The following is a 57671-nucleotide window of genomic DNA, read 5'->3' on the forward strand; positions in this document are numbered from 1 at the left end:
AATACATGGTGGAAAAAAGCATTTTCATACTCATTATTTTGTTTTCCAATTATCTCAGGGTTATTTTTCCCAATTGCGACGTTAGATTCGGATATTGTTAAAGCGAAAGGATTTCACTTTCCTGTTGCACAAGCAGAAAGTAAGGATCCATTTATGACAAGACAATTTCTAAGACCTGATACGAGCATTTATTACGGGAAAGAAGGATACCGTGGTGTAATGGAAAAAGGGAAGAAAGAGTTTGTTACGAAAGACAATATTAATTTGAAAGATGAAGACTTCCTAAAGGGTATGGAAACAATTTATAATTATCCTGGCGAGTTTACTGGGAAAAAATTATCTTTTAAAGGGTTTGTTTTTAGGGATGATTCTTCTAAAAAAGAACAATACTTCTTATTCCGTTTCGGTATTATACATTGCGTAGCAGATTCTGGTGTGTATGGTATGTTAGTGAAAAAGCCAGAAGGCGTAGAGTGGAATAATGATGACTGGATTCAAGTAGAAGGAGAGATAACTACTGAGTTTTATCAGCCGTTTCATGCGAATATTCCTGTATTAGAAGTAACAAAATGGAATAAAGTTGAACAGCCGAAAGAACAATATGTATTTAGAGGAGCCGATTGATAAAATCGGTTCTTTTTTGTGGACTAAAAGTTCTGAATGTTGTTAATATTAAACGTGTAGTTCATTCAGTATAGTGATTATTGAAATATTAGGGATAAATCATTAAAGGGGTGATAACAATGACAGAAGTAAAGGGGAAAACAGCCAATGAGTCAAGGGTGTTCAAAACGAGCCGAGTATTCCCAACAGATTTAAATGATCATAACACGCTATTTGGTGGGAAGATATTAGCGGAGATGGATATGGTTGCTTCTATTTCAGCATCCAGACATTCGAGAAAGGAATGTGTCACAGCATCTATGGACTGGGTCGATTTCTTACATCCTGTTCGTTCTTCAGATTGTGTTAGTTATGAATCTTTCGTAATTTGGACGGGAAGAACTTCGATGGAAGTGTTTGTGAAGGTAGTAGCTGAAGATTTAATTTCAGGTGAGAAGCGTATAGCGGCAACGTCATTCGTTACTTTTGTGGCACTTAGTAAGGAAAATAATCCAGTTCCAGTACCGCGTGTTATCCCTGAAACAGAAGAAGAGAAAGAATTACATCGTATTGCTGTGTTACGTGCAGAACAGCGTCATATACGTAAGGCAGAGAGTAAGAAAGTAGCCACATTGTTAACCTTTTGAGATGAATATTTAGCCATTTAAGTTACTATAGCAGTCGGAAATGGTTTTAAAATGAAAAGCGGACACCTAAAAATAGGTGTCCGCTTTTATAGTTTTTTCATCCACATATCATATGACAGTAGCTACTTAGCAGAAGCAAGCAGCACCGACGATGATTAAGAGGATAAATAATACGACTAATAGCGCAAATCCATTACCATGTGCGAAGCCCATTGTTATTTCCTCCTTTTATTTTAAGATACAACATACAATATGCAAATGAGCTATTGTTTGATATGGACATATATCATGCAATGACATATTTTCTTGAATGATAATGTAATAAAAAAGGGAAGATATAGAAATAACAGTAAGTGGAGAAAGGAATTTATCCATGAAGCGCTTTTTCGCTATAATCCTTTGTTTAATAGGTGTATTCATTTGGATGAACATCGATGTGGAAATGGGGAAGGAAATGGCTAGTGAATATGAATTAGGAAAAGTTCGATTAGGTGAATTTCAGCTATATACGAACGGTGAAGAGTTATATAGAAAATTATTTGAGGATATAAACGATGCAGAAAAGTATATATATATCCATTTTTATATTGTAGGAAAAGATGAAATAAGCGAAGAGTTTTTACAGTTATTAGAGAAAAAAGCATCTAGCGGAGTAGAAGTGAAATTGTCAGTCGATCGGATAGGTGGATATAAGCTGAAGAAAAAGGTAATTAGCCGATTAAAGGAAAACGATGTGAAGTTTACATTTAGTAAAAAACCGAAGCTGAAAAATTTGTTCTATTCTTTGCATCAACGGAATCATAGACGTATTGTTACGATAGATGGAAAGGTATCATACGTCGGTGGCTTTAATATCGGAAAGGAGTACCTTGGACAAGATCCAAAGTTTGGGCCATGGCGTGATTATCACGTGCGCATCCATGGTGAGGGTGCAGCGGATATGGAAAGAAAATTCGCCGAAGATTGGAAAGAAGATACAGGAGAAAAAATGCCTATACATGAAAGTATACCTACATTAGGGAATGTGAAATATCAATATTTATTTTCAAATGGAAAAGGCTTATGGGAAAAATATGGAGCACTATTAAAGCAGGCTAAAAAGTCTTTAATTATCGCTACACCATATTTTGTACCAAGTAAAGAAATGGTGAAAGAGTTAAAAGCTGCATTAAATCGTGGTGTTAATGTGAAAATTCTCGTGCCATTTAAAAGTGATGCCATATTGTTAAAACAAGCTGCCTATCCATATTTGAAAGATATGTTACATGCTGGAGCGGAGATTTATCAATATCAGAATGGTTTTTTTCATGGGAAAGTAACAATCATTGATGGGGAAATTGTTGATATTGGTACCGCAAACTTTGATAATAGAAGTTTTTATTTAAATACGGAGTCTAATTGTATTATCTATGATAAGGGAGTAACAGCGGACGTATGGAACCGATTAAAAGAAGACTTTCATAAATCAAAAAGATTTTCGGAAGAAGATTTTGAGAAAATAAGTAAATGGGATTGGTTTTTAGCAAGAATAGCAAATGTTATAGCATCATATTTATAGCATATAGACAAAAAGAAGGGAGGCACTTTCATGGATTGTATGAAAGAATTAATGAGGTATAGTTATATGCTTATAAATAAGGTTGGGGAGTATACAGGAGAAGTAAGAGACGGAGAATTAAAGGAGCTATTACAGCATCACTTACCATATATGTTGCAAGCTTATAATGAACAAGTGAATTTTCAAGAAGGAGAGAATGTACAGCATATAACTTGTGAACCGATTGCATTTCATTTTCATGAAATGGAAAAGGAAACCGATAGTAAATATACAGGAGATATTTATATTGCAACTTGTTATATTTCGCATTTAAAACGGTTAGCTTTAAAGTTTGCTCAAGTTGCAGTGGAAGTTGCTAATCCAGAGTTTCGCTCATTTTTGGAAAATTGTTTCTTGAAAATGAACCGTTATGCTTATAGTGTGTGGCAATATGTTATGAAGAAGGAATATAAGATTACACATCTATATGAAAATGAAAAGTTTGCATGAGAAACTAAGGCGGAATGGTATGCGCCTTAGTTTTTTTACGTCCATTGAGAGAAAAAAACTAGTTTTATTGTGTATCGATTGGAAATGAAATATATAAATTAAAATTAGGTTTTTGTTATCAGAAGATTTACAAAAATTTACCGTATATTTACTGTTTTTCAATCTCTCCTTTAAAAATAGAGAGTAATATGAGGTTGTACATATTCTATCACAAGGAGGAAACGCAAATGAACAAATGGGTTAAATCATTAACTGCTATGGCACTTGCAAGTTCTTTATTAATGGTAGGTTGTAGTAAAGGTGAGGACAAGAAGAAAGAAGACGACACAACAACACAACAAGAAGACAAAAAGGATAAAGAAACAAGCGGAACCGAGAAGTCTACTGATTCTAAAGAAAAGAAATAAAGTAATAATAAAGCTTCCTCTTATATATGAGGAAGCTTTTTTGTTGTAAATTGATTGAGATTATTGAAAAATAGAAAGAGAATGAAAGAGGGGGAAAACAAATGAAAGTATGTATATTGGGAGCAACAGGACGAGTAGGTTCAAACATAATTAATTTAGCATTAAAGGATTCAGCTGAAGTGACTGCATTAGCGCGTGATTTAAATAGAATAGAAATACAACATGAAAGGTTACGAGTGATAGAAGGTAATGTATTGAACGAAAATGATATAAATAAAGTGATAAAAGGAAGCGATATAGTAATTAGTGCACTTGGAACGGATCAAAATGGAACATTAGCGAAGAGTATGCCACAAATTATTAAGCAAATGGAAGAAGAAGGGGTTCGTAGGATCATAACAATAGGAACAGCTGGTATTTTACAAGCAAGAACAGATCTAAATTTATATCGTTTTCAATCAACGGAATCAAAAAGGAAAACGACAACGGCAGCGGAAGATCATTTAGCTGCATATGAGGCACTTAGTAATAGTAATCTATATTGGACCGTCGTTTGTCCGACACATTTAATAGACGGTGATGTGACAGAGGTATATCGAACTGAAAGAGATATACTGCCAGAAGGTGGAGTGAAAATTACAGTGGGTGATACAGCACACTTTGCATGGGATCTATGTAAGAAAAACATATATGAAAATAGTCGAGTAGGTATTGCATATTAAAAAACCATCCCGAAGTCAGGATGGTTAAAAGATGATATAACATACGAAGATGATAATCATAATGATTTGGAGAATTGCTTTCGCTACTGTACTGCTTAAAAAACCAACTACAGTAGCGACTCCAACTAGAAAGGCATCTTTTGGCGCTTTTTTATGTACTAGTTCGGTTATAAATACTGATAAGAACGGTATGATAATAAGTCCGAATGGTGGGAAGAAGAACGATCCGACAATGATAGAAATCATTCCGACACGTTCGCCCCATTTAGAACTACCGTATTTTTTTAAGAAATATCCATTTGCAATAAAATCAGCAACGAAAATGAAAAAAGTGAAAATGACTTGAATAATCCAAAAAGAAGTTGTTAATTCTCCTCCATTTATACCGAAATGGTAAATCAAATATCCAGCCCATACAGCTAGTATGCCAGGGATAATTGGATAAATAAATGCAAGAAATGAAACAATGAAACAGGCAATGATACAAATTGTTAATAAAACAGTCACTTTATAGCTCCTTTTTAATATCTAGTTTATGTACAGCAACTTTTTTGACTTGATGTCCATCAAGTTCTAATACTTTAAATTGAAAACCAGCATATTCAATGGAATAGCCAGCTTCAATATTTAAGTCAACTGCTTGAGAGAGAAGCCATCCTCCGATTGTATCTAAATCACTATCATCAATATGTAGGCCAAACATATCATTTACTTCAGAAATAAGCACTTTTCCATCTAAAACAGTAAGCTTAGGTGTACGCTTTTCAATCATAGGTGATTCATCAGCATCGAATTCATCTTGAATTTCTCCAATGATTTCTTCAAGAATATCTTCCATCGTTAAAAGTCCCGCAGTACCACCATATTCATCCATAACGATTGCCATCTGAACGCGATTTTTTTGAAGGTGGACTAACGTTTTACGAATTGGAACTGTTTCAAATACAGTTAGAACAGGATGTATATAAGATTCAAGTGGTTTATAAATACCTTTCGTTTGATCATGGAATACTTCTTTCGTATTGATCATCCCGATGATATCATCTTTATCTTTTTCAATGATTGGATAGCGTGTATATTTTTCAGTAGCGACGATATCCATATTTTCTTCTAACGTATTTTCAGTAGACAAGCAAATCATTTCGGTACGAGGAACCATAATTTCTTTCGCAACTCGATCATCAAATTCAAAAATGTTATTTACATATTTATATTCGGTTTGGTTTATTTCACCGCTTTTAAAACTTTCACCTAAAATGAGTCGCAATTCCTCTTCAGAATGAGCAAGTTCACTTTCCTTCGCAGGTTCTAATCCGAGTAGTTTTGTGAAAAATATAGCTGTACTATTGAGTAGCCAAATGAATGGATACATAATTTTATCAAATAAAATAAGCGGTCTTGCAAATTTGAGTGTGATTGCTTCTGCTTTTTGAATTGCGAAAGACTTTGGAACTAATTCACCTAATACAACGTGGAAAAATGTAATAACACTAAAAGCAATAACAAAAGATAAAGTGTTAGCCATTGTTCCAGTAATATTAATTTTTTCAAAGAGCGGTCGTAGTATATGTTCCACAGTCGGTTCACCAAGCCAACCAAGTCCTAAAGAAGTGATTGTAATTCCGAGCTGACAAGCTGATAAATAAACATCTAAATTAGATAGGACGCTTCTTGCAGCTAAAGCTTGTTTATTACCTTCATTTGCAAGTTGGTCAATTCGACTTTTTCGTACTTTTACAACAGCGAATTCTGATGCAACGAAAAAGCCAGAAATAAGAATAAGTACAAAGATGAGAAAAATATTTAATATGTCCAAGCGTGTTCTCCATTCCAAGGTTTGGAATAAAGATGTCACCTCCTGCAATTATGTTATACTTTTATAATAAATCCAAATGAAAAGAATAGTCAAAGGAAAAGGGTAAATATTGGTATGTTTCTGTAATAGTTTTTGAATTTGCTGTTATTTTGTCCGCTATACAAAAGGAATAACCCCCTACTTTTAGATTATAGAGGGTTATTTTAAATTAAGGTTTTGGAACACTTCTCGTTAAAGTGTATGACTGTTGCTTGGAGTAGTTTGTGGTCCATAGTGTTTGAAGGAAAGAAAGTATGCTATATGGGATATAGAGTAGTAATAAGCCGATTGTAACAATTATGGGTGAATTTCCGCCAAATTGAACGATAAATTGTAACAGGCCATTTGCATGAAAAACGCATTCCATAAAAACGAATGAAAGAATAATGGAACCTAAAATTGATTTATGATTTGAAGTAAGCGCTAAAAACAATGTGTCTACAAGAAAAGAATCATGTTTTATTTCATATTCATTTGTGTTTTTTAAGAAAGGAATCCATTTTTTTACTGCTTGCATAACGATAATCATGGAAGTACTACATACGATGATAAATGATGAGTAGTAAGGAAGGTTTATAAATTGTGCGATGTATAGAAGTAGTAATAAGACTGAACATTGTAATACTACAGTGCAAAAAGAGTAAGGTATCCATTTCAATACAGTAGTAAACTTTTTAAACGAGTTAGGTACTTTGAAAAATAAATGGCCGATACCCAAACTTATGAAAAATCCGATCGCAAGGGTAAAAGTAAAACGAACAATCGATATAAAATATATTTCCCATATGTAAGGGAATAATGGTGTTAAATGATTAGAAGTATGTATCATTTGGTTTGCTGAGAAAAAGATAGATTCATGCATCCAATCAACCTTTGGAATTGATATAGAAGAAAGCTGTGCGAAGTTTTGAAAAATGCTAATAAATCCATTTTGATAAGAGTAATTGTGTGTAGTAAAAAGAGCTGGAATAGGACTTATGGCAAAAATAACAATAACACCAATTATAAATTTACATATATGTGAGCGTAATAAGGACATATAACCACCTACTCTTAGAATATTCAGAAAATTCTTATTCTTATTTTAGCTTTTTTTGAAAGAAGTTACAATATATTTTTCATTTAGTAATTCAGAGAGAAGATTTGATAGCAAAAATATACAAGTGAAGGATTCATGAATAAATTATGACAAGAAAATGAATAATTTTCAGAAAAATAAAATAAATTATTTATTTTTTTCTGAAAATATAATATAGTTATGGCACAGAAAGTATTTTAACATAAGGAGGCTTTTTATGAGGATTAAAGGGAATTACGTGCCGAAAAGGGAAGTTTTACTGTGCTCAAGTTCGATTACGATTGGGGAAGCGTTAGAGCATTTAAATAAAACGGGGTATCGTTGTGTACCAGTTTTAGATGAAAAAAAAGAGAAATTTTTAGGGAATATATATAAAGTAGATATTTTAGAATATAAAGGATCACTTGATGAGAGTGTAATACAATTATTAAACGATAAAGAAGGATTTGTGAGAGAAGATTCATCTTTCTTTAAAGTATTTTTTACAATAAAAAAATTGCCTTATTTATCAGTAGTTGACGAAAAAGGGGTTTTCCTTGGAATTTTAACACATAAAAAAGTTTTTGAGTTATTAGAGGATGCATGGGGCGTTCACTCTAGTAAATACTCTGTCATGATTGGAACGCAAGACTATAATGGAGCAATCCAAAAGTTATCGACAGTTTTAAAGAAATACACTGGTATTCAAAGTTTGATGACTTTTGATAATGATGCCTTATTAGTTCGTAGAATTATGTTTACATTAGGAGAAGAGTTTAACGACGGTGAATTAGAGACATTATTGAAAGATTTAGAAGATCACGGATTTAGAGTTGTGTATGTGGAAGAGATGAAAAATCCACGTGAAGTTGAAACGATAGAGTAACATAACAAAAGCCATCTTTATGGATGGCTTTTGTTATGTTACGTGTGTAAAGTTATTTGGAAATAACGATAGGGTAATAAGTGAGATTGTAACAATATTTGTGTAAGAGAATAAAAAATGTAGATAATTTTGATTTTCAAAAAAATCAATTTGAAAATATGTTTTTATTTTGCAACTAAATATGTTACTATATGTGTGATAAAAACAAAGAGGTCTGACAACTATACTCCACGTAATAACACTCTAATGATTTAAAAATTCAAAAAAATCAAAATTCAAAATAACAATTGTATTAATGATTAGAGTAAAAATAAGGGGAATGGAGAAATTATGGAGAAAGACACTGCTTTGTAAGGGGCATATTTTATCATCTTGAGCAGAGAGGAGGATGCATAGCATATTGTAAAATATAGAGATAAACAATGAAAAAGTGCTATGCAAATGAAGAGCATGAAGGGACGTTTAAGGCCAGGTGATACGGTAGCAATTGGTTTAATGCTATTTGCATTATTTTTAGGAGCAGGAAATTTAATTTTTCCGCCAGTTTTAGGTCAACAAGCAGGAGAGAATGTTTGGATTGCTACAATAGGATTCCTTGTAACGGGAGTCGGATTACCCCTACTAGCTGTAACAGCTGTCGCGTTTGTAGAGGGGGACTTGAAAGCGCTATCTTCTAGAGTCCACCCTATATTTGCGTTTATTTTCCCATTGATTAGTTATTTAGCAATTGGACCATTTTTCGCGATTCCTCGTACTGGAGCTGTTTCGTTTGAAATGGGTATGAAGCCGTTTTTATCAGAGGTAATGGTTTCAGAGTGGTACATGCTATTTCTTTTCACGATAGTTTTCTTCGGAATAACGTGGTATTTATCATTAAATCCATCTAAATTAGTGGATTGGTTCGGAAAGTTTCTTACACCATTATTAGTATTAATTGTCGCTGTTATTGTCGGAAAGGCAATTATTGATCCAATTGGAGAGCCAGCTGCGCCGTTAGCTGCTTACAAAGAAAATGCTTTCTTTGGTGGATTTATTCAAGGATATTTAACGATGGATGCAATTAGCGCGCTCGTATTCGGAATTGTCGTTGTACAAGTTATCCGCTCTAAAGGGATAAAAGAGAGTAGTCAAATTGCAAAAATAACAGTAGTATCAGGTATTATTGCTGTACTTGGTTTAACGTTAATTTATTTATCACTTGCTTATCTTGGTTCAACAAGTACATCACTTGGTATCTCAGAAAACGGTGGCCTTATTTTAACGAATGTTGTAAATGAGCTATATGGGACGAGTGGTAAAATTTTATTAGGGCTTGTTATTATACTCGCTTGTTTAACAACTTCTGTTGGGTTAACATCTGCGTGTGCAGGTTTCTTTACAAACTTATTCCCAAAACTTTCGCATAAAACGATTGTAACAATGGTATGTGTATTTAGTTTAATTGTATCTAACCTAGGTTTAACACAATTAATCGCAGTAACATTACCTGTGTTAATGATCATTTATCCAGTTGCAATTGTATTAATCGTACTTTCGTATTTCCATAAGTGGATTGGGAAGCGTAATACAATTTATATTGGAGCTATTTTAGGTGCATTGTTAATTAGTTTCTTTAACGGTTTAGAAAGTGCGAAAATTAAAATTGACGCGATTTCTAATGTGCTACAAATGTTACCGTTATATAACGAAGGAATCGGATGGTTAATTCCATCATGTATTGGCGGGATTCTTGGTTTCTTCTTCTATAAATCAAATGAATCAAGTGAATTACAAAAGAAAGGTGCTTAGGCACCTTTCTTTTTTTGAAGGGGATTTTTGTATTTTGTCTAAGTAATAATTGGGGGGAATGATAAATGGCTAATTTTGAAGATTTTTTAAATTTGGATTTGAGAATTGGAACTGTAATACATGCAGAGGAATTTAAAGAAGTGAGAGTACCAGCGATTAAACTAGCAATAGATTTTGGAGAAATCGGGATAAAGCAGTCAAGTGCTCAAATTACGAAAAGGTATAGGCCAGAAGAGTTAATCGGTCAACAAATCGTTGCTGTTGTAAACTTTCCATCAAAGCGTGTAGCTGGATTCAAATCAGAAGTGCTTGTGCTTGGCGGCGTTCCTGAAGCTGATGATGTTGTGTTGCTTCAGCCTAATATGGAATTGCCAAATGGAACGAAAATTAGCTAGGGTGAAGGTAGGGACTAATATGGATATCGGACGAGAATATTTACAATGTGCGATTTCGAACTTTAAAGCAATAAAGAAACAAGGAGAACGGGCACTTTCTCAATTATCATATGAACAAATACAATGGTCTTCTCATGAAGAAACAAATAGTATAGCGATTATTATTAAGCATCTGCACGGTAATATGCGTTCTAGATGGACGGATTTTTTAACGTCTGATGGTGAAAAAACAGATCGTAATCGAGATGGTGAATTTGAGGGATGCTATCATTCAAAAGAAGAAGCCCTTATAGCTTGGCAAGAAGGATGGAAATATGTTTTTAATACGATAAATACTTTAACGCCGGAACACTTATTGAAGACGGTATACATTCGTGGTGAAGCACATACTGTCATGCAAGCAATTGAAAGGCAAATTTCTCATTATGCATTGCATATTGGTCAGATTATTTACATTGGGAAGATGTTAAAAGAAAATGAGTGGGAATGTTTAAGTATTCCGAGAGATCAGTCTGCGCGTTATGTAGGGAAAAAACGTTCAACATAATAATAAGAAAGAAACCGATAAAAAATGGAAAAAAAAGCCAGCCAAATAATAGATGGTTCTGTAATCATAAGAATACTGCCAAAAATAAGTCCATATATAATAAGAAAGAAATTGAAAAGTGTATTCACAGGGAGAAATCGTGAGATGAACACTTGCTGTCGTTTAAAACAATCACTGTGAAATAAATAAAAGCGGAAGTACCATGTGGCGGTAATAAGATCTTTCTTTCTTACAATTCTTTTTTTGCATGTATGACAGATAAATGGTGGTTGCATTTCATTACGCTCCATTTTTTATTTTCATAATAATGTGAGACAAAAGTAGGTACAAAGTGTATGTTCCTATATACGCTCCTGCAATAAGGAAAAATGGATTCAGTAAAATTCCATGAATGCTCGTCATGAAAACTAAATCTTGTATTAAAACATCGTATATATTAATGGAAATAATTGTACCGAGTACATATAGTGCCAAGTACGCAGAAATATGTAGCACAATAGAGATTTTTGGTTGCTTAGCGGACAAATAAAAAATGAATGATAGAGCGATTGGTAATATTCCTATTAATAGCTTCAATTCATTTCACCTCATTAACAATATAGCCGAAATTTTAACGGTCTATTCTCTAGGGCTTGTACATAACTTGAAATAGAGAGGTGATAGTATGAATCGGGGCTTTTTTTTTATGAAGTTTACAAATATGCGTAAGTTAGTTTTATTTGTTATTACTACAGTGCTAGCGACTTTTTTTCTTATTAGTCTGATGGTAACCTCTATGAAAGAGACAAAGTCAACGTATTTATATAATTGGTTAAATGAGTTATCGATGAATGGTTACATGTATGTACTTGGAAAAGAGAATCATTATTTTACACAGGAGTATCGAAATTTGAATCAAGATTTTTCAATTTCTTCTTTTCTCTTTTCTATGGCTACAAATATTCGCTTTAATGATGTACGCAGTTTTGTCGGGAAAGAGCTCCCGGGATTTGGTAAGTACGATACAGAAATTGTTATTGCGGGTGAGGGTACAAATTATTCTAACTTACCGATAGAGTCGAGTGTTCCTCTTGAAGAAGTAGTGAAGGAACGGACTAGTGGAACTGGACAAGCACCTAAACAAGATACGAATAAAGAGAAAAAACAGCCGTCCCAAACAACTGGGAAGAGACAAGTTGCGTTTATTTATCATACACATAGCTGGGAATCTTATTTACCTTTACTTAACTTAACGAATGACCCGAATCCGAATAAAGCAACGAGTTCTGTGTCGAATATTTCTATATTAGGAGACCGTTTCCGTGAACAACTAGAAGGTGAAGGGATTGGAGCTACTAACGATAAGAGTGATGTTGGTCAAAAGTTAATAAGTAAAGGTTTAAACAGTAATAGTTCGTATAAAATGTCACGAGAAATTGTGCAGCAAGCTATGGCTGGAAATAAAGATCTTCAATACTTTTTTGATTTGCATCGTGATAGTGCCCGAAAGAATGTAACGACAAAAACAATTGGAGATAAATCATATGCAAAGCTTGCATTTGTAGTAGGGAAAGGAAATAAAAACTATGAAAAAAACTTACAATTAGCGACAGCTTTACATGAGGCGATTAATAAGAAATATCCAGGAGTGAGCCGTGGGGTCATTCAAAAAGGGTTCCAGACAGGAAATGGAATCTATAATCAAGACCTATCAGGACAAGCGATATTAATAGAAGTTGGTGGTGTAGATAATACGGAGGAAGAATTGAATCGATCAATTGATGCACTTGCTAAAGCATTTGGTGAATATTTTTGGCAGGCAGAAAAAGTGAATGGATAAAGTGAAATTTAAATTGGTGAGAGACCTCACCTGATGAGGAGGAATTCACAGTATTTTTGAAAAAACGTAAGTGTAATGCTTGCGTTTTTTCTTTGTAATGATGAGAGGTCACAGAATAGACATAATTTGTCGTTGTTATAGTAATATCGAAATTTGTCAATTTATAGCAGGAGATTTACAAAGGGATTTTCAGGAAAGTAGAGAAAATCTTTTTATAAGGAAAACTTTTTATTATGAAACTGGTAGGGTGATTGAAGTGATTAGGGAGATCGAAATAGAAGATGCATCATCATTTTTGCAATTAAGTAAGCAATTAGATGAAGAAACGAAGTTTATGTTATATGAACCAGGAGAAAGAAAAACTACAGCTGAGCAACAAGAAAAAATGATCCATCGCTTTATAGAAAATGAATATGCAACAATATTTGTAGCAGTTGAAGATGAGAGGATAGTAGGTTTTATATTAGTGAACGGAAATAACATTCAAAGAAAGAGGCATGTGGCAACCATTGTAATTGGTATTTTGCAAGAGTATAACGGGCGAGGTATTGGGACGAGATTGTTTAAAGAGGTTGAGAAGTGGGCAAAATTACATGATGTATGGCGTTTAGAATTAACAGTAATGGCCCACAATACAAGAGCTCAGGCACTATATAAAAAAGCTGGATTTGAGAAAGAAGGTGTCAAAAAAGCTGCTCTTATTATCGATGGAAAGGGCATCGATGAGTATGAAATGGCCAAATTATTAAAATAAGAGGTCGTTATATGAAAAAAAGATGGGCACTACTTGGTATTGTAGCTGCAATAATTATTATTGGAGTAGCAGGAATCAATTATAAAATGTATAAGGATAAGCAGGCGCGGGAAGTAAGTGTAAATAGCATATTTCCGAAAGCGAAAGAAACGATTGCTAATATGGATGGGGATATTGCGGTAATTAATAATCCGAATTCAATGCTTGTACTTGTAAATAAAAGTAGGCGTTTACCAGATGGGTATAGACCGCCAGATTTAGTTATTCCGAAAGTGCGCTACTCTAGTGAAGGTGATCAAGAAAAGAAAAAGATGAGAAAAGAGGCAGCGAGGGCGCTTGAGGATATGTTTCAGCAGGCTGACAACGAGCGTATTTTTCTTTTTGCAGTTTCTGGATTTAGATCTTTTGATCGACAAAAAGCATTAAATACGATGTATAAAAAACAAGACGGGGAAGCAAAAACAGCAATGTCTAGCGCGGTTCCTGGCACAAGTGAGCATCAAACTGGACTAGCTATGGATATTACGTCTCAATCTGCTAAATTTCAGTTAGAGACAGTTTTTGGGGAAACGAAAGAAGGTCAGTGGCTTTCTGAAAATGCCCATAAATTTGGTTTTGTGGTTCGATACACAAAAGCGAAAGAAACGATTACGGGCTATCGGTATGAACCATGGCACGTAAGGTATGTGGGAAATCCACAAGCTACATATTTGTATGATAATCAACTGACGCTTGAAGAAGTAACAGAGTGAACAATTGAGGGGAGAGATGTACAATGACGATGTTATATAAGAAAAAAGTACATGCATATATTACAAGAGAAAAAGAGGGGGTTATGCAATTACTTGTTTTTAAACATCGTGATATACATGAAGCTGGTATTCAAGTGCCAGGGGGGACGGTTGATGAAGGTGAAACGTTAGAAGCTGCTATATTGCGTGAAGTACAGGAAGAATCCGGATTGCGTCATTTATGCATAGAGCGTTTTTTAGCAGATTACATTATACATATGAAAGAAAAGCAGGAGTATGAAAAACGCCACTTTTTCCATGTAACTTTACTAACAGATGTAAAGGATACTTGGGAACATATTGTAAGTGCTGGTGAGGAAGATAAAGGATTAGTATTTTGCTATGAATGGGTTGATATTGCAAAATGCCCTGAATTAGCTGGGAAACAAGGTGAGTTTTTACATTTATTAGATGAAGTATACGCACAGTAATGTAAGAGTCTGAAGCGAAGGTTAATCCGTTTCAGACTTTTTTTATTTTTCGGGAAATTAAAGGTGTTTAAATAAGAGTATTGAATTTCTTTAAAGGGATATTAATTTAGGATGTGTTGAGATGAAAAAGTAAGAGGTATATGTTAAAAAAGTTCATATAAGGGAGAATATAAATGGAAATTCAGTTTAATTCAATCTTAAAAAAGGAATTAACAATTCAAGATATTCAAAATGAAATGGAATCTGGAAAGCTAACTTCAAAAGAGCTAGTGATGTATTATCTCTATAGAATCGCAAAGTATGATCAAGACGGGCCGAAAATCAATTCAATTTTAGAAATCAATCCAGATGCTATTTTTATTGCAGAAGCGTTAGATTATGAAAGAAAGACAAACGGCGTAAGGGGACCATTGCATGGAATACCTGTTTTGCTTAAGGATAATATTGAAACGAATGACTTCATGCATACAAGTGCAGGTACAATAGCTCTAGAACAAAATATAAGCAGTGAAGATGCATTTCTCGTTACTAAACTGCGAGAAGCAGGGGCAGTGATAATAGGAAAAACGAATATGACAGAATTAGCAAATGCAATGTCTTTTGAAATGTGGGCTGGATATAGTGCAAGAGGTGGTCAAACAATCAATCCATATGGAACGGGCAAGGATCATATGTTTGTTGGCGGATCTAGTACAGGATCTGCAATAGCAGTTGCTGCTAACTTTACAGTAGTATCTGTTGGGACAGAAACCGATGCTTCTATTTTGAGCCCCGCTGTTCAAAATTCTGTAGTAGGTATTAAACCGACTGTCGGTTTAATTAGTCGTAGAGGAATTATTCCATTTACTTATTCGCAAGATACAGCTGGACCATTTGCTAGAACGGTAACCGATGCTACTATTTTGCTAGGGAGTTTAACTGGAGTGGATGAGAAAGATGTAGTTACTCACAAAAGTGACGGTAGGGCATATCGGGATTATACATCTTACCTTGATGCAAATGGTTTAAATGGAGCGAAGATTGGTGTGTTTAACGATGCACCAAAAGATTATTACGAAAATGGTGAGTATGATGAAATCTTGTTTAAGGAAACGATCCAAGTATTACGTAATGAAGGAGCGACAGTAGTAGAAAATATTGATATTCCTTCTTTTCATAGAGAATGGAGTTGGGGGGGTCCGCTTTATGAACTGAAGCACAGTTTAGATAACTATCTTTCTAAATTACCTTCTACTATTCCGGTACATTCTATTTCGCAGTTAATGGAGTTTAATAAAAACATAGCAGAAAGAGCTTTAAAATATGGACAAACTAAGTTAGAGGGAAGAAAAGATTTTCCTAATACGTTACGAAATCCAGAATATTTAAATGCGAGATTAGAAGATATATATTTTTCTCAAGAACAAGGCATTGATTTTGCATTGGAAAAATATAATCTTGATGCGATACTGTTTCCTTCCTATATAGGTTCTACTATATGTGCGAAAGCGGGTTATCCGTCTATAGCAATACCAGCAGGGTATATGGAAAGCGGGAGGCCTTTTGGAATTACCATTGCAAGCACTGCCTTTAGTGAAGGGATATTAATTAAATTAGCTTATGCTTTTGAACAAGCGACAAAGCATAGAAAAATCCCCAACTTATCATGAATAGAATAAACAAAGAGGACAGGAATCCCTGTCCTCTTTGTTTTAGTGATTAAAGTGAAATATCGTTCTGCTCTGTCTTATGATATTTTAATAAACTAAAAGATAAACAAGCGGAACATAAAATAAGAATAGAAGCGATGATATAAATTGTACGAACACCGAACATATCAGTAATAATGCCAATGCTAAGCATAGATAGTCCAGAGGCTGTTGAAAGAAGTGCGCCATGTGCGGTATACATTTTTGATAATAAAGCAGGGGCGACACTTGATTGTAAAACAGTCGTTTGGGAAATATCTCTAATTTGATAACATGGTCCCATTAGAACACATAGAAAAAGCGCAATAAATCCACTGCTCGTCGTACCATATAAAAATGTAAGAATGCTAAATATAAGAGAGCTAATCGACATAGATCGTATTAAATTGTTTTGAATATAGGAACTCATTTTCCATGCTAATAGACCACCGATTAACGTGCCAACATAATAACTTGTATTAATATATCCCCACCATTCTTCGCCCTTATGAAGGATAGTCGTAACGTATGCCATCGTAATAGCACCAATCCATATTGTCCCTGCGAAAGTTTCGATTAAGTCCATATATGTAACGGTACGGAGAGAAGGATTTTGAAATAGGAGTTTCCAACCTTCCAATAAAACAGTACTTTTGGAAGAGGGAGAATCTGCTATTCTTTCAGTATGTATAGAACGTAATGAAAAATGTAATGCAATGCATCCGAAAATCATTAAAATGTTATTAATCATGAGTGTAGAAGTAGCGCCAATGAGAAGAACGACAATACTCGTAAATGAATAAGCAACGGCTTGCACAATTTGTGTTGAAAAGGAAAAGATACTATTTACTTTTACTAATTTTTCTTTCGGTGTAAGGCGCGGAAGAATACCGTATAATAATGGAGCACTCCACCCGCTACATAATGAAATGACAAAAATAAAAGTTAATAGAGCTATAATGTTTGTGGACAAGACCGGGAACAAAATCATTAATAATAGTAAAAAGACTGTTTTCAACCATTGGAGCGTATATAACAGCGTATAAGATGGAAAACGATTTATTATAAGTGGTGCAGAGATGTTAGCAATTAGATTTGTGATAACTTGTAATAATGGAAAAAGAGCAGTAATAGTAGCTGATTTAGTTGCTATATAAATATGAGTTGTAATAATCATTACATATACGATGTCAGCGAGAGTAATGCATATTTTGGAAGCTAAATAGTAGATTAGTGACAGGTTTCTCAATAAGAATATCACCTCTATAAAAAATAGTATTTAGTAATTGTAATAATTGTAATTTAAAAATTAAAATTTTTAAAGAATTTAATTTTTTGTCACTTTTTGAAAGGGATTTTCATGTATAATGAAGAATATATTGATATAGTATTATATTAATGATCATTGTAACAGTGAATATGTACAATAGCTTGTAGCAAACGCCCAAGTGTAAGAAAGGGCGGATAAACCATTCTTTTCTTCATATACATATAGAAAATGAGAAAGAAAGTGAGGGTTGCATATGGCTGCTTGGGTAATTTGGTTTATAATAGCTGGTATTTTATTTATCGCGGAGATGTTGTCGATTACATTTTACATGCTTTGGCTTGGAATTGGAGCTGTTGTCGGAGGTCTTATTGCTTTGTTTGCTCCTGATGCACTACTGTTACAAGTTACTGTTGGTGCAATTGTAAGTTTAACTTTGACATTCTTTACGAAAAGAATTTCAAAAAACTTTCGAGAAGCAAAAGGTTTTACTGATACAGTAGATATGCTTGTTGGTAAAAGAGGGATTGTTATGCAAGCGATTACAAATGAAGCGAATGGTATTGTGAAGGTGGATGGAGATACTTGGACAGCTATTGCAGATTCTTCAATTGATGCTGGAGAAAAAGTCGTTGTTATAAAGAGGCATAGTACTATATTACAAGTGAAAAAGGAGAGTGAATAAATATGGTAGCATTAACGTTAACGATTATATTCGCACTAATTGTAGTTACATTTATCGCATTAACAATTAAAATTATTCCTCAGCAAAAAGTTGGGGTTGTTGAAAGATTTGGTAAGTTTCAACGTATAATGCACCCAGGGTTAAATATTTTAATACCAATTGTAGATCGTGTTCGTGTATATCATGACTTACGCATTCAACAAACGAATGTACCACCGCAAAAGGTAATTACGAAAGATAATGTTCAAGTAGAAATTGATACAATTATTTTCTATCAAATTGTTGAACCAGAACTTGCGACATATGGTATTTCAAACTATGAATATGGTGTTCGTAATATTACTTCAGCAACGATGCGTCAAATCATCGGTAAAATGGAACTGGATGAAACGTTATCTGGTCGTGAAAAAATTTCAACAGAAATCCGCTTAGCGCTTGATGAAGCAACAGAAAAATGGGGCGTACGTATTGAACGTGTCGAAGTTGTTGATATTAACCCGCCAAAAGATGTGCAAGCATCAATGGAAAAACAAATGAAGGCTGAGCGTAATAAACGTGCGATTATTTTAGAAGCTGAAGCAGCAAAACAAGATAAAGTCCTTCGCGCTGAAGGAGAAAAGCAAAGTAAAATCTTGATGGCTGAAGGGGATAAAGAAGCACGTATTCGCGAAGCTGAAGGTATAAAAGAAGCAAAAGAATTAGAAGCACAAGGGGAAGCACGAGCAATTGAAGAAATTGCAAAAGCAGAACAAACTCGTATTGAATTGCTTCGTGAAGCGAATTTGGATGAGCGTATACTTGCTTACAAATCATTTGAGTCATTAGCTGAAGTTGCAAAAGGACCAGCAAATAAAGTCTTTATTCCGTCTAATGCAATTGAAACACTTGGTACTCTTGGGGCAATTGGAGAAATATTTAAAGAAAAACAAGCGAAGAAACTACCTTCAAATGATACAGGAAAAGAACAATAAAAGTGAGGAAGAGAAATGGTATACCATTTCTCTTTTTTTGTGCGTATATTCTGAAAAGCTTGTACATATCCATGTATAAAGAAGGTGATGCAGTGAAAAATTATGCAACTCGAATACATGGGAAGAAGCTGATTTCGTTACTCCTTTTATATGCGCTAATAGTAATTATGATAGCGTCGATTTTGACGTCATTTTTACATACAATGAAATCGACTTATGCAAATCAATGGTTTGGAAAAGTATCGATGCAAGGTTTTGTTCAAATGATAGAAAGTGAGAATCGCTATTACGGATTTGATTATTTTAAGAAGAATAAAAGAGAGTCAGTTGGGAATTTAATGTTCTCTATCGCGACAGATTTGAAAATTAAAGATTTAAGAACATTCGTCGGTAAAGAAGTACCTGGTATGTCAAAGTATTATTCTAATATTATCGTAGCTGGGGAAGGGACAAACTTGACAAATATCCCAAATGAATCTAGTGTACCGATTGAAGAAGTAACGAAAGAACGGGAAATAGCAAAAGATAAAGTTACAGAAGCGGAAAAGAATAATCCGGTTCAGAAAAAGAACGGAGCGAAAAAAGGTGAAAGTGCAGTATATATTTATCATACACATAGCTGGGAATCCTTCTTTCCATTATTACCAGGGGCAACTGATCCATCTAGCCCAGATGTAAATGTGTCTTTACTAGGGAAACGTATGAAAGAGCAACTTGAAGGACAAGGAATTCCGGTAGTTCATGATAAAACGAATATGGGTGATTTATTAGCGAGTAAAAAGTGGGTATGGTATCAGTCATATAAAGCGTCTCATGAATATGTAAAAGAAGCATTAGCACAAAATAATAAAATTGCGTTTCCGATTGATATACACCGTGACGATCAGCGTAAGAAAGTAACAACAAAAGTAATTAACGGAAAATCGTATGCAAGATTATATTTTATAATTGGGATGGAAAATGAAGGCCGTGCTGAAAATGAAAAAATTGCAAGAGCGATCAATAGTTATTTAGATGAAAACTATTACGGATTAAGTAGAGGGATTTTTCCAAAGTATAAAAAAGATGGAAATGGCGTTTATAACCAAGATTTATCGAAAAATGCGATGTTAATTGAAGTTGGTGGTGTTGATAATACGTTAGATGAATTATATAACACAATTGATGTGTTAACAGAAGCGTTTAGTAAATATTATTGGAATGATGCGGAAAAAGTGAATGGATGAGGGACGGGAGACCGTTCCTTTTTTATTTTGGAATCTTAAAATGTGATATAATGGAATTTTATGGATGTTAAATAAAGGGAGAGAGAAACATGCAAATACTACTAATACGCCACGGAGAATCAGAAGCTGATATTTTACATGTGCATGAAGGTCGAGCTGATTTTGAGTTAACTGACAAAGGGAGACAACAAGTACAAAGACTTGTACAGAAAGTGAAAAAAGATTTTGTACCAGATTTCATTTGGGCAAGCACATTAAAACGCGCTCGTGAAACGGGTGAAACATTAGCAGAAGCAATTGGTTGTCCAATTCAATTAGAAGAGGAATTAATGGAGTTTAATAATGGAGTGCAAGCAGGCTTATCATTTGAAGAAGCAAAGAAATATCCAGAGCCAAAGTTTCTTCATGATAGTTTTGAAAACGGGGAATCGTTTATTGAGTTTCGAATGAGAATAGAAGGAATCTTTTCTAAAATCTTGACAGAGAATACATATGACCGAATTGCAATTGTTGCCCATGGAGGCGTAATTAATAGTCTATTACGTGCATTTTTCAAAATGCCAATTTCAATGGACTACTATTTCAAAATGGGAGATACGGGAATAAGTTTAATTGAAATTGAGGGTGAACAAAAAACGGTGCATTTCATTAATGATACGAATCATTTGGACGGGATGTAAAGACTTATGTACAAAGTTGTATTTTTCGATGTTGACGGTACGTTATTAAGTGAGATTGATAGAAGCATGCACGAAAGTACAAAAGAAGCGGTACAAAGATTAATAGATAAAGGAATTCACGTAGTTGTTACAACTGGAAGACCATATAGTTTATGCTCACAATTTAAGGAACTAGGTATAAATACGTTTATTTCAGCAAATGGTGCACATATAAAATGTGGGAAAGAAGTTATACATAAATCAGTACTTTCAAGCGAAATTGTTCATGATATTTCAAATTTTGCTGAATTACATGGTCACAGTGTTTCTTACTTTACAGAAGAATTTGCAATGAATAATATTGCTTCCAAAGATGAACGTGTCATGCGAGCGTTAAATGAAACCTTAAATTTAGAGCAGTATCCTGACAAAGTTAGAAACTTATCAGATGAGATGTATTGCATATGTCTGTATGCTGATGATACAGAAGCTCAAAAATTCATTGAAAGATATCCAGCACTTACGTTTGAGCGTTTTCATGGTTACGTTATAAATGTATTGGAAGATAGTAAAGTATCGAAGCTAACTGCAATTCAAAAAGTATTGGAACATTTAAACATTAGTAAATTAGAAGCCATTGCTTTTGGCGATGGTGGAAATGATATTGAGATGTTGCAGTATGTAGGATTAGGAGTTGCGATGGGAAATGGTGGAGAGGAGTTGAAGAGAAGGGCTGATTTCGTTACAACGAAGGCGAGTGAAGGCGGAATTTCTTATGCCTTAAAGAAGTTGCGCATTATTTAAAACTAATAGTTAGTCAGTGTGAAAAATCCTGTTTTATTAATGGCTTTTGTTAATATGTATACTGTTTTAGGGAATTATTTGAGCTCTCCTACTTACAATTTAACTGCAGAACAAATCCTTTATTTTCGCTTAACAGGGCTGTTTGGTATGTTGCTGTCACCACTTGCAGGTCGTTTAACAAAGAGGTTTGAAGTAAGGAAAGTTCTTCAAGGAGGATTGTTGATTGCTATTTTTAGTCTAAGTTCAATGGGCTTTGTTTCGTATCTATCTCTACTTGTAATGATGAGTGTCTGTTTTGTAATAGGTATTGCTATATCCGTTCCGTCCTTAGTTTCTCTTGTAGGTCAATTAGGAGGGAAAATTAGGAATGATACTTTTTATTGGTTTTGTAGCTTCTCTATTTATAATTAATGAATGAGTGGAAAATCACTCAAATAAAGGAATGCGAGGATCTTTCATATGCTCGCATAATAAAATATGAATTTGTCCACGATGATGATAAAAGTGTGCAACGATTTCAAGTAACCATTCAAAGCGCGAATAAGAAATACCCCAATAGGCAGTCATAACTTCTGCTAATTCTATTTGGGAGTAGGAAAGAAATGTTTTAGAGAGAAGGTTGTAACCTTCAATCATCGTTTGTTGCATGTGAGCAACTGTTACGGGGGTACGTTCTATATAAAAGGTATGTAATTCTTTTTCTGGAATACCATTTAAAATGAGTAAATCAGCATGACAAATAAGAGAAAGATGTGCACACATTTCAAATAATGATCGTTTTGAGTGAATCGGTTGTATTTTTAAATCGTTTTCACTATATTGGTTAAGCATATCAATAGAAGTATCAATAGCAACTTTTAGTTGATGCAATGCAGATTGAACAAACATTGTAATTCTCCTCGTCTCCGTATATAATAGTTTCTTGAGGATATTATATCATACTCAAAATTCCGAAAATTCTAGTAGTTTGACTAGCATAATGAAAAGTATTATATTGTAAAAGGTCATATGAAACGTGAAATAGAATGGAATGCAATTATTGAGTTAGGAGTTAGACCAATGAGTTTGAAATATGGAAGAGATACAATTGTAGAAATTGACTTAAATGCTGTAAAACATAATGTAAAAGAATTTAAAAAACATGTAAATGATGAAGAAATTAAGATGATGGCTGCTGTAAAAGCGAATGGGTATGGCCATGGGGCAGTTGAAGTTGCCAAAGCTGCAATTGAAGCAGGAATACATCAACTTGCAGTTGCATTTGTAGATGAAGCAATAGAATTAAGAGAAGCAGGAATTACTGTGCCGATTTTAATTTTAGGATACACACCAGTAGCGGCTGTAGAAGATGTAATTCAATATGACGTTATGATGACTGTTTATAGAGTAGAAGATTTACATGGTATAAATGAAATTGCAAACCGTCTTCAAAAGAAAGTACAAATTCAAGTGAAAATTGATACAGGAATGAGTCGTATCGGTTTACAAGAAGAAGAAGTTAAACCATTTTTAGAAGAATTAAACCGTATGGAGTATGTAGAGGTAGTAGGGATATTTACGCATTACTCTACGGCAGATGAAATCGATAAATCATATACGAATATGCAAACAAGTTTATTTGAAAAAGCTGTTAATACAGCGAAAGAATTAGGAATTCAAATACCATATATTCATAGTTCAAATAGTGCGGGATCAATGGAATTAAGTAACACATTTCAAAATATGGTACGCGTTGGAATAGGAGTGTACGGTATGTATCCGTCAAAAGAAGTGGATCATTCAGTCGTTTCTTTACAGCCTGCGTTGTCGTTAAAATCAAAAGTAGCTCATATTAAACATGCGAAGAAGAATCGTGGTGTAAGTTATGGGAATACGTATGTAACAACTGGTGAAGAATGGATTGCGACTGTACCAATTGGTTATGCTGATGGTTATAATCGTCAATTATCTAATAAAGGCTATGCGTTAATTAACGGGGTTCGAGTACCTGTTATTGGCCGTGTTTGTATGGATCAGTTAATGTTGGATGTTTCAAAAGCGATGCCAGTACAAGTAGGAGACGAAGTAGTATTCTACGGTAAACAAGGTGAAGAAAATATCGCAGTAGAAGAAATAGCGGATATGTTAGGTACAATAAACTATGAAGTTACATGTATGCTAGATAGAAGAATTCCGCGTGTCTATAAAGAAAATGACGAAACAACTGCAGTTGTAAATATATTAAGAAAAAACTGAATCATTTCGATTCAGTTTTTTTTATTTTTTTTATTCATATCAAATGCGAATATACCCTCGTTATGTAATACGGAGTAAACTTTGCGAAACACACTTTTTAGTTCAACTAAATTAAACTATCACCGGCAGAGATGACCAGTCCCGCAACAAAGATCTAATATACGAGAGTAGGGAAGAGCATCTTGTAAAACGAGGCTGGATAGGAGGATTCAACAAAATGTCCCCAATGTTTATTATAGATGTCTGCTAAAATATCATAATTAGAATAAATTGTTTTTTTAACATATGTATTCACCTAAAAATTCATTAAATTATAATAGTCATGCCTCGTTTTAATTTCAAAACCACATTGTGTATATAGTTTTAAAGCGTGGATATTTTTCGTTTCGACGTCTAATTCAATTGTTGAAACTCCTTCTGGAATAAGGGTATGTACTATATTACAAAGAATATCTTTTCCGTATCCTTTACCTTGATAAGAAGGATGAACGGCGAATCCTGATAGTGTAGTAGATTGCTCTTGTTTAGAAACTGTAATTGTTCCTATCACTTTTTCAGCAATAAGGGCACTGTAAACTTGATGGGAAGATGAATTCATCATTTTTTGTAACCATGCAGTCGTATTTTCTACTGAATCACCAAAAGCTTTACTAGAAATTTTAATAAGATCAAGAAGTGATTCTGAAGTTGCAAGAGTAAGCTGTATATTATTATCTGTTGTTTTTTGAATTTCGTTTGTTTTGCACTCCATACTATATTCACTATATAAATATGGTAACTTCATATGTTTTACAAATTCATTCCCAGAAATAGAATCCCCATTAATAATAAGAAGAGCTTCATCTGTCTCTCTATTTTGTATTTCTTTCATTGCAGTTTGTAAAAGGATAGTTCCGAAACGTTGTTTTCTAAAATGAGGATGTACAAAGCCTATTAGTTCAAGCTTTGTTGGTCTTTCGAAATCATACATATTTAAAGCGCCAATTAATTGAGTACCGTTATAAAGAAGAAAATCGTTTATATAATCTTCATTTCGATTTTTTAAAAAGTTGATATGTAAATCTGAAGAGTAATCAAGATTGTCTTGTTGCCCACAAATATAAGCCAAATCCTTCATTTGCTGTATTTCACTTTCTGTTACAGAACGCTTTTTCTGAATATCCATTGTATACTCCCTCTCATTCGTATTTAAAAATAGGATGGGTGACTTAACCATTTCTTTAACTCCACATTACCTTGCACAGATAACAGTCGGTATAAATAACGATAAGGCTGTCTATATTCTTCTAAGTGAGGAATAGACATAATTGTTTCGTAACCACTTTTAAAGGCATGTGCTTCTTTTTCGGTAAGTACATATTCTAGTCCGATAAAATCAAGTTCTCGCGGAGCAACAGCGTAAGCTTCACTATCTACTAAACCCGTAATAGTTGTACCGTCAGATAAAAATTGAGTAGGATCCATATCAATTAAGACGAGTGTAGATTCCTTTGGTACGGACAGGGAAGAAAGTTGTGATTCAAAGGTAGGGAATGCATTTTTTATGCTTTCATCATCGGAATAAAACATATTCACAAGCTCTTTACTCACGTTTAAAATATGTGATTGGAATTCATCTAGTGGAACTTGGAACGTGCCTGACGGATTTCCTATGAAATCGGCTTTAAATTTATGTATTTCTGCAAGTCCTTTTCCTAGGCTGAATAAAATAGAATCTGGTTGCTCGATAAAAGATTGAACTGTGTTACCTACTAACTTTTCGACCACCACAAATTCACGGCTATTTAAAACATGTTTTTCTAATATTGTTGGGATAGGAAGATTCGTATGTTCTTGCAGCAATGTATGTACAGTTTCTAAATGATGGACGTTCCTTGGATCAATTCCAAATAGATTTTTACATCCCCACCAAAAATCATTATTTGGTTCTTCATTCATTTTAGAAGCACGAACGATAACTTCTGTATCTTCTGTTTGAACGAGAAAAACATCACTTGCATGATCTTCATAACCTGGGTGCAAGGCTTGAACGGATAGAATAGGTGAATTGAATAGTTGTTGTAACATGAAAAGACTCCTTTTTCTGTAAATTCCATAAATTCATTATATAACAGATGATGTGTTATGAGGATAAAGATAAAAAGATAGACAGCATACTTACATTTATAGTGAAAACTCATTAAAAATATTATATTTCTCTATTTTTGTATGAATTGTCTAAAAATAATAGTGGTAATACTTGAATGTAAGACTCGTATCTTTAAATCTATGAAGAGTAAAAGTAAAATTAAGCATTCATTTATAAGATTGTGAATCACAATAATGTAGACTATAGAAAATATTTCTCAATAATAAAATGAAGAGAAAAGCATGAAGAAGTAGAATGCATTCATTTATAATAGACTTAAATTAATTAATATAATTAATTGTTAATTTTATTATATTAATTGGATAGGAGAGAATGTTATGGCAAATGTACTCGTAATAAATTTTCCTGGGGAAGGTCATATTAATCCGACTTTAGCTGTTGTAAGTGAGTTAATTCAGCGAGGGGAAACAGTTGTTTCTTATTGTATTGAAGATTATAGAAAGAAGGTTGAAGCAACAGGTGCGGAATTCCGAGTGTTTGAGAATTTTCTCTCTCAAATTAATATTATGGAACGAGTAAATGAAGGTGGGAGCCCTTTGACGATGCTATCTCATATGATTGAAGCATCAGAGCGTATTGTTACTCAAATTGTAGAAGAAACAAAAGAGGAAAAATATGATTATTTAATATATGATAATCATTTTCCAGTAGGACGTATTATAGCGAATATGTTACAATTACCAAGCGTTTCATCCTGTACAACGTTTGCTGTTAATCAGTACATTAATTTTCATGATGGGCAAGAATCGAGACAAGTAGATGAAATGGATCCATTATATCAATCTTGTTTAGCGGGAATGGAAAGATGGAATAAGCAGTATGGAATGAAATGTAATAGTATGTATGATATTATGAACCATCCTGGTGATATTACGATTGTATATACTTCAAAAGAATATCAGCCGCGTTCAGATGTATTTGATGAATCGTATAAATTTGTAGGTCCATCAATTGCTACTCGAAAAGAAGTGGGGAGTTTTCCTACCGAAGATTTAAAAAATGAAAAAGTGATTTTCATTTCTATGGGAACAGTTTTTAATGAACAACCTGCTTTGTATGAAAAATGTTTTGAAGCGTTTAAAGATGTAGATGCGACAGTCGTATTAGTCGTTGGCAAGAAGATAAATATAAGTCAATTTAAAAATATCCCGAAAAACTTTAAATTGTATAATTATGTCCCGCAATTAGAAGTTTTACAGCATGCTGATGTATTCGTGACACATGGTGGTATGAATAGTTCGAGTGAAGCGTTATATTACGGTGTTCCATTAGTTGTAATTCCGGTAACAGGAGATCAGCCATTCGTTGCAAAACGATTGACTGAAGTAGGGGCAGGCATAACACTTAATCGTAACGAGTTAACTTCTGAATTGTTACGTGAGACTGTAAAGAAAGTAATGGATGATGTGACGTTTAAGGAAAATAGTCGTAAAGTGGGAGAATCGCTTAGAAATGCTGGTGGATATCAAAGGGCAGTTGAGGAAATATTTAAATTAAAAATGAAGCCGTACGTAAAGATTAAATAGATGTTAAAAACACACTTACTTTTAATTTGTAAGTGTGTTTTTAGTATTACGTGTTACATGTGTTACATAAAAATAGCGATAAAGGAGAAACTTTTCTGTATATAAATCGATACCTTTGAATTAGTAGTAAAATTACGTTAAAATAATACTAAGAAAATATATAAGTTTTGGGGGTAATGAATGAAGAAAGTATTTGAATACGTATTATTAACAATTGGCTCAATTATAGTAGCAGGTTCATTAGAGCTTATTTTAGCACCTAATGGATTAGTAGATGGCGGGGTAACGGCTATTGCTATTATGGCAAATAAAGTCGCAGGATTGCCGCTTTATGGTGTGTTCTTAGGAATTAATATCCCAATTTTATTATTTACTGCAAAAGTAATGGGAAAGAAATTTTTTATCCGTACATCTTATGCGAATGTAGTTACAACACTCGGATTAATTTATTTAAAACCATTTCCAGCAATTACGACTTCTGAGTTATTAATTGTACTTTATGGTGGAGTACTGTTTGGAATTGGTGTTGGGATTGTTGTTAAAATGGGTGGAGCGATTGACGGTTCGGAAATGTTAGCAGTTTGGATGAATAAACACTTTAATGTACCGATTAGTACATTTTTACTTGCAGTAAATGCAGTTATTTTCATTTTTGTTGCTATTTTATTTTCAATCGAACAAGCGATGTTCTCGTTAGCAATTTTCTATATTGTTACGAAGATGATTGATTTTATACTAGACGGTATTAATCAAGGTAAGAGCGTTATGATTATTTCTGGTAAGAATAAAGAAATAGGCGATTTACTTATGAAAGAATTGCAACTATCTGTTACGTATCTACATGGAGAAGGTGGTTTTTTAGGGGAGCATAAGAGAATCATTTATTGCATTACAAACCGATTCATTTATCCGAAAATGAAAGATCTCGTTCTCTCTGTAGATCCAACGGCTATAATTGAAGCTTCCTATTCAACAGAAACGACTGGTGTGAAACGTCCGGGAAGGAAAGCTAGGTCAGGTGAATAACTAGAAGAAGGCTGTCCAAAAAGTTATTTTGGAACAGCCTTCTTTTTTATTTTGTTGAATTGTTAACATGTTACAAGTTAAACCCACTGTTAACAAGTTTCCTTGCAACTAGGGAACCAAGCGTCTTTTAATAATATAGCCAACGTTTCAATTTTATTTTCCGGAATACTACCAAAGCCGAGTAATACGTATGATTCCTTACGTAAATCATTCACGAAATCATATGGAGAAAGTGGGTATAATTTAACGCTTTGTTTTTTAGCGGATTCAATCAGTTCATTTTCATTCATACTGTTATTTACACATAAAACAATATGAAGTCCGGACTGTTCGCCAAGAATTTGAACATTAGCCCCCATTTCTTTCGTAATGGATTTTACTAACGCATGATGTTTTCTTTTATATAGTGTACGACTCCGATTAAGGTGACGTTCCCAATTCTTGTTTTGTATAAAGTTAGCAAAAGCAAGTTGTTGTATTGTAGCGACTGTTTGTTTGAAAATTCCATGCAGTTCTTGATATATCTTTAAAAGGTGTGGTGGTAAAACAACATATCCCATTCGTAAAGAAGGTAAAAAAGATTTTGAGAAAGTCCCCATATAAATAACGCGTTCATTTGAATCAAGACTTTGTAAAGAAGGAATTGGCTTACCAGCGTAGCGAAACTCTCCGTCATAGTCATCTTCAATAATGTATCCATTGCAATCATTAGCCCACTTTAACAATTCTAATCTTCTAGATAAAGGCATAATAATCCCGAGTGGAAATTGGTGTGATGGTGTAACGTATGCGACATTGGAATTTGTATTGTATAAACTAAAAATATCAATCCCTTTTTCATCCAATGGTATGGGATGAATTTGTCTATCACAGCTTTTAATAATTGCGTGTATACGGTGAAATCCAGGGTTTTCAATGCCGTATTCTTTTGTAGGGCCAAGCAGTTGAAGTAGTAGCCAGAGAAGTGGCTGTGTTCCGGCGCCAATCACAATTTGATCAGGTGAAGAATGTACACCGCGAGAATGATATAAATATGTTGATATATGCTCTCGAAGAGCGAATTCACCTTGAGGATCTTCTTTGGCAAATAGTGCATTTTCGTATGTAAGTATGGATTCTTGTAATGCTCGTTTCCAATTTGTAATCGGAAATGCATTTTGATCAATAAGCCCTTGGCTACAATCATATTCAAATTTTTCTTCTATCAAATTGTTCGTCTTCTTTGCTGCATTTCGTTTTTTATTTGGGATAACGTCAATATCGAAATTTGCTACAAAAATACCACGTTTCGGTTTACTTTCTGCATAACCTTCAGCTAATAACTGTTGATAAGCTGATTCAACAGTAATGCGGCTAATATTAAGTTGTGATGCTAAATTTCTGTGTGAGGGTAGACGTGTGCCAACAGAAATAGTCCCTTGTATAATTTCAGCTTTTATATATTCGTAAATTTGCAAGTAAATAGGTGTGTTATTTTGTAATTGCAATGGGATAGTAAAATCCATATAAAACTCTCCTTTAAAACTGGCCTTATAAAAAACACTTAAACTGCCACTTAAGTAAAGGGCAGTTTCTTTCTATAATAATGATATAACATTTAGAAAATTATTTAAATAGTTAAGGGAGAGTTAAAAATGAATGTTAAAGAAGTAGTAACAGAAGAGCAATTACATGAAGTATTACCTGTTTTACAGCAATTAAGAACGAAACTTTCAAAAGAGGAAACAAGCTCTTTATTTCGAAATATGAAAGAAGAAAATTATAAACTATTTTCGCTGCGTAATGAGGATGATGAAGTTGTTAGCCTTGCAGGTGTAGCAATTTGTACGAACTTTTATAATAAGAAACACGTTTTCGTATATGACCTTGTAACAGCAGAAGCACATCGTTCAAAAAGACATGGGAAAGTATTACTTTCGTATATAGAGAACTGGGGAAAGGAAAACGAATGTGAGTCTATCGTCCTCACGTCAGCATTTTCAAGAATTGATGCTCATCGTTTTTATGAAAGAGAAGGGTATGATAAGGTGAGTTATTCTTTTCATAAAGAATTATAAAAAATAAGAAGAAGTTGTCCCGCAAAATTTGGGAACAGCTTCTTCTTATTTTTTAAGTTATTATTAAACCGTAAATAGGTTGTAAGTTATGGTATATGTATTTGAAAAGGTTATATAGTGTATTTTGTCGAATTGTTTTAATTTAATAAAGAGAATGATTGGAGCGCTTATACTTGAAAAAAATAAAGAAACTATCAATCCCTAATGATGCTAGAGTTATCGTCATATCTGATATTCATGGAGAATTAAATCTTTTAAAAGAAGCACTACATAAAGTTAACTTTAAAGATGAAGATTATTTAATTATTAATGGAGATCTTTGCGAGAAAGGACGAGATAGCGTAGGCGTAGTAAACTACGTTATGAATCTTGTAAAGAACAATTCAAAGGTTCACGTTGTTGAAGGGAATTGTGAAGTTTTAGTTGATGCTCTTCTAAATGAAAATCCTGATCTTATTAATTATTTATGTATGAGAAAGCACTCGATTTTTAATGAATGGCTAGAGCAATTAGGTTTTTCAGTTCATGAGGGCACTTCAATTCGTGAAGTGAAAGAAGCATTGTTAAGTGAATTTTCACAAGAACTATATTGGCTAACAGAGTTGCCAACAGCGATTGAAACAGAAGATTATATTTTTGTGCATGCCGGTCTAGAAGATAGAGTAGATTGGAAAGAAACAGAGCGCAAAAATGCGATAGCAATGCCACAGTTTTTTAATAAATCACATAAAGCAAATAAGTATGTAATAGTTGGTCATTGGCCTGTCGTGAACTATTCTGAAGAAGCACCGTCTAACAATCCAGTTATTGATAAGGAGAAAAAAATTATTGCAATTGATGGAGGAAATGCAATTAAAGAAGCAGGACAATTAAATGCATTTATTATTCAGAGGAAACAAACGGGCGATACGTTTTTTTATACATATGTAGACTATTTTCCAGAGTATGAAGTAATAGCGGATTTTAATGCGAATTCAGAAATGCAGGGCGGAGTGACATATCCGTATTATTACATAGAGCCTATCGAGAAGATGCAAGACTACACCGTATGTAAACAAAAGGAAACGAATAATTTACTCACTGTAAAAAATGAATATATGAAACAACTTGAGTCAAGTGAATATACAGTGAAAACCGATATTTCTTGTGCGCAAATAAGCGTTAGGAAGGGAGATATCGTTTCTCTCATTGATGGTAGCTGTTCAGGATATGATTTAATTAAAAAAGATGGCGTAGAGGGTTGGATAGAGAAAGGGATTTTAGTTGAGATAGAAAAAGTGAAAAATAAAGCATTAAGCTGAAATAGGAGGGATATAACCTCCTATTTTTTTAAAGGAGTAGATTGCTTGCTGTCTTTAATAAGTAAATAAATCGTACTCGGCAGAATGATAAACGTCATTCCTAAAAGAATTGCTAGTATAGCATAACCTCTATAGGGAGCAGAAACGATAAAAGGAAGTATCGCTAAAAAAATACCTGCTAACATCATTGAAATACTACTAATATTTGAAGCTCTTTTTTCAAGGTGCTTATCATTCCATTCTAATGAAACGGTTGATTTAGTCGTATCAATTTTGGAACTGAAATAACCTATTAATATAAATAAAAGCCCTAATGCTAAAAATATGAAATGATCAAGAGGAAGTGAAAAGCCAAGAGCGATGAGGGCGATGACAATATCGACAAAAAATAAGAATAGTAACATTGTGTTACCGATCCAATGGAGAAATTTCTGGTTACTCGCTGCTTTAGATAAAGCTAAAAATACAAAGAATAAGAAGGAACATATAATTATATTTACGATTACAAAAGTGCTTTTATCCATTGTTGATGTAGGCGTTCCATTAAAGTCCCATTTCGTAACAATATTTGATGGTAAGAAGAAATGTAGAATAATATTTGTCGTAACAATAGTGAGAAATAAAGCAATACTAAATCGATTCTTCACTGAATCACCAGCTTTCTAAATCAATAATTGGTATCTAATAACAAAATTATACAATATAATAAATGATATTAGTTTTGATTTTTCTGAAAAAATATTATAATTATATATGAAATAAAGAGGAATGCAGGAGGGAATTATGCAAAACGTTGTATTAAAGGGGAAGAAAGTTACAATTCGTACAATAGAAGAATCGGATATAAAAACATTATGGAATATCATATTTAAAGAAGAAAGCCCAGAATGGAAGAAATGGGATGCGCCATATTTCCCGTTCTCAATGCAAGAATACTCTTCCTATAAAGAGAAGATGCAAACTCGTTTGCAAGAAGAACCACTGTCAAATTTAATTATAGAAAATAACGGTCAAATTATAGGGACGGTCGGATTTTATTGGGAGCATAAACCGACGCGTTGGTTGGAGATGGGAATTGTTATTTATAATCCAACTTACTGGAATGGTGGCTACGGTACAGAAGCGTTAACGTTATATCGAGATTTATTATTTGAAAAGATGGAAATTGGTAGAGTAGGGCTCACGACTTGGTCTGGTAATGAACGAATGATGAAAGTAGCGGAGAAAATAGGAATGAGATTAGAAGGTAGAATGCGAAAGTGTCGTTATTATAACGGAACATACTATGATTCTATTCGAATGGGCATGATTCGTGAAGAATGGGAAGCGCTATGTGTAACGAAGGGGTGAGAAAGATTGTACGCTATTATTGCTACATTTGATCGTGTGTTTACTCATAAAATTACAGAACTGCAAAATGAATTAACAAATGTAATCGGAACAAATCAACTAGCTGGAGTAGAACCTCATATTACGTTAGCTGATTATAATGAGTTAGATGTTCATTTGTATACGGAGAAACTAGAGGAGTTTATAGCTATTCAAGAAAATATGGATGTAGTAACTTTTCCTTCTGTTGGAATTTTTCCTACTAATGGAACGGTCTTTCTAGCGCCGACTGTTACCAATGAATTGTTAAAACTTCATCATTCTTATCATGATTATTTTAAAACTTTTCATGACAACCCAAATTCATATTACGTACCGGGAAAATGGGTACCGCATTGTACAATTGCAAATAGATTACAGACAAAGCAGTTTTTAAGTGTAATGAAATATATTTATGAGAAATTTGATTTTGTAACAGCTTCAATTGAGAAATTAAAATTAATTAAGGTGAATTATGAAAATGGTTCTGCCATTTCTTCTAGTATATTAGCAGAATATAATTTAAAGAGAATGGAGACATCGAGATGACATATATAATTAGAGAAATGAAGCAAGAAGATATTCATGCTGTACAATCAGTAGCAAAAATAGCTTGGCATGATACATATGAAGGCATTATTCCAAGAGAAATTCAAGACAGTTTTTTAGACGAGGCATATTCTGATGAAAAAATGAAATATCGTCTTAAAAATACGCATTTATTCGTTGCGGAAGAAGAAGGAGAAGTAATAGGGTTTGCGAACTTTTCACCTGTTAGACTACAAAATGAAGCGGAATTAGGTGCGATTTATTTGTTACCAGATCAGCAAGGAAAAGGGATCGGAAGTGCTTTATTACAAAAAGGAATTAAAGCATTAAATGGGATACGGAAATTGTACATACATGTAGAAGCAGCAAATGAAAAAGGAAAACGCTTTTATGAAGCGAAAGGTTTTGCGGAATTAGAGCAATTTGAAGAAGACTTTGAAGGACATATGATGCAGACAGTAAGGATGGTTTTATACGTATAAGGAGGACTAGTAATAAAAATTTTTGATTTTAGTGAAAAAGTAGGAAAACACCTATCAGTATTTCAATCTAATTTCATCATGTCAAAAATATTAAACCATCAAGGAAATATACATATCGGTGCTATGCATTTACACGAGAATGGAATCATCGGTTATCCCGCATTAACGGGCAGTAAGAACCCTGCCTCAAAATTCAGCGAAAGCAAACAAGCTAGGTGGGGGATCAAATGCCCGTAAAAGCCCGATTGGTTCAACTAATAATCAGTGGGGGATGAATAAAACCCCCACTGATTAAAGTTTCACTTTATCAAGAAGCAGTTGTATCTCAACTGCTTCTTATTGTGGACGGGACAGGATATGTATGTGGAGTAAATAAAGAAAAGATAAAGATAGAGGCGGGACAAGCTGTGTTTTGGGAAAAGGGAGAGCTCCATGAAACAAGTACAGAACACGGATTAACGGCAATTGTTATGGAAGCGGAGAATCTTGAACAAGCGATAGTAATGCCTATTATTCAGGGGGAGTTGTGAAAAATGATAATTAAGGCGAATCAAGAAGAGACCAATGAAATATTAAAATATGCGGCTCAATCGCTTTTTGAAGGGACGAGAGGGAATTGTCAATTAAGTACCGAGAAAGCAATTGAGATTACAAAGCCGATTGTAGAAAAAGGAGCATACTATTTAATTATTAAAGAAGAAAATAAAGTAATGGGATGGATATTAATAGGGGAAAATACAGACTATTTTTCTCGTGAAAAACTTGGATTTATATATGAATTGTACGTTTTCCCAGAATATCGCGGGAGAGGATTATCGCGAGAACTGATGGAAGCTGGTATTAAGGAATTAAAGGAGAAGTATTCAGAAATTCGGTTGAATGTATTTGCTGGGAATTTTGCAAAAGAGATGTACGAAGAGTTTGGGTTTGTTGAAAGGCAGGTAATTATGACTTTGAAGTGAGTATTATAGTCTCAATGGGAGAAAATAATGATTTAGTGGCTACTTTATCGCTGAAATTTAAAGTGAATAAGTCCTTATAAATATATAAAATAGATGGTTTTCCTTTATTTTTTAGTAGATTTATAGAGTATGCTTAAAAACAGATAAATTAGTATTATACAATATATCGTTATTATAGTAAAAGATAAATTTTGGAAAAATATCATTTTTTTGTTTAGAAATTTTTAAATTATTGATATAATCAATTTGTAGAATTGATTATTGGTTAATTTTACTATTTTTTAATTTTAAGGGGGATTTAATAATGGCAGGACAAATTCGTATGTCACCAGAGGAGCTTAAATCGAAAGCGACTCGATATGGACAAGGTGCAAATCAAATTGAGGACATTTTACGTCAACTACAAAACTTACAAAATGAATTAAGAGGAGAATGGGAAGGTCGTGCTTTCGAAGGTTTTGACCAACAGTTCAATCAATTAAAGCCAAAAGTACAAAACTTCGCACAGCTATTACAAGAAATCAATATGCAGCTTAATAAAACTGCAGAAGCTGTTGCTAGACATGACGAAGATCTTTCTCGTAATTTCGGTCTACAATAAGACAGATAAAAAGAAATATATAATTTAGCCATGCAACCATACGTTGTATGGCTAAATTACTTTAAAACTAGAGTAAGATACGAAGTCTTTCATTAGATAGACTCGCAGTCGCAGGAGTGATAAGTAGTGAAAAATTTCAAATGGAGCATCTTGTTGTTTATTATTTTAGCTCTTGTACTATCAACAGGGGTCTCCTATTTAGCATTAAATCAAAATGTTAAGAAAGCTAATGAGAATACTACACCAAAAATGACAGTTGCGTTGGTAAATGAAGATCAGGGCACTGTATTTGAGGGCAATAAAATAGCGTTTGGAGATCAATTTGTTAAAAATGTAAATAAAAATACGAAACAAGAATGGTACGTAGTTAGTCGCGGGGTAGCAGAAAATGGATTGAAAAATAATAATTACAATATGATGATTGTTATTCCAAATGATTTTTCTAGGAAAGCAGTTGCGATTGATTCAGAGATTCCGGAGAAATTAACTTTAAACTACAAAGTAAATGCAACTGGGAATAAGGATTTGAAAGCTGAGGCAGAAAATACAGCTTCTGTTATTTTAGAAGATTTCAATAAGCAAATAATCGACGTTTATTTTGCGAGTATTATCGGTAAGCTACAAGGTGCACAAGATAATATAGGTAAAATAATTGAAAAAGGAAACGTTCAAACAACTATGTATAAAAAAGATATACATAGTCCGTTAGCAAATTACACAAATCAATTTAAAACAGTACAAGATTATACAGGTGTTTCTGTTAATAGTTTCAAAGGATTTCAGGATGTTTTAAAAGGTTTCGGTCAAGCGTTAGATGAAGGGAATAAATCAAACAGTACGTACTTAGATGGTTTTAATAACTTTCAAAAAATGCAAACTGATAACAATTTGTTAGCGAATAATTTCACAAATCAATTCAATCAATATATGAATGATATGAATACAGGCGATGCTTTAAAGCAATTAAGTGCATTGGAATCCGCTAATAAAATTATTTCAAATCAATTTACGTTTTCAGAGAAAGAACCGAATATTTTAACTGATGCTGCAGCGATTCAAAAATATTTAGCAGATGTAAAAAAACAAGTGTCTGAATATGATACAGAACTTGCAGGGAAGTTAGAAAGTGATATTCAAGAGACGGTAATTAAGAAGTTAAAGCAATCAATGTCGAATGATGGAAAGCAAGAAATCTTCATAAATACATTAATGAAACAACCAGATGCTCGAATAAAGAAACAAATCGAGAATTTAATTGCGAAATTACCTAGTTTAAACATGGAAGAAATCGGTCAAAGTGATTTGCCAGATACAACGAAATTACAACTGCAAAATGTAATTCAATTTACACAAAAATATAATAAAGAAAATAATTTTTATTATGATCCTGTAAATAAAATATCTTTAGGAAACGCAATTAAAGAAGTAAAGGATAGACTTTATACAGAGGGAATTACATTTAGTGATACTGCGAAAGTAATTAAAATGGAATCTCCGCAAATTTTGAAGATAAAGATTCCAGAAGAATTTAAACTAGATGGAAGTACAGGATTCTTACATATTGATGATGTGGATCGTACAAGTGACTTTCTTCAAAGCGAAGCAGGAGAAATTACAATAGCTCCTCGTAATGAAGGGGATATAAAGATTAGCTTGGATGTGAAGTTAAAAGATCCAAACATCAATATAGATGTTTTCTCTCCTGTAACATGGCAATGGGAATTGAGCGGGACTCATAAAAAAGAAACTAGTCCTGAAAAAGAAGAACCTAATAAAGAGGATAAAGGAACACAAACTGAAAATAGCAAGGTGGAAAATGTGGTTCATAAATCACAGTATGGCATAATGCCGTTAGTACACAATGCTAAAACGCCTATTATTCAAAAAACAGAACAGAGTAATAATGGTGACAGTGTAAATCCTGATGCAGGAGGAAAACCTGATACGGGAGGGAATCCAGACACAGGAGGAAAACCTGATACGGGAGGGAATCCAGACACAGGAGGAAAACCTGATACGGGAGGAAAACCTGATACAGGAGGAAAACCTGATACAGGAGGAAAACCTGATACAGGAGGAAAACCTGATACAGGAGGAAATCCAGACACAGGAGGAAAACCTGATACAGGAGGAAAACCTGATACAGGAGGAAAACCTGATACAGGAGGAAATCCAGACACAGGAGGAAAACCTGATACAGGAGGAAATCCAGACACAGGAGGAAATCCAGACACAGGAGGGAAACCTGATACAGGAGGAAATCCAGACACAGGAGGAAATCCAGACACAGGAGGGAAACCTGATACAGGAGGAAATCCAGACACGGGAGGAAAACCTGACACAGGAGAGAAGCCAGACACTGGGACAGATAACGGTAGCAATTCAAAAACTATTGAAAGTACAACGAATCAAGTTGTACATCAAAAAGCAGAAGTATTAACAAAAAATATATCTAGTTTATTAATAAAAGAAGCAGTAGATACAGTCGAAAGTTATCAAGGTTTAATGAGCCTTTACGAAATGTATTATGGGATTGATTTAAGAACGAAAGATGTAGGTCCTAAGTTAGAAGAGGGAAGTTTAGATGCAATTGCGACGGACCAATCTTTGTACTACGTATTAAATAAACAAAGCTTAATTGATTTAATTTCAAATCTTGTTTCATCAAGTATTACTACAGAAATAAAGCAAGATATGTCAGGTTTAAAACAAAAAATAAACTCTTATCAACAATCTATTACTAGTGCGGATCAAAATTCTATGCTACTAGCGGAGAAATTAAATGGAACGACGCAACAAGCAACTAGTATGAATGAAAATTTAGGAGAGTATTTAAAAGGTTTAGCGAAATGGCGTGAGAATAGCTTAAAACTAGTTGAAGAGCAGCAAGTATTAACAACAAATCATGCTGGTGAGCAAACAGCTGTTTTATCGTTAGATTCTGGTATTAAATCATTAATGATGCAAAGTCAGTCATTGGTCGAAAGTTCGAAACATAGTTTAGCAACTTCAGACGATGTATATAAAACATTTGATCAAATCAATGGACAAGCAAAAGAAATTCAAGACAGCGGAACGACAATTGTTTCAAAAGCTGATTTATTATTAAACGACTTTACGAAGAAAATGGAAGATGATAAATCATTCTCCAAAAACTTTACGAAAATTTTAGCGAATAGCCGTATTGGAGATCGTCAAAATGAAATGCTATATGACTTTTTAGCTAGTCCAGTTCAAAAGCAAAATGATGGAGTAATTGTAGCAGGTAATGCTTTTACACCTTACTTAATTGTATTAACTTGTTTCATTGTTGCATTATTTACAGCATACGCAATTGCGAATCAAGAAAAGAAACGAATGCAATCAGATCATTTTGAAGAGAAATTCTCATTAATTGATATGAATGTACCAACTACAGTAGTAGCTTTCGGTATATCAATTGTGGAAGGGATTAGTATAGGTATCATTTCTGGGCGTCTTTTAAAGTTCGGTCAGGATCAAAGTTTACTATGGATTGCGTTCATCACATTTATTATGATGGCGTTTGTATTGGTCTCAACCTACTTATTACGACAAATAAAAATGGTAGGTATGTTTATACTATTAGTATTTTTAAGCATGTACCTATTTTTAACTGAGGCAGTTGGAAGTAAAGTAGATCAAATGTCCTCTGTCGGAAAGATACGTCAATTCTCACCGCTTCAGTATATAGAAAGTTTTCTAAATGATTTTATTAGTGGTAAAGATACTGGGAAAGTTATTTTTGTCGTATTGTTTGTAATTGCCATTATTGGATTGGTTAGTAATCTATTTGTATGGCATAAGAAATGGGAGGAAAAAGAAGTAAATGATCAAACAATGGAGCATAGTGGCTAAGTTATCATTTCTCTCTATCCTTTTACTGTTTGTCGCGCTACCGATAAGGAGCGCGGCTGACAGTTATCTTGGTGATGATGGGAAGATTAAGTTTAAAGTGGATCGACTTGAAGAAAGCGACCAAGAAAAAAATAAAAAGGAACATAAGGAAACAGAATTAGATAAAGCATCGATTGAGTTATTTAACAAAGATATAGAAGAAGAAATTGAGAAAAAGAAAAAGAAAGAACAAAAAGATATGGAAGCTTTGCGAGATTCTCTTTTTACAAAACCAAAAGAGAATAATAGTGTTAAAGATACGAAAAATAGTTTGTTTAGCAGTGAATACATTGTCAGAAAAAGTGCAGATGAAGTAGCGAGTAATGAAACAATGAATGAAGAGCCAATTAGTATAACAATAATATTATTATTTGGCGGCGGCATTCTACTTATTTGCATCGGTATTTATACGGTTCTTCGTAAAAGTTGGAGGTAAAGTGATGGCAATACAAACACATATCAATGTGACAGTAGATTTTAGTAAATGGAATGGAAATACATATGATTTGCGTATTCCGAATCATCAATCTATTAAATATTTATTAAAAAACTTATTAGATACGCTAAAGATTGATAATCATGAAGGTTCACATTTTGTAATTAAAGTGAAAAATAAGTCAATTGTTTTAACAGATAATGATCGTTTAATTGATCACCAAATAACAGATGGAGATATTTTGCAAGTTTTATAAAGAATATTTTTTACTTTTAGTTATTTGAAAATAAGTTATTACGGGTTATAAAGAAAAGGAGAAGAGGATAAACATGACGGAAAAAATAATTCAAATTGATGCAATGAACTATCAATTTCAAATAGAAAAAGAAAATTGGAAATTGGAGATGACCAAATCTCAAACACGTATAAAAGACTTCCGTCAATTCGATATAATTACGGGCGAATCATCTGAATTTGTACCATTAACAATAGAAGAAACGGATGATATGTTTACGTTTCTATATCAAGTAGATAAAAAATTATATAAGTGGGACGATCTTAGCCGTTTTGGAAGAAATGAGAAATTAAGACTACTTCGGAATGTTGCGCAGTTTCGTAAATATTTAAATAAACGAATCACGTTCTTTTTACATCCAGACAATATAGTTTTTAATGCTAATTTAATACCAAGTATTATACATAGAGGAATTCGAGATATTGTTCCGCCAACCCCATTATTAGAAGAGCAATTTTTAACACAATATAAGTGTCTAATTATTGCTTTATTCTCCCAAAAACATAACTTTGATGATTTGTATGCTGGGTTACTAAAAGATGCAAAAGAAACAACATTTGAACAGACCGTTGCTCAAATGGAAAGCTTAGATGCATTACTGCAGTTTCTTGATGACAGCTTTGAGAAGGAACAAACAAAAACAGAAAAAAATATGCAGTTAGTACCTAAAAAAAGCTATAAATCATTTAAATACTTAGCTTTTTCCTTCATAGCGGCGACAGTTATTTTAGCTGCTCCTTTAATATATTTCACTTTTATAAAATTTCCTTATCAAAATAAATTGTTAGAAGCAAATGCAAGTTTCATAGCAACTGATTATGACAAAGTCATTACGCAATTGAATGAAGAGGAGTTTGAATCATTACCGATTGCATCTAAATATGAGTTAGCATTTGCATACATTACAGCTGAAAAACTAGGTGAAGCTCAAAAGAAATCGATTATGAAAAACATTAGTTTGAAAAGTGATGAAAAGTATTTGCTGTATTGGATGTATAACGGAAAAGGTAATTTTGATAAATCATTAGATTTAGCTAAGACACTTGATGATCCTCAGCTTATTATGTACGGCCTTGTTAAACAAATTGAATCACTGAAAAATAATCCAGATTTATCAGGGGAAGAACGTGATCAAAAGTTAAAAACATATGAGCAACAATTAGATGAATATAAAAAGAAATATGGCAATTCATCAAGCGATAAAAATTTGTCGGACACGGAGAAAAAAGAGTAAGCACTTGATGAGACAGTTGAAAAGGAGCAGTGAACACGGATGGAGCAACTATTAGTATTGACTTATGGAGACAAAATATATAAGTGCACATTACATCCAAATGAGCAATCAATAGTGTCGATTGGAAAAGAGTGGACAAATGATATTACGAATCCAAGTTTAGAACAAGAAGTAGAGTTCAAGTGGAATAATGAAGTAAATGCTTGGATGGTACAGGATCAATTAATAGAATTCAATAAGGAAATTGAGATTGGGAAAACAAGAGATGTGAGCTTGAAAATCTTTATATCTATTGTTGGCACAACTAAAGTGTTTGATATTGGAACGAAACATTCTCTTACAGTGAGTCAAAACGATTACGATGATATTTCTATTACCGGGACTAGTGTAGATTTAATGCTATCTCGCGAAACGTTGTACGATTCTTTTAAAGTGAACGTGTATGGCGGGGATGTATTTCATAATTATACGAAGTTAAAAGATAGCGTTATGTTGGAATCAGGAGACGTATTATATTTTGATGGTATTTTATTGGAGATTGGTAGTGAAGACATTCAAGTACTTTCTTCAGAAGATAAAGTGAAATCTGCGTTACCTATTTTAGTAGAATCAGAAACGAATTATCAAAGTGGTTATCCAGACTATCATCGTTCACCACGTATTATTTACCGTGAACCAGAAGAGAAAATGACAATTGCAAAGCCTTCAAGTATGCCATCAAAACCAACGGAGCATTTAGCAAGAATCATTGCACCTTCACTTGTCATGATTGTCGTAACAGTATTACTTGCAATTTTCATGAAATATGGAATGTTTATTATCGCATCGATTGCGATGACATTAGTAACAATCATTGTTTCTGTCACATCGTATATAAAAAATTTAAAGCAATATAAAGTCGACATTGTTGAACGTGACAAAAGCTACAGAGAGTATATAAAACAAAAAACGAAAGATTTACATGCAGAAAGTGAAAAACAGCGTCACGCATTACATTATCACAATCCAAATGTAGAAGTAATACGTAATATGGCAGTTCAAGTAAATCCTCGAATTTATGAAAAAACAATGTTACATCATGATTTCTTAACATTTAGCGTTGGAACAGGACAAGCTAATACGAGTTTTGAAATTCAATTTAATGAAGAAGAATTTAGTCAAACGAAAGATGAATTAATTGATATAGCGCGTGAACTAAGACAGCGTTATCTATCATTAGAAGATGTACCAGTTGTAACAGATTTAATGAATGGACCAGTTGGTTATATTGGCCAACGCTCTTTAGTGTTAGAGCAATTACAATTATTAGTTGCACAAACAGCTTTATTCCATAGTTATTATGACTTGCAGTTTATTACTATTTTTCCGGAAGAAGAAAAAGAAAAATGGGATTGGATGCGCTGGTTACCTCATGGAAGTGTTCGTGATATAAATGTACGTGGATTTGTATACCATGATCGTAGCCGTGATCAAGTGTTAAATAGTTTGTATCAAATATTGAAAGAACGAAAATTAAAACTAGATGAAAAAAGTTCTACTAATGAAAAAATGTACTTTGCACCGCACTATGTCGTTCTCATTACAGATGAAAAACTAATATTAGACCATGTTGTTATGGAATTCTTTAATGATGATCCGAGTCAATTAGGTGTATCACTTGTATTTGTACAAGATGTTATGCAAAGTTTACCGGAGCATGTGAAAACGGTAATAGATATAAGAGATGCAAAACAAGGGAACATCATCTTAGAGCAAGGAGAACTTGTTAACCGTCAATTTAAACTAAATCATGTGCCAAAAGGATTCAATTTAGAAGATATTTCACGGGCATTAGCACCATTAAATCATTTGCAAAACTTAAAAAATAGTATTCCAGAAAGCGTAACATTTTTAGAAATGTACGGCGTTGAAAAAGTAAAAGAACTGAATATCACAAGTCGTTGGGAGAAAAATGCAGCGCATAAATCTTTAGCTGTACCACTTGGATTACGTGGTAAAGAAGATATCGTAAACTTAAACTTACACGAAAAAGCACACGGACCACACGGATTAATAGCAGGTACAACAGGTTCAGGTAAATCGGAAATTATACAATCGTATATTTTATCTCTAGCAGTCAATTTCCACCCGTACGAAGTAGCCTTTTTACTAATTGACTATAAAGGCGGCGGAATGGCGAATTTATTCAAAAACTTACCGCATTTATTAGGAACAATTACGAACTTAGATGGAGCACAAAGTATGAGAGCGCTCGCATCAATTAAAGCTGAATTACAGAAAAGACAACGATTATTTGGTGAAAATGATGTAAACCATATTAATCAGTATCAAAAACTGTATAAAGAAGGCTTAGTAAGTGAGCCGATGCCGCATCTATTTTTAATTAGTGATGAATTCGCGGAACTGAAGTCAGAACAACCAGAATTTATGAAAGAGTTAGTTTCAACAGCGCGTATCGGTCGTTCGCTCGGAATCCATTTAATATTAGCTACGCAAAAACCGAGTGGTGTTGTAGATGATCAAATTTGGAGTAACTCGAAATTCAAATTAGCATTAAAAGTTCAAAATACGTCAGATAGTAATGAAATTTTAAAAACACCAGATGCTGCTGAAATTACATTACCAGGACGTGCTTACTTACAAGTTGGGAATAATGAAATTTATGAACTATTCCAATCAGCTTGGAGCGGAGCAGACTATGTAGAAAATAAAGAGGATAAAGAACATTTAGATGCAACAATCTATGCAATAAATGATCTAGGACAATATGAAATATTAAGTGAAGATTTAAGTGGACTTGGTAGCAGTAAAGAAGTAATAAGCGTACCGTCTGAACTGGATGCTGTTATTGACTACATTCACGATTACGCAGAAATAAATGAAATTGAAGCGTTAGCAAGACCGTGGTTACCACCACTTCCAGAAAGCGTATATTTACAAGACTTACATGCAATTCAGTTCAAAGAAGCATGGACGAAAGAAAAGAAACCATTACAAGCAACAGTTGGTCTACTAGATCAGCCTGAATTACAATCACAAACACCATTAACATTAGATATTAGTAAAGACGGACACGTAGCGGTCTTCTCAAGTCCAGGCTACGGAAAATCAACATTCTTACAATCAGTCATTATGGATGTAGCTCGCCAACATAGTCCGGAGCATTTGCATGTGTATTTAGTGGACCTTGGAACAAATGGTCTTCTACCTTTGAAAGGATTACCTCATGTAGCGGATACGATTACGATTGATGAATCTGAAAAATGTTTAAAGTTTGTTGAAAGATTAACTCAAGAAATGAAAAATCGTAAACGATTATTAAGTGAATATGACGTTGCAAATATTGAAATGTATGAAAAGGCAAGTGGGAAAGAAATACCACATATTATTATTGCAATCGACAATTATGATGCAGTAAAAGAAGCGAAGTTCTATGAAAGCTTTGAAATGCTAATTATGCAAATTGTCCGAGATGGTGCAAGTTTAGGAATTCATACCTTAATTAGTGCAGGGCGACAAAATGCACTTAGAATTCAATTGTACAATAATATTAAAATCCAAACTTGCCTATATATGATTGATCAAAGTGAAGTAGCTAGTATTGTAGGGAGATCTGATATAAAAGTGGAAGAAACAGCAGGAAGAGCGTTAATAAAACTAGAATCTCCTACATTATTCCAGGTTGCACTACCTACGAAAGCAGAAGATGAATTACAGCAAATTCAATTATTACAACAAGAAGCAAATGATATGGATCGAGAATGGGATGGAGAACGTCCGAAGGCAATTCCAATGATGCCAGAAGTGATTGATATTGCTACTTATCGTAAAAATAAAGACGTTACAAAAGCTCTACAAGCAGCAAGAATTCCAATGGGGCTTGATTTTGCAAACGTAGAAGTTGTAGCTCATGATATTGCAGTGAATGATCATTTAATGATTTATAGTGTAGATGATAGTATGAGAAAACAAATTGTATCTAGCATCCTATCTCAATTGAATAAAGATTATTTTGAAAGTGTGACGTTGGTGGATACAGCAGAGTATAGTTTCGTTCAATATAAAGACGATGTGACGCACTACATTGTAGACGAAAATGAAATCAATATGCATGCGAAGTATTGGATGGAAGTAATTCGTGAACGAGCTCTTGAATTAGCACAAGCAAGACAAGAAGGTAGAGAAATTCCTGCATTCACAAAACAACTCATTATCATGACAAATGTTGAAGAGTTTAGTAAATTTGTTTATTTAGAAATGGAGGATGCAGCGACTTTAATTGATTTATCTCGTACAGTAGGTATTTACTTTGTATTAGCAGGTCACCACGACTACATGGACCGAAATCGTGAAGCTCTACCTATGAAAATGAGAAGTAAACTAACAGCAGCAATTATCGCAATGCCATTAAATGATCAAAGTATCTTCAATATAAAATATATAAGCAACGAAGCACCATTAGGTAAAGATGAAGTGTATTACTATCAAAAAGGGAACATAATGAAACTAAAAATGCCTAGAGTAACTAACGAGGTGACAGTATGAAATTAAAGAAGAAAGCTAAGGTGATGATAGTCGTGTCAATAATGGCAAGTTTATTAAGTGGATGTGGTTTTGGAGAGACAAAGATAGAGTATGAGAGATTAGTAAAGGCGTTGGATGAAGGGGATATGAAGACGGTTATGTCTGCGAGTGATGATGGGTACGCGTATGTGAAAGAAGAGGTTAGGGATAGTACGTTTTGGGCGGAAAATGATAAACGCATTAACGTCGTATATCAAACGACAGGAGCGGTATACAATATCAAAGAAAAAAGGTTCTATGGGACAACTTTACAAGAAATTGCTAGTTCATTAAATAATGAGCAAAAAAAAGAAGAAACTATATATAGAACTAGTATTAAATATGAAGATAATCAATTGAAAAGTCCAGATCAAAGTTTGGATGTTTCGAATGTTCATTTTATATTTGATAGATTGAAGGGAATAGATAGTTTAAAACCAAAAAAAGATAAAAAAAGATTTAGTGAACCATCCAAGGTAACATATTACTTAACTGAATCGGAATTTCAAGAAATAATTAATGATAAGTTAAAGGTGGACTATGATAAATTTGATGAAGCAATATTATTATTGGAATTTAATTCGGCAAAAGATACAAAAGAAAATCCTATGGAATTCACTACGATAAGCATAACGATGGGGTATGAAAAAAAGAATAAAGAAGGTCAATTAATAAGACATGATCAAAAAATAGCAATCTATTTAAATACTAAAGAAGATAATAATGAAAATTCTAAAAACAAATATGAGGAGTATGAAAGACAATATATGAATAATAGGTAATGTATAAAATAGGAGGGAATAAGTGTGGGGAATAGTACAAATGATCTCCAAAGATTTAAAATAAACAGTGATGTAGGAAAATTAAGATTAGCAGCAGCTGATATTTATGCTTTTAATGAAAAAGAAGATGATTATAGTAATCCAGACCCAGGAAAAAATAAGAAAAGACTAGAAGATAACTTTGATGCCGAACTAATAGCAGAGGATGATCAACATCCTCAGACTGGTTTTGGGGCATACGCTCTAAAAGACAACCATACAGGTGAAATTTTTATAGTTTACGTTGGAACGCAACCGAGTCAAATAGGCGATTTAGCAACTGATGGAGCAATTGGACTGCATAATTTAACTAATTCACCTATATTTGGGTCATTAGCGGAGTTTCAGTATAGTCAAGCGGAAAGATTTTATGAAAAAGTCAAAGCGGATAATAAAGGAAAGAAGATAACTTTACTAGGGCACTCTTTAGGTGGCGGAGCAGCGAATACAGTTGCATTAAGACATCAAGAAGATAATATAAACGTATTAGCTTTAAATCCTGCGCCTGTTTTAAATAAAGATGTGGTTAAGTACGGATACGGGACCAATATGAAAAATTGCCGCAGTCTTATAAATGAATATGATCCTTTGTATGGCGCCATTAAAGCCGCAGATTTTGTAATACCTGGACAGGTTTATAAAATGGAAAATGGGGAAGGGCATTCTTTTTTATATGATCCAAAATTTTATTCTGGGAATGGGAATGTAGCAATAGATAAATTGAAAAAGGTTAGCGAAACAGGATTTGATTGGAAATTTGGTTTTTTAGAAATATCAGAATCTGCTGGGGACCTATATAAAGGAATCACTGGAAAAAAAACATTAAGTACTACAGAAGAAGTTGTAGTGGATTTAGTAGTAAATGGAACCCCAGTCAGTGCAATTCTAGTTGCAATAACAGTAGTGGGAGATACTAGTGCTCTAGCAACAAAAATAGCAAGTATAGGTGTAGAAACAGGAAAAAAAGCTTTGAAATTTAGTAAGGAAGTTATACTAGAAGTTAGAAATCAGGTAAATGCGGCTGTGGATTGGATAGAGAATAAATTAGCAAAATGTAAGGAAAAGGTACTTGAAGTGTTAGAATCAGTATTTAACGCAGCTGTAGATTTTTTAGTAGGATGCATTATTCTTTATTTATCACGTGATGAAATTATAACAATTGCAAAAGAAGTAGCATCTTCCCTTGTTCAAGATATTTTAGATGTATTTAAAGGTGACTTTGAAATTGATACAAATATTGCTTCAATTGCTGGAGATTATGTAAGAAGCCATCGCCAATCATTATTAAACTATTTTATGAATGATGGTAGTAGAGGGTTAAATCGTTCATTATTAGTAGAGATTTCCAGAGATGTGAACGAACTTTCAAATGATTTAAAAGAGTTAAGTCAAGACGTTACAGATGCGGTAATTTCTATGATAGCAAAAGATGAAGAGTTAGCTTCGGTTTCCTATTATTGATAAATGTTAAGGAAGGGGGAATGAGGATGGATTTACATATGATAATGTCGAGGGTTCATAGTACATTTCCGGACAGTGGTGGGCGAGATCAAATTATTAACGTTGTTATGCAACTTGAAAAAGCAGCTGTATCTTTGACAGGAGATATTAGAAGATTAGAAAGTAGTATTGATAATAGTTTGCAAGGTAAAACACGTGATGCTTTTATTGATCGTATCCGCCAATTAGAAAAAAGGCGACAAAAAATAGAAGAGAAAATTATCGTGTTAAAAGGATCGGTGAATTAATATGAAAGATTATATGGAGAAAGTTTTGCCTTTAGGAAGTGTAGTGAGGTTGAGTACTGAGGAAGAAAAAGATGTAGAGTATGTAATTACTACAAGAGGAATACTTCTCGATGAAGACACTTTCTATGATTATGGTGGGGTATTACACCCAGTAGGTTTGACGGCAGAGACATATAAATTATTCAATGACTTTGATATTTTAGAAGTGAAATTTGAAGGGTATAAAAATTCTATTGAAGGAAAATTTGCTCATAATTTTAAAATATGGCGAAATGAATTTGTAAAAACGATAAAGAACAAGGCTGAAAATAATAAGTAACAATTATTAATAAAACAAGGGCTATAATATATTTAGAAATAAATAGACTTTCCTCTTCCTACATGGAAAGAGGAAAGTCTATTTTTGATTGAATAAGAATCTAAATATCTAGTATTACGTGGGAACAACATGAAAAAGAACGTCAAGAATTTATAGCGAATAGAAAAAGAATAAAATAAAAGTTGAAATAACATTTGTAAATAATAGTCATAGACTGTTTTTATGGTGGAAATCTATTTGTGAAGAAATGAATCATTTTATCCTATATGATAAAAAAATGGTATATTTTGGTATTTTTATAGTTAGGAAAATGTTATTCTAAAAGGAGTATGTTGGGTGAATCATAGACATAAGAAAAAGAAACCGAAACAAATAAGAAAAGAAGCTGTTCAGATAAAACCGATAGTAGAAGAAAAACCACTAAAGAAGAGTAGCAAAAAGTTAGTTGATATTCTTCTAGGTATTCTTCTTTTCCCAATTTTTATATGGGCTGTCTTGGAAGGTTCTACAACACAAGTAAGCAAAGGGAAGACTTTCCTTATTATCATTTTCTTTCTCTTAATTGCAATAGGGCTATCTATGATAGGAAACAAATAAGGGGGAGTGCAGATGTTTAAGAAGAAGGAGAAAAAAAACATTTACGTTAGATTGGTAAACACACAAGGGGAAATCATTCGAGAGTTTAATTGTACAGAAAAAGACTTGCGAAAAGTAAAAGAAAATGGTACTGAAATTCGTTTGGTTGGAGATAACTCATATGAGATGGTAGCAACCGATGAACAACTAGAAAAACTAGCAAGAGCTGAAGCAGAAATCGAAGCGGAAATTAAGGCATGGGAAGATGCTTTAAATGAGAGTTTGGATGAACGCGAAGAAAGAGAAGCGAGACAGAAGGAATTGAAAGAAAAGAATAAATGGAGTACAAAGAAGAAAGTAATCGTATTTGGACTGATATTCTTTGTATTTATTGGATTACCTATTATCGAAGGGTATCAAAATAGTAAACTAGTTGAAGAAGGTACATCATTACATGCAGAAATTGTAGGTAGGCATGTAGAGAAGGAATTCATGTTTACACACCCCACATTAGTAGTTGAGATAGACGGTAAAAAGCATAATGTATGGGTAAGTGAAGAGACATATAACGGAGCAGAGTGGTTAGGTAGACTAAAAGTCATCAAAACAAAAGATGGTAAAGTTGAGAAAGACCCTAGATATGAGGGGGAAGACTTAATTACGAGTTATTAAGCAGTATGTTTTTAATATTCGCTGCTCAAATTAAATAACATTATTATTTGCAAAAATCGAATCCATTAAAATAAAAAACAAATTTTAAATAACTGTAATAACCTCCTAGCATATTGTTGATGGGAGGTTATCACCTTTCTGAAGATAAAATTAAAGAGCTATATTATCTCGATACAATTGTGATGACAGTAATGTTTTTACTAAGTGAGTGCAGTTTCGGGGAAACAAAAATAGAGTATGAGGGATATGCTTAAGTGAAAGAGAGAAGAATATTTAGAGCTTTTGAGGAGAAAGAAGGCTATTTGAACTATCAAAAGCATTCTGATTATGTACGGTAATTATACATAAAAGATTATCTAAATTTAGTTACACAAAGATGAATGTACTTAAAAAGTTAGATTACATTAGTATATGTAGGTTTCTTATTTATAGGAGCAGTGATTGTTCATATTGTGACAACGATTGATACGTTTAATCAGGCAAGTGAAGGTGCATTTAGCATGAATGAAAGATCCGCTTCCTTTTTTAGTAAAACAAAAGGAACTATGATGAAAGTAACTTCAATATACGCATTAATCCTACTTATTTTGATTTATTTTCATAATGATTATGCGATTGATACTTTTATTGGATATGTAATAGGTACTGTTTTACTATACAAAGTAGCCGTTGGTGCAGCAGAATTCCAGTTATTGGTGTACTGTAGATTCAAATTTAAATCATTTAATATTACGTGGGAAGAGAATGAGAGAATGCGTGGGAGAATTCGAAAGCAAAATACAAAATCCAAAACGAAAAGTAAATAAGGGTGAAATAGAATTTAAGTGTATGAGAATTATTTAAACTATATAGAAGGTGAAAAGGCTGAATGTGGAATATAAGAGAAGAAGATATGGGTCTTTTTAAAATTGAAAATCGAAATCGCTTAAGTCCGGATTATATAAGAATCTTTTATGTAGGAGTTTTTGCATATACTTCTATACCCATGCTCATCATGTTTTTAGGTGTTTTGCTGAACGGTGATAAGATTTCTTTAACACCATTTGAAACATTTTTGGTACGATCTGAGGTAAAGTTATACATTTTGGAGTTGATTTTTTTAATAATTTTCATGTCTTCAAAGGTTGCTTTTAAATTACAGAAACTCCAAGCCATCGTGACTTTATTTTATTCTTTTCAATTAGCAACATTACCATTTATTGTTATGATGGTTGAAGGAATGTTTGATTTTCCAAGTAATAATAAAACGTTAGTTTATATTGGTTTAATAGTGTTAGGGGCGCTTTGTACTCACATTGTAACTACAATTGATGTTTTTAAAAAGGCAAAACATGGAGGATATAAATCGGAAGGACCAGCTGTCTCATTTTTTACTAACGCAAAATTATATTTATCGATTGGAATGACAATTGGTGTAATGGTTCTACTTATATTAATTTTTTTAAATCTTAATTATACATTTAGCCAAATGGCAATTTATGTTGTACAAACAATAATATTATATACATTCGCTGTAGTATCAGCAGAATTCGTCCTGTTAGTGTATTGTCGCTTTAAATTCCCATCATTTAATATTACGTGGAAACAACATGAAAAGGAACACCAAGAATTTATAGCAAATAGAAAAAGAATAAGAGAGAAAGAACAAAAGCGAAACAAAAACTGAAATGAAAGTTATAAATGATACTCGTAAACTTACATTGAAGATAGAATGAATACATTATTCATAAATTAACTAGTAAAGGGAGGAATGTAATATCTTGAATAAAGATTCTAAAGCTGTAAAAAAAGAAAAAGGTTTATTTGAAAGTGTAATAGCACCTATTATTGTGGGGATTATGTTTATCTTTTTAATTCTATATAAAATAGCAGAGTTTCTGGGGAAGTGGCTCATTATTTTGTCAATACCGAGCTATATTGTTACTATGTTTATTTTTTTATACCAGAAAGAATATGGAGGTGTATTGGTTTGTGGAATAGGCTTAATACTAATGCTATCGCTGTATTTTGTGTTTGTTAAAAAAAGTAAAAAAGGCTAGTTTAATATGAAATACCAAAAACATTTATTTACTCTTAGTTTGTCTACAAAAATAGAGTTATTACATGATTTTAGAAAAGATGGTGTAATTATATGTGGAATATAAAAGAAGAAGATTTAAATGAATTTAAAAGTACTTGCAAGAATCGCTTAAGTCCCGATTGGGCGACAGGATTTATGTTTGGAACGATGTTTTTTATTTCTTTAATAATGTTTTTTCTTATTGGAGGGTTAATAAGGTTTGGTTGGAGTTATTACCCGACTCTCTTTGATAAAATAATTGTTAGCCTTGAGTTGGTGCTTTATAGTCTTCAAGTAATTTTTTTAATTATTTATTTGTTTCCTAAGATGCCATTTAAATTTCAGAAACTACAAACACTCGTGGTACTATTATATGCGTTTCAGCTAGGCACTATAACATTTACAATGTTGATAATTCCAGGAGCGTCAAATTATTCAATTGATCAAGTTACATTAATGTATGTCGGGTTATTATTTTTAGGTGCAGTCATTTTACATATTTTAGCGACTATTGATACTTTTAGACAGGCAAGTAAAGGGGCATTTAATACGGGAGAAGAGTCCTCTTCATTTTTTAGTAAAACAAAGAGGACTGCAATTAAGTGTGCTCTAATTTATGTGTTAACTCTTCTCATTTTAATTTATGTGCATAATGATTATACACAAAATATTTTAGGATTGTATGCGGGAGGAACTCTAATCATGTACGCGGTAGCCATAGGTGCAGCAGAGTTTCAATTATTAGCCTATTGTAGATTTAAATTTCCATCATTTTATATTTCGTGGGAGTAACATGAAAGGGAACGTCAGAAAAGACTAAAGCTTTATGAAGAGAAGGAAAAAAGAAAACTAAAGAAATAAAATAAGTTTTGGTTTCTGAAAATTCGAATAGAATATATAAGCAATTAAGGATTGTATATAAATCAATGCTATTAAAAATTAAAGTATCTTCAATATAATCTGTATGAGTTAATAAATACCGGTAAGTAAAGGTGAACTATATTACTATCAAAATGGGAATGTAATGAACCTAAAAATGCCTAGAGAAATCAGCGGGGTGTCAGTATGAAGTTAAAGAAGAAAGCTAGGATGATGATAGTTCTGTTAATAGTATCAAGTTTATTAAGTGGATGTGGCTTTGGGGAGACTAAGATAGAGTATGAGAGATTAGTAAAGGCATTGGATGAAGGGGATATGAAAACGGTTATGTCTGCGAGTGATGATGGATATGCATATGTGAAAGAAGAGACTAGCGAAAGTACTTATGAAGAAAAAGAAGATGGTGAACATAGCAGGATAATATATCAAACAACCCATGGAATATATAATGTGAAAGAAAACGACTTATATGGGAAAACAACTCAAAAGATTGCTACTGATATAAAAAATGATAAAAACGTTGGTAGTAATCAAAATTACCAAAAAGAAACTGTCTATAGTACAAATTTGAAAAATGAAAAATCCCGTTCAATAGCCCAGAATCAAGGCATAGATGTTTCATATGTAAAATTAATGTTTAGAGGATTAAATGAACTTAGTAAATTGAAACCGAGTGAAGATAAAAAAAGATCTAGTGAACCGAGCATAATAAGCTATGATTTAACTGAATTACAGTTTAAAAGCATAATGAATGATAAGTTAAATTTAAAATATGATAAATTTGATTCTGCAATATTGATGATCGAATTTAATACGCCTAATGATACAAAAGAAGATCAAATGAGAATAATACAAATAACAATATCAGTAAATTATGAAGAACGAAAAGAAGATAAGCTTATAAAACGCAATCAAGAAATTTCAACATATTATCATACCAGAGAAGAGAATAATCAAAGTTCCAAAAAAGAATATGTAAATTATGAAAAAGAGTATATAAATTAAAAATAATATATTTTGATTGAATTTTGAGAATGATAAATGTTGTGAGGATATGAGTAAAGGGGTAGTAAAAAATAGTTACTGTGATAACAGTTATGTTTTGCTGAGCGCGTATAGTTTTGGTAAATCAAAATAGAGTATGAGAGTCTAATAAAGGCATTGGATGAAGGTGACAAGAAGACGGTTATACTTAATTGAAAGAAGAATATTTGGAACTTTTGAGGAAAAAGAATACTACTTGAACCATCAAAAGGCATTCTGGTTAGATGATTATGGTAATGATATACCTAAAAGATTATCTGAATTTAGTTGTACAAAGATCTATGTACTTAAAAATATTAAGAATGTAATAGAATTTTAGTGCACGAAAATTATTTAAACTGTATAGAAGGGGAAATGTCAGGGTGTGGAATATAAAAGAAGAAGATTTATATAAGTTTAGGATGACATGTAAAGATCGTTTAAGCCCTGAGGGTGCTATGGTTTTCTTTATTGGAGGGATAGTTTATACTTCAGTATTTATGTTTTTTATTTTTATGGGGGGCTTGGAGTATTATAATACTTTCTTTGACAAAACAATTGTTAAAATTGAAATTGTTTTATATAGCTTACAATTCATCTTTTTAATTCTATATTCATTTCCAAAAGCACGTTATAAATTTCAAAAGTTACAAACGCTCGTTGTAATATTATATGCATTTCAATTAGGTACAATAACATTCACAGCGTTGATTCTTCCTGGGATTTCTGAGGATTCAATTGACAGAATTACATTAATATATGTAGGTATGTTATTCCTAGGAGCAGTCATTGTTCACATTGTGACAACTATCGATACGTTTAAACAAGCGAGTGAAGGTGCGTTCAGTAAGGATGAAAGATCTACCTCATTTTTTAGTAAAACAAAAGGGAATGTGATGAAGTGGGCTACACTATATACACTAACCCTTCTTGTTTTGATTTATTTTCATACTAATTATGCGTTCGATGTCTTAGTCCTTTATGTGGTAGGTACTGTATTAATGTATACAATTGCTGTCGGTGCAGCTGAATTTCAGCTATTAATGTATTGTAGATTTAAATTCAAGTCATTTCATATGTCATGGGAAGAGAATGAGAGAATGCGTGGGAGAATTCGAAAGCGAAATAAGAAATTCAAAACGAAAAATAAATAAAATATTAATAGAATTTTAGTGCGCGCAAAATAATTGAAACATATAGAAGGTGAAGAGCCAGGATGTGGAATATAAAAGAAGAAGATTTAGATAAGTTTAGGATGACATGTAATGATCGTTTAAGTCCTGAGGGGGCTACAGGATTTATGTTTGGAGGAATACTTTATAGTTCAATAGCCGTTTTTTCTATTATTGTATCAGGTGGTTGGGAGTACTGTATGGTTCTCCTTAATATAGGAATCGTTAAGCTAGAAGTGTTGTTATATGCTCTGCAAGTAATTTTTTTCATTCTATATTTATTTCCAAAAGCTCAATTTAAATTTCAAAAGCTACAAACACTTGTTGTATTATTATACGCACTTCAAATGGCTACTATATTACTTACAGTTTTAGTTGTTTCTGAAATAGCTAATAATTCAATGGATCGTAGTACATTGAATTATGTATGTTTGCTATATTTAGGAGCAGTAATTTTTCATATTGTAACAACAATAGATACATTTAAATTGGCAAGTGAAGGTGCGTTTAGTATGGATGAAAGATCCGTATCCTTTTTTAGTAAAACAAAAGGAACTATGATGAAAGTGGCTTCAATATACGCATTAATCCTTCTTATTTTGATTTATTTTCATAATGATTATGCGTTTGACACTTTTATTGGATATGTAATAGGAACTGTTTTAATGTATACGATAGCCATAGGAGCAGCTGAATTTCAGCTATTAGCATATTGCAGGTTTAAATTTCCGTCATTTAATAAAACGTGGGAGCAACATAAAAGAGAAACTCCAAGATATCAAAAGAAAAATAAAAAAAGTAAATCGAAACGTAAGGCATAAAGAAAGTGTGTATTGTAAGTTTTGATGATGAAAAAGTAATAATTTATAGGAGAGTATTTGAACTACGAAAAGAAAATTTACTTATGTAAGGTGATAAAAGTGATTAGTAGGTTATCTAATTGAAAATATAGAGTGGGTAGTGTGATGATGAAATGAACAAAAAAAGGGTTTCTAAAATGATTCCTATCATAATAGCAATCAGCCTATTACAAGCATGTAGCTTTTTTGAAGAAAAGATAGAGTATGAGCCATTTGTCAAAGCTTTGGATGAAGGTGATATGAAGATGGCTATGTCTGCGAGTGATGATGGGTATGCTTTTGTAGAACAAAGAGGTATATATAGTACATATGAACAAAAAGAAGATGGAGAGCATAGAAAAACAATCTATCAAACTTCGGAAGGGATATATAATACGAAAGATAAAAGTTTATATGGAAATACAACACAAGAGGTTACTTCAGCAGTAGACAGCAAAGATAATAAAGAAGAAGTTGTTTATCGTACCAATATTATGTATAAAAATGGACAGGTACAAAGTCCGGAATCGAATCTGGATGTTTCATATGTGAACTTAATTGTAGATCGTTTAAAAGGGATAGGGAAACTAAAGATGAAGCCAGGAGGTGATATAAAAAAGTTTGATCAGCCTAGTACTGTGGGATATAAACTAACTGAATTAGAGTTTCAGAGTATTATTAATGATAAGTTGAAAATACAATATGATGAATATGGTGGTGGATCAATCGCATTGCATATTGATTCTAAAAATGGTTCAAAGCAGATATTGGAAGTAAGTATTGTAATAAATTATAAGAAGCGAAATGATGAAGGTAAGTTAGTAGAATATATATCA

General features: G+C 33.1%; 60 protein-coding genes and 6 pseudogenes (2 of these 66 running past the window's edge). 53 read left to right on the top strand and 13 right to left on the bottom strand.

Annotated features, from left to right (window positions below):
- Together ACS2QP_RS04570 and ACS2QP_RS04575 are read left to right on the top strand one after the other, a co-directional pair.
- Positions 1 to 624: the 3' portion of a TIGR03943 family putative permease subunit gene (locus ACS2QP_RS04570; RefSeq protein WP_000488059.1), read on the top strand. It extends 246 nt beyond the left edge of the window; the window shows 624 of its 870 coding nt (coding positions 247–870); its start codon lies off the left edge, out of view; it ends in the stop codon at positions 622 to 624.
- A 119-nt stretch (positions 625 to 743) separates the two neighbouring features.
- Positions 744 to 1250, top strand: a complete 507-nt coding sequence (locus ACS2QP_RS04575; protein WP_000141164.1) for an acyl-CoA thioesterase — start codon at positions 744 to 746, stop codon at positions 1248 to 1250.
- Positions 1251 to 1376: 126 nt separating this feature from the next.
- On the opposite strand, the gene ACS2QP_RS04580 is transcribed toward ACS2QP_RS04575, so the two are convergent.
- Positions 1377 to 1463, bottom strand: coding sequence for a YjcZ family sporulation protein (locus ACS2QP_RS04580; RefSeq protein WP_000505094.1), 87 nt, complete (start codon positions 1461 to 1463; stop codon positions 1377 to 1379).
- A 160-nt stretch (positions 1464 to 1623) separates the two neighbouring features.
- On the opposite strand from ACS2QP_RS04580, the gene cls reads away from it, so the two are divergent.
- From cls to ACS2QP_RS04600, 4 genes are all read left to right on the top strand, one after another.
- Complete coding sequence (cls, locus tag ACS2QP_RS04585; RefSeq protein ID WP_438882159.1) at positions 1624 to 2808, top strand: cardiolipin synthase; 1185 nt, start codon at positions 1624 to 1626, stop codon at positions 2806 to 2808.
- 30 nt (positions 2809 to 2838) lie between these two features.
- On the top strand, positions 2839 to 3297 hold the full coding sequence (locus ACS2QP_RS04590; protein WP_061457089.1) for a spore coat protein: 459 nt from the start codon (positions 2839 to 2841) through the stop codon (positions 3295 to 3297).
- Between the two features lie 227 nt (positions 3298 to 3524).
- A complete protein-coding gene (locus ACS2QP_RS04595) occupies positions 3525 to 3704 on the top strand; it encodes a hypothetical protein (protein WP_001045960.1) in 180 nt (59 codons plus the stop codon).
- Between the two features lie 101 nt (positions 3705 to 3805).
- Complete coding sequence (locus ACS2QP_RS04600; protein WP_000861657.1) at positions 3806 to 4426, top strand: NAD(P)-dependent oxidoreductase; 621 nt, start codon at positions 3806 to 3808, stop codon at positions 4424 to 4426.
- A gap of 24 nt (positions 4427 to 4450) precedes the next feature.
- Here ACS2QP_RS04600 and ACS2QP_RS04605 read toward each other — a convergent pair whose 3' ends face one another.
- From ACS2QP_RS04605 to ACS2QP_RS04615, 3 genes are all read right to left on the bottom strand, one after another.
- Positions 4451 to 4933, bottom strand: coding sequence for a DUF456 domain-containing protein (locus ACS2QP_RS04605; RefSeq protein WP_000217332.1), 483 nt, complete (start codon positions 4931 to 4933; stop codon positions 4451 to 4453).
- A 1-nt stretch (position 4934) separates the two neighbouring features.
- Positions 4935 to 6242 (bottom strand): hemolysin family protein, encoded by a 1308-nt coding sequence (locus tag ACS2QP_RS04610; protein ID WP_000353738.1) that lies wholly within the window; start codon positions 6240 to 6242, stop codon positions 4935 to 4937.
- 208 nt (positions 6243 to 6450) lie between these two features.
- A complete protein-coding gene (locus ACS2QP_RS04615; RefSeq protein ID WP_438882160.1) occupies positions 6451 to 7320 on the bottom strand; it encodes a hypothetical protein in 870 nt (289 codons plus the stop codon).
- Between the two features lie 256 nt (positions 7321 to 7576).
- Between ACS2QP_RS04615 and cbpA the strand changes: the two genes are divergently transcribed.
- From cbpA to ACS2QP_RS04635, 4 genes are all read left to right on the top strand, one after another.
- Positions 7577 to 8224, top strand: coding sequence for a cyclic di-AMP binding protein CbpA (cbpA, locus tag ACS2QP_RS04620; protein WP_001220526.1), 648 nt, complete (start codon positions 7577 to 7579; stop codon positions 8222 to 8224).
- Between the two features lie 450 nt (positions 8225 to 8674).
- Entirely contained in the window at positions 8675 to 10012 is a 1338-nt protein-coding gene (gene brnQ4, locus ACS2QP_RS04625) for a branched-chain amino acid transport system II carrier protein BrnQ4 (protein ID WP_438882229.1), read from the top strand.
- A 65-nt stretch (positions 10013 to 10077) separates the two neighbouring features.
- Positions 10078 to 10407 (top strand): chaperone CsaA, encoded by a 330-nt coding sequence (csaA, locus tag ACS2QP_RS04630; protein WP_438882161.1) that lies wholly within the window; start codon positions 10078 to 10080, stop codon positions 10405 to 10407.
- The gene (locus ACS2QP_RS04635) at positions 10388 to 10954 is read left to right on the top strand and encodes a DUF1572 domain-containing protein (RefSeq protein ID WP_002183491.1); all 567 of its coding nucleotides are present in this window, start codon (positions 10388 to 10390) and stop codon (positions 10952 to 10954) included. Before csaA ends, ACS2QP_RS04635 begins: the two co-directional genes overlap by 20 nt.
- Here the strand turns inward: ACS2QP_RS04635 and ACS2QP_RS04640 are convergent.
- Positions 10927 to 11229 (bottom strand): permease, encoded by a 303-nt coding sequence (locus tag ACS2QP_RS04640; RefSeq protein WP_438882230.1) that lies wholly within the window; start codon positions 11227 to 11229, stop codon positions 10927 to 10929. The genes ACS2QP_RS04635 and ACS2QP_RS04640 overlap by 28 nt on opposite strands.
- Before the next feature lie 4 nt (positions 11230 to 11233).
- The gene (locus tag ACS2QP_RS04645; RefSeq protein WP_000770738.1) at positions 11234 to 11530 is read right to left on the bottom strand and encodes a hypothetical protein; all 297 of its coding nucleotides are present in this window, start codon (positions 11528 to 11530) and stop codon (positions 11234 to 11236) included.
- Between the two features lie 88 nt (positions 11531 to 11618).
- On the opposite strand from ACS2QP_RS04645, the gene spoIIP (ACS2QP_RS04650) reads away from it, so the two are divergent.
- From spoIIP (ACS2QP_RS04650) to ACS2QP_RS04670, 5 genes are all read left to right on the top strand, one after another.
- Complete coding sequence (spoIIP, locus tag ACS2QP_RS04650) at positions 11619 to 12773, top strand: stage II sporulation protein P (protein WP_001079278.1); 1155 nt, start codon at positions 11619 to 11621, stop codon at positions 12771 to 12773.
- A 256-nt stretch (positions 12774 to 13029) separates the two neighbouring features.
- Complete coding sequence (locus tag ACS2QP_RS04655) at positions 13030 to 13527, top strand: GNAT family N-acetyltransferase (RefSeq protein ID WP_000617576.1); 498 nt, start codon at positions 13030 to 13032, stop codon at positions 13525 to 13527.
- Positions 13528 to 13538: 11 nt separating this feature from the next.
- Positions 13539 to 14279 (top strand): M15 family metallopeptidase, encoded by a 741-nt coding sequence (locus ACS2QP_RS04660; RefSeq protein WP_000747647.1) that lies wholly within the window; start codon positions 13539 to 13541, stop codon positions 14277 to 14279.
- A gap of 23 nt (positions 14280 to 14302) precedes the next feature.
- On the top strand, positions 14303 to 14749 hold the full coding sequence (locus tag ACS2QP_RS04665) for an NUDIX hydrolase (RefSeq protein ID WP_000178285.1): 447 nt from the start codon (positions 14303 to 14305) through the stop codon (positions 14747 to 14749).
- Between the two features lie 173 nt (positions 14750 to 14922).
- Positions 14923 to 16398 (top strand): amidase family protein, encoded by a 1476-nt coding sequence (locus ACS2QP_RS04670; protein WP_438882162.1) that lies wholly within the window; start codon positions 14923 to 14925, stop codon positions 16396 to 16398.
- Between the two features lie 49 nt (positions 16399 to 16447).
- Here the strand turns inward: ACS2QP_RS04670 and ACS2QP_RS04675 are convergent, their stop codons facing one another.
- A complete protein-coding gene (locus ACS2QP_RS04675) occupies positions 16448 to 17665 on the bottom strand; it encodes an MFS transporter (protein WP_438882163.1) in 1218 nt (405 codons plus the stop codon).
- Positions 17666 to 17939: 274 nt separating this feature from the next.
- Here ACS2QP_RS04675 and ACS2QP_RS04680 point away from each other — a divergent pair, with 274 nt between their 5' ends.
- The 6 genes from ACS2QP_RS04680 to ACS2QP_RS04705 all read left to right on the top strand — a co-directional run bounded on the left by ACS2QP_RS04680 (position 17940) and on the right by ACS2QP_RS04705 (position 22439).
- Positions 17940 to 18368: an NfeD family protein gene (locus ACS2QP_RS04680; protein ID WP_000741976.1), complete on the top strand. Its 429-nt coding sequence runs from the start codon at positions 17940 to 17942 to the stop codon at positions 18366 to 18368.
- Positions 18369 to 18370: 2 nt separating this feature from the next.
- A complete protein-coding gene (locus tag ACS2QP_RS04685; RefSeq protein WP_438882164.1) occupies positions 18371 to 19339 on the top strand; it encodes an SPFH domain-containing protein in 969 nt (322 codons plus the stop codon).
- Positions 19340 to 19410: 71 nt separating this feature from the next.
- Positions 19411 to 20565, top strand: a complete 1155-nt coding sequence (gene spoIIP, locus ACS2QP_RS04690; protein WP_103622867.1) for a stage II sporulation protein P — start codon at positions 19411 to 19413, stop codon at positions 20563 to 20565.
- 89 nt (positions 20566 to 20654) lie between these two features.
- Positions 20655 to 21245, top strand: coding sequence for a histidine phosphatase family protein (locus ACS2QP_RS04695; RefSeq protein WP_438882165.1), 591 nt, complete (start codon positions 20655 to 20657; stop codon positions 21243 to 21245).
- Between the two features lie 6 nt (positions 21246 to 21251).
- A complete protein-coding gene (locus tag ACS2QP_RS04700) occupies positions 21252 to 22028 on the top strand; it encodes a Cof-type HAD-IIB family hydrolase (RefSeq protein ID WP_000278973.1) in 777 nt (258 codons plus the stop codon).
- A 39-nt stretch (positions 22029 to 22067) separates the two neighbouring features.
- On the top strand, positions 22068 to 22439 hold the full coding sequence (locus ACS2QP_RS04705; RefSeq protein WP_002183492.1) for a multidrug transporter: 372 nt from the start codon (positions 22068 to 22070) through the stop codon (positions 22437 to 22439).
- A gap of 15 nt (positions 22440 to 22454) precedes the next feature.
- Here the strand turns inward: ACS2QP_RS04705 and ACS2QP_RS04710 are convergent, their stop codons facing one another.
- Positions 22455 to 22916, bottom strand: coding sequence for a DinB family protein (locus tag ACS2QP_RS04710; RefSeq protein ID WP_000497990.1), 462 nt, complete (start codon positions 22914 to 22916; stop codon positions 22455 to 22457).
- 171 nt (positions 22917 to 23087) lie between these two features.
- Between ACS2QP_RS04710 and alr the strand changes: the two genes are divergently transcribed.
- On the top strand, positions 23088 to 24263 hold the full coding sequence (alr, locus tag ACS2QP_RS04715; RefSeq protein WP_002182683.1) for an alanine racemase: 1176 nt from the start codon (positions 23088 to 23090) through the stop codon (positions 24261 to 24263).
- Positions 24264 to 24295: 32 nt separating this feature from the next.
- Here alr and ACS2QP_RS04720 read toward each other — a convergent pair.
- The 3 genes and pseudogenes from ACS2QP_RS04720 to ACS2QP_RS04730 all read right to left on the bottom strand — a co-directional run.
- Positions 24296 to 24558, bottom strand: a pseudogene (locus ACS2QP_RS04720) (class I SAM-dependent methyltransferase); the annotation flags it as partial.
- Positions 24559 to 25428 carry a GNAT family N-acetyltransferase gene (locus ACS2QP_RS04725; RefSeq protein WP_410987834.1) on the bottom strand — a complete coding sequence of 290 codons (870 nt, stop codon included), beginning with the start codon at positions 25426 to 25428 and terminating at the stop codon, positions 24559 to 24561.
- Positions 25429 to 25451: 23 nt separating this feature from the next.
- Positions 25452 to 26330: a nitrate reductase gene (locus ACS2QP_RS04730; RefSeq protein ID WP_000941374.1), complete on the bottom strand. Its 879-nt coding sequence runs from the start codon at positions 26328 to 26330 to the stop codon at positions 25452 to 25454.
- Positions 26331 to 26729: 399 nt separating this feature from the next.
- Here ACS2QP_RS04730 and ACS2QP_RS04735 point away from each other — a divergent pair, with 399 nt between their 5' ends.
- Entirely contained in the window at positions 26730 to 27938 is a 1209-nt protein-coding gene (locus tag ACS2QP_RS04735) for a macrolide family glycosyltransferase (RefSeq protein WP_438882166.1), read from the top strand.
- 180 nt (positions 27939 to 28118) lie between these two features.
- Positions 28119 to 28964 (top strand): YitT family protein, encoded by an 846-nt coding sequence (locus tag ACS2QP_RS04740; protein WP_000755126.1) that lies wholly within the window; start codon positions 28119 to 28121, stop codon positions 28962 to 28964.
- 89 nt (positions 28965 to 29053) lie between these two features.
- Here the strand turns inward: ACS2QP_RS04740 and ACS2QP_RS04745 are convergent, their stop codons facing one another.
- Positions 29054 to 30469, bottom strand: coding sequence for a PLP-dependent aminotransferase family protein (locus ACS2QP_RS04745; RefSeq protein ID WP_438882167.1), 1416 nt, complete (start codon positions 30467 to 30469; stop codon positions 29054 to 29056).
- A gap of 129 nt (positions 30470 to 30598) precedes the next feature.
- Between ACS2QP_RS04745 and ACS2QP_RS04750 the strand changes: the two genes are divergently transcribed.
- Positions 30599 to 31021 carry a GNAT family N-acetyltransferase gene (locus tag ACS2QP_RS04750; protein WP_001101116.1) on the top strand — a complete coding sequence of 141 codons (423 nt, stop codon included), beginning with the start codon at positions 30599 to 30601 and terminating at the stop codon, positions 31019 to 31021.
- 173 nt (positions 31022 to 31194) lie between these two features.
- Entirely contained in the window at positions 31195 to 32322 is a 1128-nt protein-coding gene (locus ACS2QP_RS04755) for a metallophosphoesterase (protein ID WP_119683225.1), read from the top strand.
- Between the two features lie 20 nt (positions 32323 to 32342).
- On the opposite strand, the gene ACS2QP_RS04760 is transcribed toward ACS2QP_RS04755, so the two are convergent.
- Entirely contained in the window at positions 32343 to 32969 is a 627-nt protein-coding gene (locus ACS2QP_RS04760) for a DUF1648 domain-containing protein (protein WP_000797167.1), read from the bottom strand.
- Positions 32970 to 33105: 136 nt separating this feature from the next.
- Between ACS2QP_RS04760 and ACS2QP_RS04765 the strand changes: the two genes are divergently transcribed.
- From ACS2QP_RS04765 to ACS2QP_RS04895, 27 genes and pseudogenes are all read left to right on the top strand, one after another.
- Positions 33106 to 33672 carry a GNAT family N-acetyltransferase gene (locus ACS2QP_RS04765; protein ID WP_438882168.1) on the top strand — a complete coding sequence of 189 codons (567 nt, stop codon included), beginning with the start codon at positions 33106 to 33108 and terminating at the stop codon, positions 33670 to 33672.
- Positions 33673 to 33678: 6 nt separating this feature from the next.
- Positions 33679 to 34239, top strand: coding sequence for a 2'-5' RNA ligase family protein (locus tag ACS2QP_RS04770; RefSeq protein WP_119683226.1), 561 nt, complete (start codon positions 33679 to 33681; stop codon positions 34237 to 34239).
- A complete protein-coding gene (locus ACS2QP_RS04775) occupies positions 34236 to 34721 on the top strand; it encodes a GNAT family N-acetyltransferase (protein WP_000221048.1) in 486 nt (161 codons plus the stop codon). Before ACS2QP_RS04770 ends, ACS2QP_RS04775 begins: the two co-directional genes overlap by 4 nt.
- A 12-nt stretch (positions 34722 to 34733) precedes the next feature.
- Positions 34734 to 35251, top strand: a pseudogene (locus tag ACS2QP_RS04780) (cupin).
- A 3-nt stretch (positions 35252 to 35254) separates the two neighbouring features.
- A complete protein-coding gene (locus ACS2QP_RS04785) occupies positions 35255 to 35683 on the top strand; it encodes a GNAT family N-acetyltransferase (protein WP_000584253.1) in 429 nt (142 codons plus the stop codon).
- Positions 35684 to 35987: 304 nt separating this feature from the next.
- Entirely contained in the window at positions 35988 to 36284 is a 297-nt protein-coding gene (locus ACS2QP_RS04790; RefSeq protein WP_000918601.1) for a WXG100 family type VII secretion target, read from the top strand.
- A gap of 126 nt (positions 36285 to 36410) precedes the next feature.
- Positions 36411 to 40160, top strand: coding sequence for a type VII secretion protein EsaA (gene esaA, locus ACS2QP_RS04795; RefSeq protein ID WP_438882169.1), 3750 nt, complete (start codon positions 36411 to 36413; stop codon positions 40158 to 40160).
- On the top strand, positions 40132 to 40635 hold the full coding sequence (essA, locus tag ACS2QP_RS04800) for a type VII secretion protein EssA (RefSeq protein WP_000595655.1): 504 nt from the start codon (positions 40132 to 40134) through the stop codon (positions 40633 to 40635). Before esaA ends, essA begins: the two co-directional genes overlap by 29 nt.
- Positions 40636 to 40639: 4 nt before the next feature.
- A complete protein-coding gene (locus ACS2QP_RS04805; protein ID WP_001007571.1) occupies positions 40640 to 40891 on the top strand; it encodes an EsaB/YukD family protein in 252 nt (83 codons plus the stop codon).
- Positions 40892 to 40964: 73 nt separating this feature from the next.
- Entirely contained in the window at positions 40965 to 42164 is a 1200-nt protein-coding gene (gene essB / locus ACS2QP_RS04810; RefSeq protein ID WP_000136612.1) for a type VII secretion protein EssB, read from the top strand.
- Between the two features lie 39 nt (positions 42165 to 42203).
- A pseudogene (locus ACS2QP_RS04815) lies at positions 42204 to 42485 on the top strand (FtsK/SpoIIIE N-terminal domain-containing protein); the annotation flags it as partial.
- A pseudogene (gene essC / locus ACS2QP_RS04820) lies at positions 42480 to 46709 on the top strand (type VII secretion protein EssC); the annotation flags it as partial. The pseudogenes ACS2QP_RS04815 and essC, both read left to right, overlap by 6 nt.
- Complete coding sequence (locus ACS2QP_RS04825) at positions 46706 to 47509, top strand: DUF3952 domain-containing protein (RefSeq protein ID WP_139365809.1); 804 nt, start codon at positions 46706 to 46708, stop codon at positions 47507 to 47509. The pseudogene essC and the gene ACS2QP_RS04825, both read left to right, overlap by 4 nt.
- 24 nt (positions 47510 to 47533) lie before the next feature.
- Entirely contained in the window at positions 47534 to 49009 is a 1476-nt protein-coding gene (locus tag ACS2QP_RS04830) for a lipase (RefSeq protein WP_078420703.1), read from the top strand.
- A gap of 26 nt (positions 49010 to 49035) precedes the next feature.
- Positions 49036 to 49296, top strand: a complete 261-nt coding sequence (locus ACS2QP_RS04835) for a hypothetical protein (protein ID WP_000363091.1) — start codon at positions 49036 to 49038, stop codon at positions 49294 to 49296.
- A gap of 1 nt (position 49297) precedes the next feature.
- Positions 49298 to 49615: a DUF4176 domain-containing protein gene (locus tag ACS2QP_RS04840; RefSeq protein ID WP_000656387.1), complete on the top strand. Its 318-nt coding sequence runs from the start codon at positions 49298 to 49300 to the stop codon at positions 49613 to 49615.
- Between the two features lie 336 nt (positions 49616 to 49951).
- Positions 49952 to 50212, top strand: a complete 261-nt coding sequence (locus ACS2QP_RS04845) for a hypothetical protein (protein WP_242283742.1) — start codon at positions 49952 to 49954, stop codon at positions 50210 to 50212.
- A 12-nt stretch (positions 50213 to 50224) separates the two neighbouring features.
- Positions 50225 to 50863: a hypothetical protein gene (locus ACS2QP_RS04850; RefSeq protein ID WP_000473566.1), complete on the top strand. Its 639-nt coding sequence runs from the start codon at positions 50225 to 50227 to the stop codon at positions 50861 to 50863.
- A 398-nt stretch (positions 50864 to 51261) separates the two neighbouring features.
- A pseudogene (locus ACS2QP_RS04855) lies at positions 51262 to 51669 on the top strand (hypothetical protein); the annotation flags it as partial.
- A 62-nt stretch (positions 51670 to 51731) separates the two neighbouring features.
- On the top strand, positions 51732 to 52529 hold the full coding sequence (locus ACS2QP_RS04860; protein ID WP_326234888.1) for a hypothetical protein: 798 nt from the start codon (positions 51732 to 51734) through the stop codon (positions 52527 to 52529).
- 94 nt (positions 52530 to 52623) lie between these two features.
- Positions 52624 to 52902 (top strand): hypothetical protein, encoded by a 279-nt coding sequence (locus ACS2QP_RS04865; protein ID WP_001990239.1) that lies wholly within the window; start codon positions 52624 to 52626, stop codon positions 52900 to 52902.
- Between the two features lie 92 nt (positions 52903 to 52994).
- A pseudogene (locus ACS2QP_RS04870) lies at positions 52995 to 53783 on the top strand (hypothetical protein).
- 204 nt (positions 53784 to 53987) lie between these two features.
- The gene (locus ACS2QP_RS04875; RefSeq protein ID WP_059303904.1) at positions 53988 to 54806 is read left to right on the top strand and encodes a DUF3952 domain-containing protein; all 819 of its coding nucleotides are present in this window, start codon (positions 53988 to 53990) and stop codon (positions 54804 to 54806) included.
- 147 nt (positions 54807 to 54953) lie between these two features.
- A complete protein-coding gene (locus ACS2QP_RS04880; RefSeq protein ID WP_229163603.1) occupies positions 54954 to 55001 on the top strand; it encodes a hypothetical protein in 48 nt (15 codons plus the stop codon).
- A 206-nt stretch (positions 55002 to 55207) separates the two neighbouring features.
- Entirely contained in the window at positions 55208 to 55978 is a 771-nt protein-coding gene (locus tag ACS2QP_RS04885; RefSeq protein ID WP_000267165.1) for a hypothetical protein, read from the top strand.
- A gap of 62 nt (positions 55979 to 56040) precedes the next feature.
- On the top strand, positions 56041 to 56817 hold the full coding sequence (locus tag ACS2QP_RS04890) for a hypothetical protein (protein WP_000267130.1): 777 nt from the start codon (positions 56041 to 56043) through the stop codon (positions 56815 to 56817).
- Between the two features lie 152 nt (positions 56818 to 56969).
- Positions 56970 to 57671, top strand: the 5' portion of a protein-coding gene (locus tag ACS2QP_RS04895; RefSeq protein ID WP_326234887.1) for a DUF3952 domain-containing protein. Its footprint extends 96 nt past the window's final position; the window shows 702 of its 798 coding nt (coding positions 1–702); it begins with the start codon at positions 56970 to 56972; the stop codon falls past the right edge of the window.

It is taken from the genome of Bacillus cereus group sp. Bce019 (assembly GCF_051781745.1).
Taxonomy (GTDB): domain Bacteria; phylum Bacillota; class Bacilli; order Bacillales; family Bacillaceae_G; genus Bacillus_A; species Bacillus_A cereus.

Coding starts and splice junctions, on each gene's coding strand:
- ACS2QP_RS04575 (WP_000141164.1), top strand. CDS start 744: ATGACAGAAGTAAAGGGGAAAACAGCCAATGAGTCAAGGGTGTTCAAA.
- ACS2QP_RS04580 (WP_000505094.1), bottom strand. CDS start 1,463: ATGGGCTTCGCACATGGTAATGGATTTGCGCTATTAGTCGTATTATTT.
- cls (WP_438882159.1), top strand. CDS start 1,624: ATGAAGCGCTTTTTCGCTATAATCCTTTGTTTAATAGGTGTATTCATT.
- ACS2QP_RS04590 (WP_061457089.1), top strand. CDS start 2,839: ATGGATTGTATGAAAGAATTAATGAGGTATAGTTATATGCTTATAAAT.
- ACS2QP_RS04595 (WP_001045960.1), top strand. CDS start 3,525: ATGAACAAATGGGTTAAATCATTAACTGCTATGGCACTTGCAAGTTCT.
- ACS2QP_RS04600 (WP_000861657.1), top strand. CDS start 3,806: ATGAAAGTATGTATATTGGGAGCAACAGGACGAGTAGGTTCAAACATA.
- ACS2QP_RS04615 (WP_438882160.1), bottom strand. CDS start 7,320: ATGTCCTTATTACGCTCACATATATGTAAATTTATAATTGGTGTTATT.
- cbpA (WP_001220526.1), top strand. CDS start 7,577: ATGAGGATTAAAGGGAATTACGTGCCGAAAAGGGAAGTTTTACTGTGC.
- brnQ4 (WP_438882229.1), top strand. CDS start 8,675: ATGAAGGGACGTTTAAGGCCAGGTGATACGGTAGCAATTGGTTTAATG.
- csaA (WP_438882161.1), top strand. CDS start 10,078: ATGGCTAATTTTGAAGATTTTTTAAATTTGGATTTGAGAATTGGAACT.
- ACS2QP_RS04635 (WP_002183491.1), top strand. CDS start 10,388: ATGGAACGAAAATTAGCTAGGGTGAAGGTAGGGACTAATATGGATATC.
- ACS2QP_RS04640 (WP_438882230.1), bottom strand. CDS start 11,229: ATGCAACCACCATTTATCTGTCATACATGCAAAAAAAGAATTGTAAGA.
- spoIIP (WP_001079278.1), top strand. CDS start 11,619: ATGAATCGGGGCTTTTTTTTTATGAAGTTTACAAATATGCGTAAGTTA.
- ACS2QP_RS04660 (WP_000747647.1), top strand. CDS start 13,539: ATGAAAAAAAGATGGGCACTACTTGGTATTGTAGCTGCAATAATTATT.
- ACS2QP_RS04665 (WP_000178285.1), top strand. CDS start 14,303: ATGACGATGTTATATAAGAAAAAAGTACATGCATATATTACAAGAGAA.
- ACS2QP_RS04670 (WP_438882162.1), top strand. CDS start 14,923: ATGGAAATTCAGTTTAATTCAATCTTAAAAAAGGAATTAACAATTCAA.
- ACS2QP_RS04680 (WP_000741976.1), top strand. CDS start 17,940: ATGGCTGCTTGGGTAATTTGGTTTATAATAGCTGGTATTTTATTTATC.
- ACS2QP_RS04685 (WP_438882164.1), top strand. CDS start 18,371: ATGGTAGCATTAACGTTAACGATTATATTCGCACTAATTGTAGTTACA.
- spoIIP (WP_103622867.1), top strand. CDS start 19,411: ATGTATAAAGAAGGTGATGCAGTGAAAAATTATGCAACTCGAATACAT.
- ACS2QP_RS04695 (WP_438882165.1), top strand. CDS start 20,655: ATGCAAATACTACTAATACGCCACGGAGAATCAGAAGCTGATATTTTA.
- ACS2QP_RS04700 (WP_000278973.1), top strand. CDS start 21,252: ATGTACAAAGTTGTATTTTTCGATGTTGACGGTACGTTATTAAGTGAG.
- ACS2QP_RS04705 (WP_002183492.1), top strand. CDS start 22,068: ATGGCTTTTGTTAATATGTATACTGTTTTAGGGAATTATTTGAGCTCT.
- ACS2QP_RS04710 (WP_000497990.1), bottom strand. CDS start 22,916: ATGTTTGTTCAATCTGCATTGCATCAACTAAAAGTTGCTATTGATACT.
- alr (WP_002182683.1), top strand. CDS start 23,088: ATGAGTTTGAAATATGGAAGAGATACAATTGTAGAAATTGACTTAAAT.
- ACS2QP_RS04725 (WP_410987834.1), bottom strand. CDS start 25,428: ATGGATATTCAGAAAAAGCGTTCTGTAACAGAAAGTGAAATACAGCAA.
- ACS2QP_RS04730 (WP_000941374.1), bottom strand. CDS start 26,330: ATGTTACAACAACTATTCAATTCACCTATTCTATCCGTTCAAGCCTTG.
- ACS2QP_RS04735 (WP_438882166.1), top strand. CDS start 26,730: ATGGCAAATGTACTCGTAATAAATTTTCCTGGGGAAGGTCATATTAAT.
- ACS2QP_RS04740 (WP_000755126.1), top strand. CDS start 28,119: ATGAAGAAAGTATTTGAATACGTATTATTAACAATTGGCTCAATTATA.
- ACS2QP_RS04745 (WP_438882167.1), bottom strand. CDS start 30,469: ATGGATTTTACTATCCCATTGCAATTACAAAATAACACACCTATTTAC.
- ACS2QP_RS04750 (WP_001101116.1), top strand. CDS start 30,599: ATGAATGTTAAAGAAGTAGTAACAGAAGAGCAATTACATGAAGTATTA.
- ACS2QP_RS04765 (WP_438882168.1), top strand. CDS start 33,106: ATGCAAAACGTTGTATTAAAGGGGAAGAAAGTTACAATTCGTACAATA.
- ACS2QP_RS04775 (WP_000221048.1), top strand. CDS start 34,236: ATGACATATATAATTAGAGAAATGAAGCAAGAAGATATTCATGCTGTA.
- ACS2QP_RS04785 (WP_000584253.1), top strand. CDS start 35,255: ATGATAATTAAGGCGAATCAAGAAGAGACCAATGAAATATTAAAATAT.
- ACS2QP_RS04790 (WP_000918601.1), top strand. CDS start 35,988: ATGGCAGGACAAATTCGTATGTCACCAGAGGAGCTTAAATCGAAAGCG.
- essA (WP_000595655.1), top strand. CDS start 40,132: ATGATCAAACAATGGAGCATAGTGGCTAAGTTATCATTTCTCTCTATC.
- ACS2QP_RS04805 (WP_001007571.1), top strand. CDS start 40,640: ATGGCAATACAAACACATATCAATGTGACAGTAGATTTTAGTAAATGG.
- essB (WP_000136612.1), top strand. CDS start 40,965: ATGACGGAAAAAATAATTCAAATTGATGCAATGAACTATCAATTTCAA.
- ACS2QP_RS04825 (WP_139365809.1), top strand. CDS start 46,706: ATGAAATTAAAGAAGAAAGCTAAGGTGATGATAGTCGTGTCAATAATG.
- ACS2QP_RS04835 (WP_000363091.1), top strand. CDS start 49,036: ATGGATTTACATATGATAATGTCGAGGGTTCATAGTACATTTCCGGAC.
- ACS2QP_RS04840 (WP_000656387.1), top strand. CDS start 49,298: ATGAAAGATTATATGGAGAAAGTTTTGCCTTTAGGAAGTGTAGTGAGG.
- ACS2QP_RS04850 (WP_000473566.1), top strand. CDS start 50,225: ATGTTTAAGAAGAAGGAGAAAAAAAACATTTACGTTAGATTGGTAAAC.
- ACS2QP_RS04860 (WP_326234888.1), top strand. CDS start 51,732: ATGTGGAATATAAGAGAAGAAGATATGGGTCTTTTTAAAATTGAAAAT.
- ACS2QP_RS04875 (WP_059303904.1), top strand. CDS start 53,988: ATGAAGTTAAAGAAGAAAGCTAGGATGATGATAGTTCTGTTAATAGTA.
- ACS2QP_RS04890 (WP_000267130.1), top strand. CDS start 56,041: ATGTGGAATATAAAAGAAGAAGATTTAGATAAGTTTAGGATGACATGT.